60 protein-coding genes, 1 tRNA gene and 1 pseudogene (2 of these 62 running past the window's edge) are annotated in these 55,976 nt (G+C 69.7%); 35 read left to right on the top strand and 27 right to left on the bottom strand.

What is annotated here, in order from left to right; all coding sequences use genetic code 11:
- The 3 genes in view from AB0F15_RS18115 to AB0F15_RS18125 are tightly spaced (at most 48 nt apart) and all read left to right on the top strand, a layout consistent with a single transcriptional unit that may run on beyond the window.
- On the top strand, positions 1 to 134 hold the end of the coding sequence (locus AB0F15_RS18115) for an L-dopachrome tautomerase-related protein (RefSeq protein ID WP_360271235.1). It extends 952 nt beyond the left edge of the window; only the last 134 of its 1,086 coding nucleotides appear in the window; the start codon falls outside the window, past its left edge; its stop codon occupies positions 132 to 134.
- A gap of 48 nt (positions 135 to 182) precedes the next feature.
- A complete protein-coding gene (locus tag AB0F15_RS18120; RefSeq protein ID WP_360271236.1) occupies positions 183 to 518 on the top strand; it encodes a hypothetical protein in 336 nt (111 codons plus the stop codon).
- Between the two features lie 47 nt (positions 519 to 565).
- Positions 566 to 1,195 (top strand): TetR/AcrR family transcriptional regulator, encoded by a 630-nt coding sequence (locus tag AB0F15_RS18125; protein ID WP_360271395.1) that lies wholly within the window; start codon positions 566 to 568, stop codon positions 1,193 to 1,195.
- 25 nt (positions 1,196 to 1,220) lie between these two features.
- Here the strand turns inward: AB0F15_RS18125 and AB0F15_RS18130 are convergent, their stop codons facing one another.
- The 7 genes from AB0F15_RS18130 to AB0F15_RS18160 form a co-directional block, all read right to left on the bottom strand.
- Positions 1,221 to 1,973 (bottom strand): SDR family NAD(P)-dependent oxidoreductase, encoded by a 753-nt coding sequence (locus tag AB0F15_RS18130; RefSeq protein ID WP_360271238.1) that lies wholly within the window; start codon positions 1,971 to 1,973, stop codon positions 1,221 to 1,223.
- A complete protein-coding gene (locus AB0F15_RS18135) occupies positions 1,970 to 2,746 on the bottom strand; it encodes an enoyl-CoA hydratase/isomerase family protein (protein WP_360271240.1) in 777 nt (258 codons plus the stop codon). The genes AB0F15_RS18130 and AB0F15_RS18135 overlap by 4 nt, the downstream gene beginning before the upstream one ends.
- Positions 2,743 to 4,368, bottom strand: a complete 1,626-nt coding sequence (locus tag AB0F15_RS18140) for an AMP-binding protein (protein ID WP_360271242.1) — start codon at positions 4,366 to 4,368, stop codon at positions 2,743 to 2,745. The genes AB0F15_RS18135 and AB0F15_RS18140 overlap by 4 nt, the downstream gene beginning before the upstream one ends.
- Entirely contained in the window at positions 4,365 to 6,110 is a 1,746-nt protein-coding gene (locus AB0F15_RS18145; RefSeq protein ID WP_360271244.1) for a CocE/NonD family hydrolase, read from the bottom strand. The genes AB0F15_RS18140 and AB0F15_RS18145 overlap by 4 nt, the downstream gene beginning before the upstream one ends.
- 118 nt (positions 6,111 to 6,228) lie before the next feature.
- Positions 6,229 to 7,119: a TIGR03619 family F420-dependent LLM class oxidoreductase gene (locus AB0F15_RS18150; RefSeq protein WP_360271245.1), complete on the bottom strand. Its 891-nt coding sequence runs from the start codon at positions 7,117 to 7,119 to the stop codon at positions 6,229 to 6,231.
- Positions 7,120 to 7,178: 59 nt separating this feature from the next.
- On the bottom strand, positions 7,179 to 7,796 hold the full coding sequence (locus AB0F15_RS18155) for an NAD(P)-binding domain-containing protein (protein WP_360271247.1): 618 nt from the start codon (positions 7,794 to 7,796) through the stop codon (positions 7,179 to 7,181).
- A 440-nt stretch (positions 7,797 to 8,236) separates the two neighbouring features.
- A complete protein-coding gene (locus AB0F15_RS18160; protein ID WP_360271248.1) occupies positions 8,237 to 9,163 on the bottom strand; it encodes a helix-turn-helix transcriptional regulator in 927 nt (308 codons plus the stop codon).
- A gap of 121 nt (positions 9,164 to 9,284) precedes the next feature.
- On the opposite strand from AB0F15_RS18160, the gene AB0F15_RS18165 reads away from it, so the two are divergent.
- The gene (locus tag AB0F15_RS18165) at positions 9,285 to 10,235 is read left to right on the top strand and encodes an NAD(P)-dependent alcohol dehydrogenase (protein WP_360271250.1); all 951 of its coding nucleotides are present in this window, start codon (positions 9,285 to 9,287) and stop codon (positions 10,233 to 10,235) included.
- A 74-nt stretch (positions 10,236 to 10,309) separates the two neighbouring features.
- On the opposite strand, the gene AB0F15_RS18170 is transcribed toward AB0F15_RS18165, so the two are convergent.
- The gene (locus tag AB0F15_RS18170) at positions 10,310 to 11,050 is read right to left on the bottom strand and encodes a hypothetical protein (protein ID WP_360271251.1); all 741 of its coding nucleotides are present in this window, start codon (positions 11,048 to 11,050) and stop codon (positions 10,310 to 10,312) included.
- Between the two features lie 143 nt (positions 11,051 to 11,193).
- Here AB0F15_RS18170 and AB0F15_RS18175 point away from each other — a divergent pair, with 143 nt between their 5' ends.
- Positions 11,194 to 11,382 carry a hypothetical protein gene (locus AB0F15_RS18175; RefSeq protein ID WP_360271253.1) on the top strand — a complete coding sequence of 63 codons (189 nt, stop codon included), beginning with the start codon at positions 11,194 to 11,196 and terminating at the stop codon, positions 11,380 to 11,382.
- A gap of 8 nt (positions 11,383 to 11,390) precedes the next feature.
- Entirely contained in the window at positions 11,391 to 12,818 is a 1,428-nt protein-coding gene (locus AB0F15_RS18180) for a gamma-aminobutyraldehyde dehydrogenase (protein ID WP_360271397.1), read from the top strand.
- A 77-nt stretch (positions 12,819 to 12,895) separates the two neighbouring features.
- Here the strand turns inward: AB0F15_RS18180 and AB0F15_RS18185 are convergent, their stop codons facing one another.
- From AB0F15_RS18185 to AB0F15_RS18205, 5 genes are read right to left on the bottom strand one after another with little or no spacing between them, the layout of a single operon-like run.
- A complete protein-coding gene (locus AB0F15_RS18185) occupies positions 12,896 to 13,663 on the bottom strand; it encodes a hypothetical protein (protein WP_360271255.1) in 768 nt (255 codons plus the stop codon).
- A 59-nt stretch (positions 13,664 to 13,722) separates the two neighbouring features.
- Positions 13,723 to 14,694 (bottom strand): cupin-like domain-containing protein, encoded by a 972-nt coding sequence (locus AB0F15_RS18190; protein ID WP_360271257.1) that lies wholly within the window; start codon positions 14,692 to 14,694, stop codon positions 13,723 to 13,725.
- Between the two features lie 8 nt (positions 14,695 to 14,702).
- Positions 14,703 to 15,293: a phytanoyl-CoA dioxygenase family protein gene (locus tag AB0F15_RS18195; RefSeq protein WP_360271258.1), complete on the bottom strand. Its 591-nt coding sequence runs from the start codon at positions 15,291 to 15,293 to the stop codon at positions 14,703 to 14,705.
- Positions 15,290 to 15,679, bottom strand: coding sequence for a hypothetical protein (locus AB0F15_RS18200; RefSeq protein WP_360271260.1), 390 nt, complete (start codon positions 15,677 to 15,679; stop codon positions 15,290 to 15,292). The genes AB0F15_RS18195 and AB0F15_RS18200 overlap by 4 nt, the downstream gene beginning before the upstream one ends.
- A 46-nt stretch (positions 15,680 to 15,725) precedes the next feature.
- Entirely contained in the window at positions 15,726 to 16,823 is a 1,098-nt protein-coding gene (locus AB0F15_RS18205) for a hypothetical protein (protein ID WP_360271261.1), read from the bottom strand.
- Between the two features lie 422 nt (positions 16,824 to 17,245).
- On the opposite strand from AB0F15_RS18205, the gene AB0F15_RS18210 reads away from it, so the two are divergent.
- The 16 genes from AB0F15_RS18210 (at position 17,246) to AB0F15_RS18285 (ending at position 30,411) form a co-directional block, all read left to right on the top strand.
- Positions 17,246 to 17,371 carry a hypothetical protein gene (locus tag AB0F15_RS18210; RefSeq protein WP_360271263.1) on the top strand — a complete coding sequence of 42 codons (126 nt, stop codon included), beginning with the start codon at positions 17,246 to 17,248 and terminating at the stop codon, positions 17,369 to 17,371.
- Positions 17,372 to 17,462: 91 nt separating this feature from the next.
- A complete protein-coding gene (locus AB0F15_RS18215; protein ID WP_360271264.1) occupies positions 17,463 to 18,710 on the top strand; it encodes a TfuA-like protein in 1,248 nt (415 codons plus the stop codon).
- Positions 18,703 to 19,821, top strand: coding sequence for a YcaO-like family protein (locus tag AB0F15_RS18220; RefSeq protein ID WP_360271266.1), 1,119 nt, complete (start codon positions 18,703 to 18,705; stop codon positions 19,819 to 19,821). The genes AB0F15_RS18215 and AB0F15_RS18220 overlap by 8 nt, the downstream gene beginning before the upstream one ends.
- A 12-nt stretch (positions 19,822 to 19,833) precedes the next feature.
- Complete coding sequence (locus AB0F15_RS18225; RefSeq protein ID WP_360271267.1) at positions 19,834 to 21,159, top strand: hypothetical protein; 1,326 nt, start codon at positions 19,834 to 19,836, stop codon at positions 21,157 to 21,159.
- 13 nt (positions 21,160 to 21,172) lie between these two features.
- The gene (locus AB0F15_RS18230) at positions 21,173 to 21,949 is read left to right on the top strand and encodes a hypothetical protein (RefSeq protein ID WP_360271269.1); all 777 of its coding nucleotides are present in this window, start codon (positions 21,173 to 21,175) and stop codon (positions 21,947 to 21,949) included.
- Positions 21,931 to 22,209, top strand: a complete 279-nt coding sequence (locus AB0F15_RS18235) for a hypothetical protein (protein WP_360271270.1) — start codon at positions 21,931 to 21,933, stop codon at positions 22,207 to 22,209. The genes AB0F15_RS18230 and AB0F15_RS18235 overlap by 19 nt, the downstream gene beginning before the upstream one ends.
- Complete coding sequence (locus tag AB0F15_RS18240) at positions 22,202 to 22,411, top strand: hypothetical protein (RefSeq protein ID WP_360271272.1); 210 nt, start codon at positions 22,202 to 22,204, stop codon at positions 22,409 to 22,411. The genes AB0F15_RS18235 and AB0F15_RS18240 overlap by 8 nt, the downstream gene beginning before the upstream one ends.
- On the top strand, positions 22,408 to 23,520 hold the full coding sequence (locus AB0F15_RS18245; RefSeq protein WP_360271274.1) for an acyl-CoA dehydrogenase family protein: 1,113 nt from the start codon (positions 22,408 to 22,410) through the stop codon (positions 23,518 to 23,520). Before AB0F15_RS18240 ends, AB0F15_RS18245 begins: the two co-directional genes overlap by 4 nt.
- A complete protein-coding gene (locus AB0F15_RS18250; RefSeq protein WP_360271276.1) occupies positions 23,517 to 23,762 on the top strand; it encodes a phosphopantetheine-binding protein in 246 nt (81 codons plus the stop codon). Before AB0F15_RS18245 ends, AB0F15_RS18250 begins: the two co-directional genes overlap by 4 nt.
- Positions 23,762 to 25,312 (top strand): amino acid adenylation domain-containing protein, encoded by a 1,551-nt coding sequence (locus tag AB0F15_RS18255; protein WP_360271278.1) that lies wholly within the window; start codon positions 23,762 to 23,764, stop codon positions 25,310 to 25,312. Before AB0F15_RS18250 ends, AB0F15_RS18255 begins: the two co-directional genes overlap by 1 nt.
- A gap of 15 nt (positions 25,313 to 25,327) precedes the next feature.
- Entirely contained in the window at positions 25,328 to 26,605 is a 1,278-nt protein-coding gene (locus AB0F15_RS18260) for an MFS transporter (RefSeq protein WP_360271279.1), read from the top strand.
- A gap of 300 nt (positions 26,606 to 26,905) precedes the next feature.
- Entirely contained in the window at positions 26,906 to 27,340 is a 435-nt protein-coding gene (locus AB0F15_RS18265; RefSeq protein ID WP_360271281.1) for a hypothetical protein, read from the top strand.
- Positions 27,341 to 27,384: 44 nt separating this feature from the next.
- Positions 27,385 to 28,293, top strand: a complete 909-nt coding sequence (locus AB0F15_RS18270; protein ID WP_360271283.1) for a phytanoyl-CoA dioxygenase family protein — start codon at positions 27,385 to 27,387, stop codon at positions 28,291 to 28,293.
- A 65-nt stretch (positions 28,294 to 28,358) separates the two neighbouring features.
- Positions 28,359 to 28,502 (top strand): hypothetical protein, encoded by a 144-nt coding sequence (locus AB0F15_RS18275; RefSeq protein ID WP_360271285.1) that lies wholly within the window; start codon positions 28,359 to 28,361, stop codon positions 28,500 to 28,502.
- A gap of 86 nt (positions 28,503 to 28,588) precedes the next feature.
- Positions 28,589 to 29,794, top strand: a complete 1,206-nt coding sequence (locus tag AB0F15_RS18280; RefSeq protein WP_360271287.1) for a YcaO-like family protein — start codon at positions 28,589 to 28,591, stop codon at positions 29,792 to 29,794.
- A complete protein-coding gene (locus AB0F15_RS18285; RefSeq protein WP_360271289.1) occupies positions 29,794 to 30,411 on the top strand; it encodes a TfuA-like protein in 618 nt (205 codons plus the stop codon). Before AB0F15_RS18280 ends, AB0F15_RS18285 begins: the two co-directional genes overlap by 1 nt.
- Positions 30,412 to 30,622: 211 nt before the next feature.
- Here the strand turns inward: AB0F15_RS18285 and AB0F15_RS18290 are convergent, their stop codons facing one another.
- A complete protein-coding gene (locus AB0F15_RS18290; RefSeq protein ID WP_360271291.1) occupies positions 30,623 to 31,984 on the bottom strand; it encodes a M14 family zinc carboxypeptidase in 1,362 nt (453 codons plus the stop codon).
- Positions 31,985 to 32,042: 58 nt separating this feature from the next.
- Positions 32,043 to 32,441, bottom strand: a complete 399-nt coding sequence (locus AB0F15_RS18295; protein WP_360271293.1) for a hypothetical protein — start codon at positions 32,439 to 32,441, stop codon at positions 32,043 to 32,045.
- Between the two features lie 69 nt (positions 32,442 to 32,510).
- Here AB0F15_RS18295 and AB0F15_RS18300 point away from each other — a divergent pair, with 69 nt between their 5' ends.
- Positions 32,511 to 32,864, top strand: coding sequence for a hypothetical protein (locus AB0F15_RS18300; protein ID WP_360271294.1), 354 nt, complete (start codon positions 32,511 to 32,513; stop codon positions 32,862 to 32,864).
- A 190-nt stretch (positions 32,865 to 33,054) separates the two neighbouring features.
- The gene (locus AB0F15_RS18305) at positions 33,055 to 33,987 is read left to right on the top strand and encodes a hypothetical protein (protein WP_360271296.1); all 933 of its coding nucleotides are present in this window, start codon (positions 33,055 to 33,057) and stop codon (positions 33,985 to 33,987) included.
- Positions 33,988 to 34,090: 103 nt separating this feature from the next.
- On the opposite strand, the gene AB0F15_RS18310 is transcribed toward AB0F15_RS18305, so the two are convergent.
- Entirely contained in the window at positions 34,091 to 35,032 is a 942-nt protein-coding gene (locus tag AB0F15_RS18310) for an alpha/beta hydrolase (protein WP_360271297.1), read from the bottom strand.
- A gap of 78 nt (positions 35,033 to 35,110) precedes the next feature.
- Between AB0F15_RS18310 and AB0F15_RS18315 the strand changes: the two genes are divergently transcribed.
- The gene (locus AB0F15_RS18315) at positions 35,111 to 35,704 is read left to right on the top strand and encodes a TetR/AcrR family transcriptional regulator (RefSeq protein ID WP_360271298.1); all 594 of its coding nucleotides are present in this window, start codon (positions 35,111 to 35,113) and stop codon (positions 35,702 to 35,704) included.
- 458 nt (positions 35,705 to 36,162) lie between these two features.
- Positions 36,163 to 37,029, top strand: coding sequence for a DMT family transporter (locus tag AB0F15_RS18320; protein WP_360271299.1), 867 nt, complete (start codon positions 36,163 to 36,165; stop codon positions 37,027 to 37,029).
- 66 nt (positions 37,030 to 37,095) lie between these two features.
- Here AB0F15_RS18320 and AB0F15_RS18325 read toward each other — a convergent pair whose 3' ends face one another.
- The 3 genes from AB0F15_RS18325 to AB0F15_RS18335 are packed head-to-tail and all read right to left on the bottom strand — an operon-like array spanning position 37,096 to position 41,545.
- Positions 37,096 to 38,238 (bottom strand): hydrolase, encoded by a 1,143-nt coding sequence (locus AB0F15_RS18325; RefSeq protein WP_360271399.1) that lies wholly within the window; start codon positions 38,236 to 38,238, stop codon positions 37,096 to 37,098.
- A 56-nt stretch (positions 38,239 to 38,294) separates the two neighbouring features.
- Positions 38,295 to 40,805, bottom strand: a complete 2,511-nt coding sequence (locus tag AB0F15_RS18330) for an FtsX-like permease family protein (protein ID WP_360271301.1) — start codon at positions 40,803 to 40,805, stop codon at positions 38,295 to 38,297.
- Positions 40,799 to 41,545: an ABC transporter ATP-binding protein gene (locus tag AB0F15_RS18335; protein WP_360271303.1), complete on the bottom strand. Its 747-nt coding sequence runs from the start codon at positions 41,543 to 41,545 to the stop codon at positions 40,799 to 40,801. The genes AB0F15_RS18330 and AB0F15_RS18335 overlap by 7 nt, the downstream gene beginning before the upstream one ends.
- Positions 41,546 to 41,690: 145 nt before the next feature.
- Between AB0F15_RS18335 and AB0F15_RS18340 the strand changes: the two genes are divergently transcribed.
- Both AB0F15_RS18340 and AB0F15_RS18345 read left to right on the top strand, forming a co-directional pair.
- The gene (locus AB0F15_RS18340) at positions 41,691 to 42,902 is read left to right on the top strand and encodes a sensor histidine kinase (protein WP_360271305.1); all 1,212 of its coding nucleotides are present in this window, start codon (positions 41,691 to 41,693) and stop codon (positions 42,900 to 42,902) included.
- Positions 42,899 to 43,552: a response regulator transcription factor gene (locus AB0F15_RS18345; RefSeq protein WP_360271307.1), complete on the top strand. Its 654-nt coding sequence runs from the start codon at positions 42,899 to 42,901 to the stop codon at positions 43,550 to 43,552. The genes AB0F15_RS18340 and AB0F15_RS18345 overlap by 4 nt, the downstream gene beginning before the upstream one ends.
- A gap of 23 nt (positions 43,553 to 43,575) precedes the next feature.
- On the opposite strand, the gene AB0F15_RS18350 is transcribed toward AB0F15_RS18345, so the two are convergent.
- Complete coding sequence (locus AB0F15_RS18350) at positions 43,576 to 43,743, bottom strand: hypothetical protein (RefSeq protein WP_360271308.1); 168 nt, start codon at positions 43,741 to 43,743, stop codon at positions 43,576 to 43,578.
- A gap of 128 nt (positions 43,744 to 43,871) precedes the next feature.
- Between AB0F15_RS18350 and AB0F15_RS18355 the strand changes: the two genes are divergently transcribed.
- The 6 genes and pseudogenes from AB0F15_RS18355 to AB0F15_RS18380 form a co-directional block, all read left to right on the top strand.
- Positions 43,872 to 44,567 (top strand): response regulator transcription factor, encoded by a 696-nt coding sequence (locus tag AB0F15_RS18355; RefSeq protein ID WP_360271401.1) that lies wholly within the window; start codon positions 43,872 to 43,874, stop codon positions 44,565 to 44,567.
- Positions 44,564 to 45,943, top strand: coding sequence for a HAMP domain-containing sensor histidine kinase (locus tag AB0F15_RS18360; RefSeq protein WP_360271310.1), 1,380 nt, complete (start codon positions 44,564 to 44,566; stop codon positions 45,941 to 45,943). Before AB0F15_RS18355 ends, AB0F15_RS18360 begins: the two co-directional genes overlap by 4 nt.
- Before the next feature lie 56 nt (positions 45,944 to 45,999).
- A complete protein-coding gene (locus AB0F15_RS18365) occupies positions 46,000 to 46,689 on the top strand; it encodes a DUF998 domain-containing protein (RefSeq protein ID WP_360271312.1) in 690 nt (229 codons plus the stop codon).
- On the top strand, positions 46,686 to 48,674 hold the full coding sequence (locus AB0F15_RS18370) for a glycosyltransferase family 4 protein (protein ID WP_360271314.1): 1,989 nt from the start codon (positions 46,686 to 46,688) through the stop codon (positions 48,672 to 48,674). Before AB0F15_RS18365 ends, AB0F15_RS18370 begins: the two co-directional genes overlap by 4 nt.
- Before the next feature lie 7 nt (positions 48,675 to 48,681).
- Complete coding sequence (locus AB0F15_RS18375; RefSeq protein ID WP_360271316.1) at positions 48,682 to 49,773, top strand: IS701 family transposase; 1,092 nt, start codon at positions 48,682 to 48,684, stop codon at positions 49,771 to 49,773.
- Positions 49,774 to 49,985: 212 nt separating this feature from the next.
- Positions 49,986 to 50,188 (top strand): annotated as a pseudogene (locus tag AB0F15_RS18380) (molecular chaperone HtpG); the annotation flags it as partial.
- On the opposite strand, the gene AB0F15_RS18385 reads toward AB0F15_RS18380, so the two are convergent.
- The 5 genes from AB0F15_RS18385 to AB0F15_RS18405 form a co-directional block, all read right to left on the bottom strand.
- A complete protein-coding gene (locus AB0F15_RS18385) occupies positions 50,148 to 51,365 on the bottom strand; it encodes an RNA polymerase sigma factor (protein ID WP_360271318.1) in 1,218 nt (405 codons plus the stop codon). The pseudogene AB0F15_RS18380 and the gene AB0F15_RS18385 overlap by 41 nt on opposite strands.
- The gene (locus AB0F15_RS18390) at positions 51,362 to 51,754 is read right to left on the bottom strand and encodes a YciI family protein (protein ID WP_360271402.1); all 393 of its coding nucleotides are present in this window, start codon (positions 51,752 to 51,754) and stop codon (positions 51,362 to 51,364) included. Before AB0F15_RS18390 ends, AB0F15_RS18385 begins: the two co-directional genes overlap by 4 nt.
- A 443-nt stretch (positions 51,755 to 52,197) precedes the next feature.
- Entirely contained in the window at positions 52,198 to 53,202 is a 1,005-nt protein-coding gene (locus AB0F15_RS18395) for a hypothetical protein (RefSeq protein WP_360271320.1), read from the bottom strand.
- Positions 53,165 to 54,130: a hypothetical protein gene (locus AB0F15_RS18400; RefSeq protein ID WP_360271321.1), complete on the bottom strand. Its 966-nt coding sequence runs from the start codon at positions 54,128 to 54,130 to the stop codon at positions 53,165 to 53,167. Before AB0F15_RS18400 ends, AB0F15_RS18395 begins: the two co-directional genes overlap by 38 nt.
- Positions 54,131 to 54,372: 242 nt before the next feature.
- Positions 54,373 to 54,445 (bottom strand) — tRNA-Asn (locus AB0F15_RS18405).
- 167 nt (positions 54,446 to 54,612) lie between these two features.
- Here AB0F15_RS18405 and AB0F15_RS18410 point away from each other — a divergent pair.
- The gene (locus AB0F15_RS18410; protein WP_360271323.1) at positions 54,613 to 54,783 is read left to right on the top strand and encodes a hypothetical protein; all 171 of its coding nucleotides are present in this window, start codon (positions 54,613 to 54,615) and stop codon (positions 54,781 to 54,783) included.
- Here AB0F15_RS18410 and AB0F15_RS18415 read toward each other — a convergent pair.
- Entirely contained in the window at positions 54,773 to 55,540 is a 768-nt protein-coding gene (locus AB0F15_RS18415; RefSeq protein ID WP_360271325.1) for a trans-aconitate 2-methyltransferase, read from the bottom strand. The genes AB0F15_RS18410 and AB0F15_RS18415 overlap by 11 nt on opposite strands.
- Positions 55,541 to 55,586: 46 nt before the next feature.
- A protein-coding gene (locus AB0F15_RS18420) for a hypothetical protein (RefSeq protein ID WP_360271327.1) crosses the window boundary here: on the bottom strand, positions 55,587 to 55,976 show its 3' portion. The gene runs 144 nt beyond the window's last position; the window shows 390 of its 534 coding nt (coding positions 145-534); the start codon falls outside the window, past its right edge; the stop codon is at positions 55,587 to 55,589.

Consider the following 55,976-nt stretch of genomic DNA (forward strand, 5'->3'; position numbering starts at 1 on the left):
CCGACGGCCACCTCTACGTGACCGCGAACCAGCTGCACCGCCAGGGCAAGTACCGCGGCGGCCAGGACGACCGGCGTCCCCCGTACTTCCTGTTCCGCACCCCGATCGACGCCGGGCCGGTCAGCCTCCGCTGAGCTGCACCGGAGCCGGCCGGATCACCGGCTCGGAGTACCCTGCCGGTCGTGCGAGAAGACGGCACCCGGAGCGTTCGCGCGGCCAAAGCCGTGGTCACGGCGCTCGGTCTCGTCCTCGTCTCGCTGGGAATCGCGGCCACCGGCGCGCTGCTCCTCTTCGTCGCCTCGGCCCGCGGCGACCGGGACTGGGCCGGTTCCGGGACGACAGTCACGACGTTCGCCGTGGCCGCGGGCTGGACAGTCGTGGCCGGCGCGTCCGCGATCCGGGTGTCGCGGCGGCCGCGTAGCCGGACGATCTGGCTCGCCGGGTTGTCCTGCGTCGCGCTCGGTGCGGTCCCCACCGCCGTCGTGGCGGTGGATCTTCTTCTCCTTCTCCCCCGCTGACCAACGCCCTGCGGCAGCAACTCGCCGACCGTCATACTGGGCCGGTGATGACGGGGCCTGCGATGACGGGAATGGGCGACACCGGCAACGGTTCGGCGCGGCGTCGGCGGGTCGACCCCGAACGCCGGGCCCAGCTGCTCACGGATCTGGAAGAGCTGGTGCTCGCCGAGGGCTTCCTCGCGCTGAGCATGGACGACCTGGCGCAGCGGCTGCACTGCTCGAAGGCGACGCTCTACAGCGTGGCCGGCACCAAGGAGCAGCTCGTCGTGGCCTTGACCAAGGGGTTCTTCAAGCAGGCGACCGAACAGATCGAGCAGGCCGTGGCCGACGTGGCCGATCCCCGGCTGCGCATCCCGGCCTACCTGTCGGGGGTCGGCCGGGCGATGAGCCGCTGTTCGACCCAGTTCTACGCCGACATGATCGGGCTCCGGTCGACCGCGGGCATCTACCGGACGAATTCCGCGGCCGCCGCCCGGCGCGTCCGGGAGCTGATCGCCGACGGCGTCCAGGAGGGGGCGCTGCGGCCGATCGACGGGAACTTCGCCGGGCAGCTCGTGGCGCTGGCCATCGAAGGGGTCCAGTCCGGAGTGCTCCTGAGCGACGGCTTGAGCGCGGGTCAGGCGTACACCGAAATGGCCGATCTCCTGCTGCACGGGCTCAGCGCGCCGCCGGCTTGAGCGCCGCCGGCTTGAGCGCGGCCGGTCACCGGATCGAGGAGCCGATGGAGAGGCCGCCGTCGACGTCCAGGACGACGCCGGTGACGTAGCCGGCGGCTTCGCTCGCGAGGAAGGCCGCGGCCTCGGCGATGTCCTCGGGGCGGCCGGTGTGGCGCATCGGGACCTTGCCCGTGAGCTTGTCGCGGGCGGCCCCGTTCATGGAGGCGAGCATGGGCGTTTCGATCAGGCCGGGGGCGATGGCGTTGGCGGTGATGCCGTGGCGGGCGCCTTCGAGGGCGAGGGTGCGGGTCAGGCCGACGATGCCCGCCTTGGCGGCCACGTAGTTGGCCTGGCCGAAGTTCCCGCGCCAGGACATCGAGGAGAAGCTGATGATGCGGCCGTAGCCCTGGCGCTTCATGGGGCCGAACGCGGCCCGCGCGCAGTGGAAGCCGCCGGTGAGGCTCACGCCGAGCACGGCGTGCCAGTCGTCGTCGGTGATGTCCTCGACCCGGTTGTCGCGGATGATGCCGGCGTTGTTGACCAGGACGTCGAGGCGGCCGAGGGTGCCGGTGACCTCGGCGATCCAGGCGTCGACCCGGGCGGAGTCGGTCACGTCCACCACGTCGGCGCGGAGTTCGGCGTCGTGGGGGATGGTCTCGGCGGCGTCGGCGAGGACCCGGTCGTTGACGTCGGCCAGCGCGACGGCGGCACCTTCGGCGGCGAACCGGGTGGCCATGGCGAGCCCGAGGCCCTGCGCGCCACCGGTGATGGCGACGACGCGTCCGTGGTAGCGATTCATGGGTTTTCTCCGGGAGCGAGGAAAGTGCGCAGGGCTTCGGCGACTGAACTCGCCGTCCAGTTGTCGGCGAAGGTCGCGAGTTCCTCGCGCAGGGCGGGTTCGGGCTCGACGCCGTCGATGCGGTGCAGCAACGTCTTGAGCCGCCGCTGGGCCGGGCTCGCGCGCTCGGCCAGCTGCCGGCAGAGGCGGGTGGCCGTGGCGTCGAGGTCGGCTTCGGGCACGATCGCCCGGATCCAGCCGGTGGCGGCGAAAGCGTTGGCGGGCAACAGCTCGCCGGTGAGCAGCAACCACCGCGACAACCCGCGCCCCACCGCGGCGGGGAGCCGGACACTGGACCCGCCGGCCGGCAGGAGCCGGCGCGCCAGGTGACCGTCGCCGATGAGCGTGGTGTCGGCGGCGATCACGACATCGCACACCAGCGCGAGTTCGAGGCCACCGGCGACGGCGTGGCCGTGCAGCACGGCGACCCACGGTTTGGTGGCGGCCGCGATCCGGCTGAAGCAGGCCGAGACCTCGGCCAGGAAGCCGGCCGGGTTGTGGCCCCGGTCGTGCAGGTCCAGGAACTGGCGGAAGTCGCCGCCGGCGCAGAAGCTCGGCCCGTTGCCCGCCACCGCGACGACCGCGGTGGCGGGATCGGCCTCGGCGCTGGTGATCTGCTTGTCCAGGGCTTCGATCAGGGTGACGTCGAGGGCGTTGCGCCGCTCGGGACGGTTGAGCCACAACCACCGGACCTCGCCGCGCTGCTCGACGAGCAGGGGTTCCACGCCGGTCACCGCGCCTCCGCGGTGAGTTCGGCCCGCCGACGGCGCAGCAGGTAGCGCTGGGTCTTGCCGCTGGGTGTCTTGGGCAGCGCGTCGAGGAAGTGGATCGTGCGCGGGTAGGCGTGGGCGGCGTAGCGGGTCTTGACGAAGTGCTGGAGTTCGGTCGTCAGTTCCGGCGAGGCCTCGTTGCCGCCGCGGAGGACGACGTAGGCCTCGATGACCTCCCCGCGGACGTCGTCGGGGGCGCCGACGACACTGCACTCGGCGACGGCGGGGTGCTGGGCGAGGACGCTCTCGATCTCGAACGGCCCGATGCGGTAGCCGGCCATGATGATGACGTCGTCGTCGCGGGAAGAGAAGAAGAAGTCGCCGTCGGCGTCGACCCGGCCGGCGTCGCCGGTGAGGTACCAGCGGCCGTCGGCGGTGAACTTGGCGTCGCTCTGCCCCGGGAGCTGGTAGCCGACGAAGGTCATCAGCGGGCTCCCGGCGACGTCGATCGCGACCCGGCCGAGCACGCCCGGCTCGGCGGGCTCGTCCCGGTCGTCGGCCAGGACGGTGAGGCTCCAGCCGGGCACCGGCCGCCCCATCGAGCCGGGTTTGAGGGGGCGGGCGAGGGCGGGATGGTGGTGGTTGGCCAGCGGCATGCCGACCTCGGTCTGGCCGAAGTGATCGTGCACGGCGAGACCGAGCGCGGCGGCCGCCCAGTCGTTGACCTCGGGGGTCAGCGGCTCCCCCGCGCTGGACGCCCGCTCCAGGCCCAACCCCGGTGGCACGGGCACCGACGAGGAGCGCAGCCCTCGGTACACCGTCGGCGCGGCGGTGAAGTCGGTGACCGAGTGGGCGACGAGGGTGCGCCAGGTCGTCTCGACGGAGAACCCGCCCGCCAGCAGCAGGCTGGGAAGGCCGGCCGCCAGCGGGGCGACGATCGCGGCGTACAGCCCGTAGGCCCAGCCGGGGTCGGCGGCGCACCAGTAGCTGCTCTCCGGGGTGACGCCGAGGGCGTACTCCAGGTAGATCTGCCAGCCGGCGATGTAGGCGACGGGGTGGATGACCCCCTTGGGCTTGCCGGTGGTGCCGGAGGTGAACATGGGCACCAGCGGCCCGTCCCCGCTGGTGTGGACGGCGGGCACCGGCTCCGGCGATGCCGCGGCGACGAGGTCCGCCAGTGATCCGGCACCGGTTCCGGTGACGACGACACGGCGCTCGGGGTCGTCCGGCAGGTCCGGGCCCGGATCCAGTTTGGGGCGCTGTTCCGGGTCGACGACCACCACCCGCGCGCCCGAGCCGGCCAGCCGCAGGGCGATGGCCTGGGGCGCGAACGCGGTGAACAGCGGGACGTAGACCGCGCCGAGCCGCCAGATCGCCAGGATGACCGTGACGAGGTCGGTGCTCTTGCCCATCAGGGTCGCCACCCGGTCGCCGGGACCGACGCCGAGCCCTTGCAACGCCCGCGCGTAGCGGTGTGAGCGCGCGGCCAGCTCTCCGTAGGACAGCGTCGAAGCCTCTCCGGCGCCGTCGACGACGGTGAACGCGACGCGGTCGGCGGGGTGCCGGTCACACAGCAGCCACGCCACGTCGAGGACGGGTGCGCCGAATTCCGCGGTCAGCTCGGCGACCCGGTCGGCGGCGCTCACCGCTGGTCCGTGCGGTCGATGATCGGCAGGACGAGCCGGCTCGGGTGGTCCGGCCCGTGGTGGATGTGGTTGATCGCGGGAACCATCTGTGCTTCGGTCTCGCGGGCGATGACGCCGCCGGTGTTGGTGTTGCGGTCGTAGCGGGGGAAGTTGCTGCTGGAGACGTCCACGCGGATCCGGTGCCCCAGCAGGAAAACGTTGGCCGTGGCCGTCATGTCGACGGTGATCTCGTACACCGTGCCCGGTTCCATCAGTTCTTCCGTGGCGAGACCGTTGCGGTAGCGGGCCCGCAGGATCCCGTCGCAGAGGTTGATCGCCTTGCCGTCGGGGAAGACGTCGACGAGCTTGGCGGTGAAGTCGGTGTCCACCGCCGACGAAGAGACGAACAGCTTGAGGCTGACCGGGCCGGTGACCTCGACCGGCTCCGCCAGCACGGGACCGGCGAAACACAGGACGTCCTCGCGGCCGGCGACGGTCCGCTGGTCGACCGGGCCGCCGAACCCCGGCGTCATCGGCAGGCACGCCCCACCGGCGGTGGGGACCGGGCGGCGCGGGTCGTAGAGGTAGGTGTCGTGCTCGGACGTGGCCGGCGGCTCGGTCGTCAACCCGCCGTCGCCGTCCGCGGTGTTGGCGTGGCCGGCGCTGGTGAGGTGGAAGCCGGTCCACGTCGTGTCGGGCAGCGGCCAGTCCTGCTCGTCGCGCCACTGGTCGATGCCCATCACGAAGAGCTTCACCGGCGCCACGTCGTCCAACGCGGTGGTGTCGCCCTTGACCCAGCGGTCGAAGAACTTCACGTGCAGGTCGGTCAGGCCCATCAGCCGGGGCGCGGCCATCGGGCCGAAGGAGCGGCCGGGGTAGACCCCGCTCGCGGAGAGGTGGTCCCACGGACCGATGACCAGCCGTTGTCCCTCACGGGCCGGCGCACTGCCGGCCTTTTGGCGCGCGGTGGTGAAAGTGCGCACGGTCTGTCCGATGTAGAGGTCGTACCAGCCGCCGATGTTCAGCGCCGGCGCGGTGACGTTCTTCAGCTCGGCCGTGAGCTCCATCGCGTCCCAGTACTCGTCGTGCGCCGGGTGGGCCATCCAGTCGTCCCACCACTTGCCGTACGCCTTGAGGACCGGGACCTCGGCCGTCGGCAGCACGTCGTTGAGGGACTCCTGGGTCAGCAACGCCTGGAAGAGCTCCTGCACCTGGGCCGACGAGCCTTCGCCGAGCGCCAGGGACCGCTGTGCGTCGGCCGTGTACATCACGGCGTTCCACCACGTGACCAGGCTCAGGGAAAGCGCACCGCCCGCGGAGTACCAAGGCGCCTCGTAGTTGTCGATCGAGGTGACGCACGGCGCGATCGCCTTCAGCGCGGGAGAGCCGGTCGCGCCGGCTTCCCACTGGACCATCCCGAGGTAGGACGGCCCGTACATGCCCACCGTGCCGTCGGACCACGGCTGGGCGGCGATCCAGGCGAGGGTGTCCTCGCCGTCGGTCCGGTCGGTCTGGTGGGGAACGAACTCGCCTTCCGAGCGGTGCGTACCGCGGCAGTCCTGCACGACCAGCGCGTAGCCGGCCTCCAGCACGGCCAGCATGTCAGGCGAGAGCTCGTGGCCGGTACCCATCGCGTCCTTGCCGTACGGGAGACGCACCAGCAGCGCCGGCCCCTCGCCGTCGGCCAAGCGCCACACGTTGGCGGCCAGGCCGACGCCGTCACGCATCGGAATCCGGACATCTGTCTCGTACAGGTGCGGCATGGCGGCGCTCCTCGATGAGCTGGCGACGGCGACTCGACTGCTGGGTACGTTAGACAGCACGTACGTACCCTGTCAATGTACCGTCGCCGGCCGCTCGTGCCGGGCGCCTCCCGGACCGCTAGAGCCGGCCGGTGCGCTCGATCACCTGGCCGGCGAAGTCGAGCATCCGGTCAAGGTCGGAGAACAGGGCGAAGGCATCGACGAACGCTTCGTCCACACCGGACTCGGCGTGGCGCTTGAGGTTGCCCGCGAGGGCGTCGATCGACACGTCCGGTTCGAGGTTGATGCGCATCGCCGTCTTCAGCGCGTCCGGATCGCGGCCGGCGTCCTGCGCCGCACCGCGGGCGATCGACCACAACTGGGCGGCGACCTCGTCCGGCAGGCCCTCGAACCCGAGCCAGCCGGTGCCGCTGCGGCCGACCCGGCGCATCGCGGCCTCGCTGGCACCGCCGACCCAGATCGGCGGGCCACCCGGCTGGACCGGGCGCAGGTCGGCGTGGACGGGCGGGAGCGTGAAGAACTCGCTTTCCCAGGACACCGGATTGGTCGTCCACCACGCGTGCAGGAACGCCAGCAGATCGTCGAGCGCCTTGCCGCGCCGACGCCAGTCCGCGCTGCGGGCGACGTCGTACTCGTCCTTCATCCACCCCAGGCCGACCCCGATGTCGAGGCGGCCGTTGCTGAGCACGTCCAGGGTGGTCAGCAACCGCGCCAGGTGCGCCGGCTCGTAGTAAAACGTGCTGAGCGTGCTGGAGTTGAGCCGCACCCGGCTGGTCGCCGTCGCGGCCACGGTCCACAGCAGCAGCGGATCGAGGTACCGGGTCATCTGCGGCGGGTACGGCTGCTCCTTGCCCGGATAGGTGCTGTGCAGTTCGACCGGTGTGATCAGGCGATCGCCGACCCACAGCGTGTCGTAGCCGAGGTCTTCGAGCCCGCGGCAGAACGCGGCCAGATCGGCGGCGGTGCTGACCGCGGGCCCGACGATGGGAATCGCGAAACCGAGCTTCATCGGAGGAATCCTTTCCGGCGGACCATCGTCCGCCGACATCGATATCGGGGCGGGGTGGCTCAACCGGCGAGTTCGGTGACACCGAGAGCGAAGTCCCAGTTCCCCACGCCGTGGCGCGCGAGGCCCATCGTGACCACGCCCGCGCCTTCCAGCCAGTACGCCATTTTCAGGTCGCCGACGTCCAGCGGGCGCAGTCCGAGGCTTTTGACGAACGTTTCCACGGCCGCCTTGGCCTGCGCATCGTCGCCGGCGATGAAGACGGCGGGGCGGCCGTTCTCCAGGACGTGGCGGAAGATCGTGTTGAAGGCCTTCACCACACTGGCGCTCGCCGGGGCCGCCTTGGCGGCTTCCTGGGCGATCGAGGTGCCCTCGCCGTGGGCCAGCCCGTCGGCCGCGGAATTGAAGGGGTTGCTGATGTCGACGATGACCTTGCCCGCGAGGGCGTCCCCGTAGTCGGCGACGACCGGAACAACGCCGTTGTACAACAGGGCCACGATGACGATGTCCCCGGCCGGGACGGCGCCCCACTCCCCCGTCGTGGCGCCGAGCGCCTTGGCCAGGTCAGCGGCTTTCGCCTGATCGCGGCCCAGGATCTCGACGGTGTTGCCTCCCGCTACCGCCAGTGCGCCGATGGTCCGGGCCATGTTCCCGGTGCCGATGATGCTGATGCTGCTCATGAGTCGTCCCGTCTTATGTATACCGTTCTGTGTGGTTAACGTAGCAGGGGTCCCGGGCGGGACACAAGTTATGTACACCGGTCCGTACCCGAAGCGGGCGGCCTGGAGGAAGCGCTGACACTCCGGAAGCCGCTGGTAGAACCCCGGCAGCCGCCGCGCGGCGTCAGGATCCAATGGCAACGCTTCCACCGAGGCAGCCCGTTCGTACGAGTGCGGACTGTGGCGCCACAGCGAACAAAGCCTCGGCGCGGCCAGGCCACTGACGGTCGGGGCTGCTCGAGCAGCGGTCGTCCAGCATCCGGATCGTCAGTCATCCCGGCCAGTGCGGGTCAGCGCATGCCTTGCAGCCAGCCAATTCCGAGGAGCGCGTGTCCTACCGGCAGCCGAGGAGCGCTCGACGCCGGCACCCCCCGGTGCACGCACCTGCCGAACGCACTGCGTCAGCCACCCCGCGAACGGTGTGCTTCCGATACCGCGGACGATCCGGATCCGGCGCGGACCGCCGACCCCGTGGCCGCCGAGGGGCCGGCTGCGTCGAGCATGCCGGCCAGCAGCTGAAGCCGTTCGTCGTCCGGGCTGCCCGGCTCGGCGGTGTAGACGATGAGCACGGGCCCGGGCGCGCCCGGCATCGGGTAGGCGTCCCAGTCCAGGGCCAGCTCCCCGACCACCGGGTGCTGGACGCGCATCCGGCCGCGGGTCGTGTCCTCGACGTCGTGGCGGGCCCACAGCGTCGCGAACTCCGCGCTGCGCACCGCCAGCTCACCCACCAGCTCCACCGCGCGGGGGTGCCCCGGCTCGGCGGCGACCCCGGCCCGCAGCATCGCGGTCAGCTCGGCGACCGTGGCCGCCCGGTCCGGGCACGGCTCGCCGGCTTCCGGGTGCAGCAGCAGTGCCAGGAGGTTCCGCGCGGACCGGGGTGCCTCGGTGAACGCGCCGAGCAGCGCGCCGGCCAGCGGGTTCCAGGCCAGCAAGTCCAGGAAGCGCCCGACGACCAGCGCGGGCGAGGACGTCCCGCGCAGCAGCCGCAGCGTGGTCGGCGGCACCTCCTCCGGCGGGTACCGGCGGCCGGGGCGGGCCGGGGTGCGCGCGGCGACCGCGAGGCTGTGCAGGTGCCGGGTCTCCTCGGCGGAAAAGTTCAGCGCGCCGGCGATCGCGTCGAGGACCTGGTCGGAGGGCCGCACGTCGCGGCCCTGCTCCATGCGCTGGTAGTAGTCCGAGCTCACCCCGGCCAGCAGGGCCAGCTCCTCCCGGCGCAGCCCGGCGACGCGCCGCCGCGGGCCCGGCTCCAGGCCGACGTCCTGCGGCCGCACCCGGGTCCGCCGGGTCCGCAGGAATTCGGCCAGCGCGCGGCGGGGATCATCGGTCACCGGCCCAGTATGCCCGCGGCGAGGGTGGGTCCGGCAGACCCAGGACAACGCGAACGACCGTGTTTCCGCGAGCGGGCCCCAGGATCGGTGGCACACAGCCGATCACGGGAGGAACCACGACATGAAAGCCGCACAGATCAGGAGCTTCGGGGCACCGGACGTCCTTCGGGTCACCGAAACCGAGACCCCCTCCCCCGGCGCCGGCGAGATCCTGGTGGCGGTCGAGGCGTCCAGCGTGAACGGCCACGACACGATCGTCCGCACCGGGGGGATGAAGATGGTGGCGGGCCGGACGTTCCCGATCGGGGTCGGCCTGGACTTCGCCGGGGTCGTCGTCACGACCGGCTCCGGCGTCGAGAGCTACCGCGCCGGGGACCGGGTGTGGGGCATGGTCCACCCCCGGAAACGGCACACCGTCGCCGGGGCAGCCGAGTACGTCGTGGTTTCCGCCGACCGCCTCAGTCCCGCGCCGGTGGGTGTTTCGGCGGTCGAAGCGGCGTCCCTGGTCGTCGCGGGCAGCACGGCGCTGATCGCGCTGCGCGACAGCGTCCGGCTGACCGCGGGCGAGCGGGTCCTGGTCCGGGGCGCGGCCGGTGGCGTGGGCACCGCGCTGGTCCAGCTGGCCCAGGCGATGGGTGGTCACGTCACCGCGCTGGCCCGCGACCGCCACGCCGCGGCCCTCCGCGACCTGGGCGCCGACGAGGTCCTCGACTACGGCACCACCACCGCGGACCGGATCGGGCCGTTCGACGTCATCGTCGACACGGTCGGCTCCGAGCTGCACTGCTACCGCAGCAGGCTGGCCAAGGGCGGCCGGATGGTCACCGTCGGCCTGTCGGGACCCGCGCTGGCCGCGATCGCGGCGTCGAGCATCCACGGCTCCCGGCGCATCCGCACGTTCAGCGCCAATCCCGGTTCCGCGGTGCTGGACGAGGTGGCCGACCACGTCACGGCCGGCGCGCTTCGCCCGGTGGTGCACCGCGTGTACCCGCTGGCCGACATCGTCACCGCGCACGAGGCCTTCGAGCGCGGCGGCGTGCTGGGCAAGCACGTGGTCGCCGTCTCCGCCTGAGGCAGCGTGGCCGTGCTTGGAGCCTGCTGTCGGCGGCTGGCATCACGCCGAGTGCGACGGGCTCCACCACGTCGTCACGGCGGCGGGAGGACATCCGCGACGTCGGCGACCTGCTTGAGGAACGCGTCGGATGGGCGGCCCTTGATCGGATCCGTTTCGGCGATGACGAACAGCTCCTCGTCCAGCCGCGACCGGTAGTGCTTTCCGGTGAAACGAAAGCCGCCCGCTTCGATAACCTGCGTTCCGAACGGAGTCACGTCCCCGGATCCGTACGTGTCTTCCACCTTGCGGAGCTGTGCGGCTGATTCGGCCGACGGCATTTTCACCCACATGACCGAGCCGGCGATCGTGTTTCCGTTCTTGTCCCGCACGACGAACAGCAGCTGGTCAAGCTTGTCGCACGGATGACGCACGAAGAACTGCTGAACCTGGCCGAACGACTGGACGGCGCAGCGCAGGTTCTTCTTGATCTCGCTCTTGATCTCCTTGAGCGCCAGCCGTCGCCACGCCTCGGCGCGATTACCCTTCCGTGCGGCTTTTTTGCTGTTGGCCGTGTCCGCATCGGACGCACTCCGGGCCGTCGCAGCATCCAGCCCGGCGCCGACCGAAGTGACTACGTCTCCGCCGCCCGCCGCCGCCACAACTGTCGCCAAGACGGCCGCGCCGAAAACACCGCCTTTCTTGATCCATTTTCCGTCGGACCCTCTGGGCTGGTTCGGGTTGAACGGCACGCGCTGCGCTCCTGAGTCGAGTTCGGCGACGGCTCGACTTTGCCGGAACAGGAGCCGGCGGAAAAGTACGAGTGCCAGAATCACCTGATTGTCCCAATGCCCGCCGTCGCGCGTTCATCTGCCATCGCTGCGACGCACGGACGGGCCCCGTCGCATCCCCGGCCCCGCACACGCCGGACGGCAGCGGTCGACCGAACACCGAGGAGATCTTCGAGATGCTCCCGGGGATGGGCGGAACCGAGCAGCGGGTGGTCCGCTCGGACGTCGTCTACTGTGCGCTGGAGGACGGCGGCGGATTCTTCTCGACCGGGTCCATCGCCTGGTCGCTGCGGCGCTTCCGAGACGAGAAGCCGCTGGAGCAGGCCGCAGCGGCCGCCACCACGGAACCACCCATGTGCCGACTGGAGACCCAGTGACCACCGTTCTGCGCACACTGCGAAATTACGTCGGCGGGGAGTCCCTGGACGCCGCCGACGGGCGGACCATCGAGATCGTCAACCCGGTGACCGGCGAGTCCTACGCGACATCGCCGCTGTCCGGCCCGGCCGACGTCGACGCGGCCATGGGCGCGGCCGCGGCCGCGTTCCCGGCGTGGCGCGACACCACCCCGGCCGAGCGACAGCGCCTGTTGCTGAAGATCGCGGACGCTTTCGAGGCCAGGGCCGGGGAACTCGTCGCCGTCGAGTCCGAAAACACCGGCAAGCCGCTGGGGCTGACGGCGAGCGAGGAGCTGCCGCCGATGGTGGACCAGATCCGGTTCTTCGCCGGCGCCGCGCGCCTGCTGGAGGGCCGCTCGGCCGGTGAGTACCTGGAGGGCATGACCTCCATCGTCCGGCGTGAGCCCATCGGGGTCTGCGCGCAGGTCGCCCCGTGGAACTACCCGATGATGATGGCGGTCTGGAAGTTCGCTCCGGCGCTGGCCGCAGGGAACACCGTGGTCCTGAAACCGTCGGACACCACCCCGGCCTCCACGCTGCTGATGGCGGCGATCGCCGGGTCCATCCTGCCCAAGGGCGTCTTCAACGTCGTCTGCGGTGACCGCGACACCGGCCGCCTGATGGTCGAGCACCCCACCCCGGCGATGGCTTCCATCACCGGCTCCGTCCGAGCCGGCAGGCAAGTCGCCGAATCCGCGGCCAAGGACGTCAAGCGGGTCCACCTGGAACTGGGCGGGAAGGCACCGGCCGTCGTCTTCGCCGACGCCGACATCGCCCAAGCCGTCGAGGGGATCTCGATGGCCGGCTTCTTCAACGCCGGCCAGGACTGCACGGCCGCGACCCGCGTCCTCGTCCAAGAACCGGTCCACGACGAGTTCGTGGCGGCGCTGGCGAGGGCCGCCACCGCCACGAATACCGGCCGGCCCGATGACCCGGACGTGCTGTACGGACCGCTCAACAACGCCGGCCAGCTCACGCAGGTCTCCGGCTTCATCGAGCGGCTGCCCGCCCACGCCAGGATCGAGGCAGGCGGCCACCGCGTCGGCGACAAGGGCTACTTCTACGCCCCCACCGTGGTCTCCGGCCTCGAGCAGGACGACGAAATCATCCAGAACGAGGTGTTCGGCCCGGTCATCACCGTCCAGCCCTTCCGCGACGAGGCCCAGGCTTTGGACTACGCCAACGGCGTCGACTACGCCCTTGCCTCGTCGGTGTGGACCAAGGACCACGCACGCGCGATGCGCATGGCGAAGAAACTGGACTTCGGCTGCGTGTGGATCAACACCCACATCCCGCTGGCCGCCGAGATGCCCCACGGCGGTTTCAAGCGGTCCGGTTACGGCAAGGACCTCTCCGCGTACGGCTTCGAGGACTACACCCGCATCAAGCACGTCATGACGGCACTGGACGCGTGACGCTCACGCCGACGTCGCGAGCAGCGGCGGCGCCGAGGGCCATCCGGACTGTTCGAGTTCGTTGTGCAGGTGGGCGGCTACTTGCTGAGCTCCTTGCCGCCGGCGTACCGGGCGGCCGGGGCGTCGGTGAGGATGCTGCGCAGTTCGGCGGTCTGCCGGTCGATGGCCTGCGGGCCGTTGCCGGTGAGCAGCCGCACGGACGGCTCGTAAGCCAGTTGCGGGGCGGAGATGTCGAGGGAAGACGCGACGGTGAAGCCGGCTTCCTTGATGGCCACGTCGACGAAGTAGGGCAGCCGGGTCCTCTTGCCCGGGACGCGCGGGTAGAGGAACCGCAGCGCGAAGCGCTCGCCGATCTTGGGGACGGTCGAGATGGTGGCGGCGAGGAACGGGTTGTCCTGCACCGAGTAGGCGGCGCCCTGCGCGTCGACGCGCTGCCGGGTGGAGGTCACCGCGATGGGCGCGTGGCGGATCAGCGAGATGGTGACGCCGTTCTCCCGGGCCAGGTGGAGGGTTTCGCCCAGCCACGGGTCGTCGCGGAAGTCGACCATGGGGGCGTGACCGCCGGGGGCGTGGACGAAGTCGAAGCCGGCGAAGGTGAACGGGTCGGCGGGGTCGCGGTGGCGCCCGACGAGTTCGGGCAGCGAGTGGAAGGTGCTCCGGGGCAGTTTGTCGAGGCGGCGGATCAGTTCGGGGCGGTACTCGGCGAGCTCCGGTTCGCTGTTGGGCAGGAGCGGCGGCGCTGCTGCATGCGCAGGGGGAGGGTCTTGGCGCCGGTCTTCTCGATGGACTGCACGGACAGGGCCACAGCCGTTCGGCGAGCTACTCGACCAGGCCATGGACGCCATCCACCCCACCTGATCCGGGTGGCCGGCACTTTCTCGCCTGGACTCGAACCAAGAACCTGCTACACGACGCTGTTCTGCGGACCTGTCTGACTGAGCCTCGACGCCTTTCGCTGCGAACCCGATTCCACCTTGTCCACGTCGACCAGATCCAGCATCTTCGCGGCCAGCTCGCGCGGATCGGCCAGACCCTGATCACGACGCAGGCGGTCGAGCAAGACCGCGAGCTCGTCGATGGCCTTCTCGCGGGGTGCTCCGGCGGAGGCGATCCCGTAAGCGTACTTGCGCCATTCCGCGTCCTCGAGGAGAACGGACTCCAAGGCACGGGAGTACACGCCGGCCCAATGCGGCCCCTTGATGGTCAGGTTCAGCTGCAAGCAGTCTCCCGTGGAGTACGTCTCGTGCCACCAGCCCCGCGGAATGAACAGAAATCCGCCCGGTTCGACGTCGACATCGACACAGTCGGCCGGCATCTGGTCGGGGAACGGTGCGTGCGCGTACTTCACCTGTTTTGGGTCGGGCTGGACGCTTCCGCCGGCGAAGCAGAGGCTCGTCTGGTTGACGATGCTCCTGTTCGGGGCGAGGCGCCACTTCTTCCGGCCGTGCAGCAGCAGGGCGAAGTTGACGTCGAAATCGCTGTGCATGGCCAGCCCGCTGCTCGCACTGGAGCAGAACGACTCGCAGCTCAGAGCCGAAGGGGGAAGGCCGAACAGACCGGCGGCGTCGGCGATGAGATCCTTCAGCCCGGGGAAACTCCGCTCCATGTTCAAAAGGACGCAGGTGAAGCCGGCCCTGTAGGCCTGGACCGCATCGGCGCCGGTCGGCGCCGACCCGTAGGGCCCACCCTTCCGGCTCACCCGTACCGGCTGGTCGTACCCTCTCAGGACCTCTTCGGCCGACGCCAGCTCGGGCGCCGCGTCGAGCAGCGCGGCCGGGCGGGGCCCGTCGGGGCGGGCGTACAACCGGTCAGACCAGAAGGCGCCGACGAGTTCCTCGACCGGCAACGGCGTGATGAATTCCTCAAGACTCAGCATGGCTCTCCTCAACGCGTGACGGTGCCTTCGCGGAGCCGCGCGATCATCCGATTGGTGGTCCCCAGCGGAGTTTCCACGTCGACGGTGTCGTCGGCCTCGATCGTGCTGTTGCGGGCGGCCGCGTGCGGGTTCCACTTCTCCAAGCCCTCGAACGGGGTCGTCTCGCCCGGCGTGTGCTCCGGAGAGCGGCGGTAGGGGTTGATCCCGGCGACCGGCCGGCCACGCACCAGCAGCGGGTCGAGGTACAGCCCGTCGCTGCGGATGGTGGTGCTGGTCGGGATGTGGCCGATGTCCGGTCCGCACCGCCGCCCGGCCGACGTGTTCGGCCCCGAGCAGTGCAGGAGGTTCGGACGGTGGAATTCGATGTCGCCCAGGTTCAGCTCGATGTCGACGATCCCCTGCTGCTGTGTCCACTCGTCGACGAGGTCTCCACTCGCCCGGCGCCGGCACCGCCCGATCTGCCGGACACCGGCAGGGCCGGCGGCCCCCTGCGCGGCGCCGGCGCGCCAGGCATCCGGCCGGTGTGCGTCCCGGCGCGCCCACACGCGCAGGCCATCGAGCCACGACGTGCACTCACCGCTGCCGACGGTCGCGCTCACGGGCGTGCCTGCTGGTTCGATACGGCCCATTTGAACGCGCGATGCCATTGCTCCTCACCGAAAGGGGCCGCCGCGGACGGCGTGTAGTCCATCGGCGTCAGCGCGATCAGCTCGACCTCGCGCCCGGCTCCGAGGGATTGCGCCAGCCACGCGAAGATGTCCTCGATCACGCCGTTTCCTCGAAACGCCGAGCGGATCCGCATATCGTGCAGCAGCAGCCGGCGCGCGGCACCCGGGCGCATGCGCGCCAGTTCGGTCACCGAGAACGCGGCGACCGGCTCACCGACCGCCTCGACGAGGTAGTGCGTCGTGCCGGCGGCGGGCCTGGTGAGCCGGGCCGCGACCTCCGCCGGATCTCCATCGGGATGGAACGACGCCACGGCCACGACGTCACCGGCTGTCGCGGGGCGGACCTGCCGGGACACATCAGCCTCAGCCACCGGCGACCGCCGACATGATGAGCACGGTCGCGCTCGGCGCCGCGACGACGTCCGGCGAGGACAGGTCACGGATGTTGGCCTCGTCCACGAAGATGGTGATGAACGGCAGGACCTTCCCGGAGCTGTCCAGCAGCTGACGCCTCAGCGCGGGATGCCGGCTGTGTATCTGTTCCGGCACTTCTGCGGCCGTTCCGCTGGGCACGGTGAAGCTCCGCTCGTTCGCGGCGAACCGTGGCGGCGCCGACGAGAGGGGAACCTTGACGCCGGACATGACGTGCTCCTTCGGGTGTCGGTCGGGGTGGGACGTGTGCCGATAGGTCTCCCAGTCGCGGATCGCCGTCGCCAGCTGGGTCTCGTAGTCCACGTCGGCGATGAATCCGTGCCCGCGGCCCCTGTCGGCAACCGTTCGGCCGGCGCACGCGAATCCTCGCTCAGCAGGGTGCTCCGGAGTCCGGCGAGCAGGGCGGTGAAAGTCTCGATCGCCTCTTCCCGCCGGCTTCCCTCTCCGGCGATTCCGCCGGCGCAGCCGCGCCGGCCCGCATCCGCGAGCAGGTGGGAACGGGTGGTCGGCGTAGCTGAGCTGCACCGGATCCGGCCGGGTCCGGTCGCCTGCGAAACACATGCTCGTCTGGTTGACCGTGCTGGTGTTCTCCGCAAGCTTCCAGCGCTTCCGCCCGAAAAGCAGGAACGCGAAGTCGACGTCGAAGTCGCTGGGAACGGCGACGCCGCTTTCACCGCTCGAGCAGAAGATCTCCGACGTCACCGAGCCGGGCGGCAGCCCCGGCCACCGGCATGCGTCGCCGAGCAGGGCCGGCAGGGCCGGCAATGCGCGCTCGACGCGGCGCAGACAGCAGGCGAATCCGGCGCGGAGTGCCCGCGGAGCGTCTCGGCCGATGGGCACCGATGCGCGTGACCCGTTCTTTCGCAGCGATGACACCGGATGCCCGAAAGCCTCCAGCGTCCGGACCGCATCGACCGGCTCAGATATTTCTTTCGCAAGATCGAAATCCCATGATTCGACGATTTGCACAAATGCGCGTCCCGACCAGTGGATCCGCAGGAAAACTGCCACATCCAACGGCGCCAGCATACCCGCGAAACCCACCATATTTCCCCCCAAGCGAACGGCTTCACCTGCATCCCCGCGACATCGAGCCTGACACAGCGGGTGGATGGTCGTCAAACATCCGCCGGTCACGCCGACCGAAACCCCATGATCACCCGGTTGGATCAACACCCCGGCGAAATGCACACTCGGCGTAGCAGAGCCCTCTAAAGACAGGTCTCGTCATCCGTCATATCGGACATTCAGTGTGTCGTTACCAACTTTCGGATTGTCGGCCGATTTGGCTGGACGATCACCGGGGGCTGTGGTAGTTTCGGCATCGATCACGCTTCGAATGGGGTCATCGAGGCGGATCTCTTCAGGGGGTCTGTTATTTCAGAACTGGCTCTAATTGAAGATATTTATCAATGACCCTATTTCCTTGTAAGTCATCGATGGGAGAAGCCATGCCCGCAGAAACCCGCGAGATGCACGAAGCGCCGAGCGCGGTCGAGGAACTCACGAAGGACAACTTCGAGACCCTCTTCGGCGACACCCCGCTGACGATCACCGACAGCGAGGTCAAGGACTGACGTCCGAGCGTCAGCGCACGGTTTTCCGGACTCGTACAGCTGGGCCCGCATGGCGGGTTCGGGGTAACTGAGCAGTAGTGGGGGGCGGGGCATGGGGGCTGTTCACGTGTACGTCGGGCCGTCGTGCCCCGAACCTCTCCTGCTGCACCACCGGCCGGACGCCGTTCTGCACGGGCCGGTCAAGCATGGCGACCTGTTTTCGCCGGACATCGGCGCGGGAGACACCGTCGTCATCGTCGACGGAGCCTATCACCATCGACTTGCGTTGCGGCACAAGGAAATTCTCGACGCTCTGGCCCGCGGCGTGCAGGTAGTGGGCGCCGCGAGCATTGGTGCGCTCCGCGCCGCCGAGCTGCCGGGCAGCGGCATGACCGGCGTCGGGCAGGTCTACCGGTGGTATCGGGACGGCGTGTTCGACGGCGACGACGCGGTGGCCGTTGCCCATGGCGAGACCGGTTCGCGCACCGGGATGAACGTGCCCCTCGTCAATCTTTACGCCGCGGTCCTCGCGGCCGAAGACGAAGGCGTCGTCGAGTCCTCGGTGGCCATCGACCTGATGGCGGCCTGGGAGGCCGTGTACTACCCGACGCGGACCCCCGCCCGGGTGCTCGCTGTCGCACAGAGCGCAGGCGCGGAGAGGTTCGCCCGCTGGTGCCGCGCCCGCTGGGCCGACGATCCGGCGGCATTCGACCAGAAACGCCGCGACACACTCGACGCGGTCGGGCTCGCAGGTTCCCGGGACTTCCCGCGCGAAAAGCCGGTCAGGGCACGCAACCGCGATTGGCGCACCGAGTACCACCGTCGCTGGCGGTCCCGGTTCGCCACCGACGACCACCGTCCGGCGCCCCACCACAGGCTGGCGTACCAGCAGCTGTTCAACCCCGATTTTCCCGCGGTGTGGTGGGACTTCCTGCACCGCACCCACGAGCCGGGCGACTTCGCGGCACACGTGTGCGCGACGCTGGGACCGCAGGCGCGGGACTGGCTCGCCGATCCCGCCTCGCAGCACCGGGTCACCGCCGTCATCTGCCCGCTCCCGGACCTCGGCGACCGGCGTCAGCGTGAACTGCTCCTGGCCGGCGAAACCGCCGAAGACCGCTCGGTCGTTGAAGCATGGCTCGCGGCGACCCGCCGTCACCTGGCCGAGTACCCCGGCCGCAGCTTGACGCAGATCCCGGAATCGACGTGTGCCCGGCTGCTCGCCGAGGTCTGGCCGGGACGGGAGCCCGCTGCCGAATGCGGTCGCCGCGGGCTGCCGTCGCTGCGACAAGCCGGAGCCGCTCTGCGTCCTCTCGTGATCGGCTACCTCACCGACGCGAAGGAGCCGGCCGGTGTCTGACACGCTGTTGCCGGGGACCCGCCGGGCCGTGGCCCCCGAGACCACCTGGGCCCGCGTCGAGCCGCTGCTGCCGGAGTACGGCATCACCCGGGTCGCCGACGTGACCCGGCTCGACGACATCGGTATCCCGGTCTTCATCGCGATCCGGCCGGAGTCCGAAACGCTCGCGGTGTCCCAGGGCAAGGGAGCCACCCCGCTACTGGCGAAGCTGTCCGCGGTCCTGGAGTCGATCGAACTGTGGCACGCCGAACGACCCGCGCCGCGGTCCTTCATCGAGCTGCCAAGCCGGCTGGACCTGCCCTACCGCCTCACCGACCTGAACGTCCGGGACACCGGCCTGGCGCTGGAAGCGCTTCCCGTGCAGTGGCTCACCGCCCGTTCACTGGCCGGCGGTGCCGCAGTGCCGGTGCCGCTCGACGTCGTCCGGCTCTCCTACAGCGGCGAGCACTTCCGGCGGCCGCGGATCTTCCAGACGAGCAGCACCGGGCTCGCCTCGGGCAACACCTTCGCCGAAGCGTGCTTGCACGCTCTCTGCGAGGCCATCGAACGAGACGTGCTGACCACCACGAGCGCGGGACAGTACCTGGACCCGGCGGCCGTCGACGACCCCCACTTGATCGCGCTGCTGGACCGGTTGCGCACCGCGGGCGCCGAGTTCGAGCTCGTCCACCTGCCCAACCGGTTCGCGCTGCCGACGTTCGCCGCCCGGGTCTGGTCTCCGCTTTTCCCGGTAGTGTGCTCGGGCTCCGGCACACACCCGGATCCGTGCGTCGCGCTGTCGCGGGCAATCACCGAAGCTGTGCAGAGCAGGCTGACCGAAATCACCTCGACGAGGGACGACATCCCGTCCGACTTCGCCATGGACGCCGCCGCGACCGCGGACCCGGGCTTCCGGTCCGGGACCACGCCGCTCGCCGAAGTCCGCAACGAGTACCCGGAGGGGTTCGATGGCTGGGACGAAGAGCTCGCCGACGTCACGACCCGGATCGAGTCGACGACCGGCCGCCCTCCGCTCGTGGTCGACCTGTCAACCAGGCCGGAGCTCTTCCACGTGGTCAAAGTGGTCTGCCCCGGGCTGGCCTACACCAACGGCCGAATGCTCGCTGCCTGATGGGGACGCCGGATGACCGCACTCGGACCGCCCGCGCTGGTTGTCGCGGGCCTGCTGACCCATCAGCTCGGCCGGCTGTGGGAACAGGGTTTCGCAGGGGTGCACCTCAGCTACGCGCCGGTCTTCGCCGTCGGCGCGCCGGCGTGGGTGACCTGGACGGGTCAGGTCGTCGCGCTCCCGGCGGCGCTGGCGGCCGTCGTCGCACTCCCGGGTTCCGCGGGACCGCTCGTGGCGCTGGCGTGCGTGCTGTGCTGGCTGGGTACGGTCCAGCGACGGCTCGCCAACCACTGCTGGCTCGGCGTGGTGGCCCTTACCGTACTGGTGTTCGCCCCACCGTCGGCACACGCCGTGGTCGCGAGGGATCTGCTGGCCGGGCTCTATTTCTCGGCGGCGCTGTTCAAGCTCAACCCGGAATACCTGTTCACGGCACGCAGCGCCGGCCGCGTCGTCACTCGCTTCTACTTGGGCCTTCTCGGTCTGCGCGTGCCACCGGCGCTGCTGCGACCGGTGCCCGTGCTGGTGATCCTGGCCGAGTTCGTCACCGGCCTTTGCCTGCTCGATCCCGGTTTCGCTCGCGTGGGCCTGATGCTGGCGATTGCGATGCACCTGGCCTTCGGCGTCTCCGGCAACTTCGGGTTTTCGACCGTGGCCATGGTGCTGTGGGCGATCGCATCGGCCGCCGGGCCCGGTGGGGTGGCCGTGCCGCCGGCGAGCAGCGGATGGTGGGCCGCGATCCCGGTGTCCGCGGCGCTCGCGGTGCTGCTGGGCCGCACGGCCGCCGGAGAGCGGACGCCGGGCTTCCTCGCCAAGGACCTCTTCCAGGGTGCGACGTTCGGTGCGGTGTGCGCGATCGCGCTCGGGACGCCCGCCGACCGCGCGCACTGGACCGGCACGCTGGTGCACGTCCTCGTCGGCGGGCTGTTCGCCGTGAACTTCGCGCTGGTGCTGACCGGCGCGAAGCTCGAGTGGAGCTTCGCGATGTTCTCCAGCCTGCGGCCGTTCGGCCGGTCGTGGCTGCAACGCCGCCTGCTCACCGACTGGCCCCGGTACTACGTGCTCACGCTGCCGGACCGGATCCCGGCTCCGCTGCTGGACGCCGTCCGGCCCGAGTTCCTGTACCAGGCGACCAGGCCGGAGAACGCCGTGCACGAATCCGTCGTCCGGCGGCTCGAAGCCACGGCCAACCGGTACGGCGCCACGCTGGCGCCCAGAGTGGTCGAACCGGGCGACGGCGAGCTCGTGCCGAGCACTCGCGCGAGCCAGCCGCCACCGCGGCGAGCCGTGTTGCTGTTCCCGGCGATCGTGCCCAGAAGTTTCACGAAGCACTATCTCGGCTGAGGGGGAGGTCGATGTGAGCACCCGACGTGACCGGTTCACCCACCGGGCGGGCTACCGGCTCGAGTACCTGGTCAACGAGCCCGAGGAGCCGGCGGACCCGTATCTGCACGTCCTGTTCCACGGCTTCAGCGCGATCGAGCGGCACGTGCCACCGGTGTTCGCGCGCAAGCAGTGGCGCGGCTGGCAGGACTCGGTGTGCCTGTTCCTGTCCGACCCGATCCACTTCGTCACCCCCGACTCGGGCTGTGGCTGGTTCCTGCTGGGCGAGGACGAGTTCCGGCCCCGGATCTTCGAGCTGCAGCAGAATCTGCTGGCTCGATTCGGGTTGCGCGGCACCGTGTGGCACGGGCTCTCCTCGGGCGGGTACGCCGCACTCCGGTACTGCGTGCGTTCCGAGGGTCCCGCGCTCGCGTTCGTCGTCTCGCCACACAACGACCCGGTGATCCTGCCGCAGTGGCACCGCGAAGCCGTCCCGTACCTCGGGCTGCCCGGCTGGGGCCCGCCCGAGGTCACGACCAGCGTGCTCGAGCACTGGTCCGGCGACAAGTACCTGCACGCGATGCTGTCGGAGAAGGACTCCTACTTCGGGCTGAAGCACCTGAAGCCGATTGTGGCAGCCCTCGACGGGCAGCCGAACGTCCGGGCAGTGGTCCTGCGTGACGGCCGCGGCCACGGCTTCATCTCCGACGCCGACTACGAAACCCAGCTGGCGAAAGCGAAACACCACTGGGAAGCTCACCGTGCCATCGCCGCGACCGAAAGGAACAGCGCATGTCCGACGTCCAGGTAACCCTTTCGGCGCCGCTGGCGCGCTTCGCGGCGAACGAACGAAACTTCACCGTCCACAGTGGAACTCTGGACGAGGTGCTGGCCGAGATCCACACCCGTCACCCACAGCTGGAGAAGCGGCTTGTCGACGGCTCCGGGAAGGTCCTGCCGTTCGTCAGCATCTACCTGGGCGAGGACAACATCCGCGACCTGCCTGCCGACGGACTGACGGTGCCGCCGCGCAGCAGCGTCCTGATCATGTCGGCGGTGGCCGGTGGCTAGCGGACCGCGCGTGGTCCGCCCGGCCACCGCCGAGCTGCGGCTGTTCCATCCCCTCTTGCACGACCCGAAGATCCCGGGACGCCGGGTCGAGCTGATCGCCCTCGCCCCACCCGGATACCAGCCCTCCGCGATGACACGGACCGGGCTCGTCGAATCCCACCACGCGGTCAAGTGGGCCGTCTCCGAGGACGTACGCCGATGACCGTGACCGAGGACCGGGAATACACCACGTGGCTGGCGGGGTTGCGCACCTGGGCCGCGCACGCCGCGGACCGCCCCGGCGCCTGGCGCAGCGCGGGAGCGCAGGGCCTCTTTTCCCTGCCGGTGGAAACCGGGTCCGGCGGCGCCGGTGCCGGCTACGAGGCGACCTGCCGGGCGATCGAAGCGATCGCCGAGGAGACCGGGGAGTCCGGCCTGCCGTTCGCGATGTCCGCCCACCTGTGGGCCTGCCAGGATCCGCTGGCGGCGTTCGGGACGGCGGCGCAGCGCACGGCGTACCTCGGCGCCGCGATGTCGGGAGAACTGGTCGGTGCCTTTGCGGCCACCGAGTACGACGCCGGATCGGACCTGCTGTCTTTGCGGACCACGGCGACGCAGCCGGACTCCGGCTCGTGGTCCCTGAACGGCACCAAGATGTTCGTCACCAACGGCCCGATCGCTGATCTTTTCCTCGTGCTGGCGCGAACCGGCGAGGGAAGCCCGCTGAGCGCGCTCAGCGCGTTCCTGATCCCGAAGTCGGCAGCGGGCCTGACCGTCGGCCCGGACATCGAGAAGTCCGCCCTGCCCGACGCCAAGCTGAGCACTCTGCACCTGGACAACGTCACCGTGCCGGCGGAAGCGTGCCTCGGCGGTGCCGGCGGCGGGTTCGCGGTGCTGATGCGCGCCATGCGCATCGAACGGGCGTTCATCCTGGCTCCGGTGCTGGGCCTGATGGCCCGTGCCCTGCGCCGGGCCGTCGAGCACGTCAAGACCCGGGAGCAGGGTGGCGGACCGCTCTCCTCGTACGACACCATCCGCGCCCGGATCGTGCGCATGCACCTGAGCCTGACCACCGCGCGGGAAACCCTGTACGGCACGGCGAGGCAGGCGGACGCGGGCACGCTGGACCACCCCCGGTCGTCGTTGACCAAGCTGCTGGTGAGCCGCGAGTTCGGCAGTTTCTGCGCCGAACTGTCCGATGTGTACGGTGGCTACGCGCTGCTGCCCGAGACCGGCGTGGCGCAGCTGGCCGCCGACGCGATCGCCAGCCGTTACTACTCGGGAACTTCCGACATGCAGATCAAGATCATCGCCGAAGGACTGGGACTGTGACAACGCAAGACTCCGTACTGGACATCGTGCGAAGCGCGGTGCAGGACGTCGCGCCGGGCGCCGAGCTCACCGACGACCTGCCGCTGATCGTCGAGCGCATCATCGACTCGCTGTCGCTGCTGAAGGTCGTCACGCGCCTGGAGCAGGACCTCGGCGTCCGCATCCGCGACGTCGAGGTACTGCCGCGCAACTTCGAGACCATCACCGCGATCCGCGCCTTCCTGGCCACCAAAGGGCATTGATGAACAGGCTGGAAGACGACCTCCGGACGACCGCGGCCCGCCACGGCGACCGGCCCGCCGTGTTCGACGGCACAACGCGCCTGAGCTACGCGGAGCTGGCCGCAACCGCCGAAGCGATCGCGCAGGCGCTGACCGCCCGCGGGGTCGCCGAAGGCGACTGCGTGGTCTGGCACGGCGCGAAGAACGCTGCCGCGGTGGCGGTGGTGCACGGCATCCTGCTGGCGAAGGCCGGGTACGTGCCGGTGGACCCGGACGGCCCGATCGCCAGGGCACGCCTGATCGCTGACACTTGCCGTCCACGAGCACTGGTGGTCGACGCCGCGGCACGCGACCAGTGGGCCGAAGCCGGCACGGACCTCGCCTGGCAGCCGCTGTCCGGCGTCCCCGGACCGGCGGACGCACTGTGGTTCGCCATCCCCGGCACCCCGCCGCGGCCGGCGCTGCCGGACCTGGCCTACGTCCTGCACACCTCCGGCAGCACGGGACGCCCCAAGGGGGTCGTGCACACCCACCGCAGCGCGCAGGCGTTCGTCGACTGGTCCGTCGCCGAGCTGGAGCTGACCGCGGACGACGTCATCGTCAACTCGGCCCCGCTGCACTTCGATCCCTCGACCCTGCACCTGTTCGGCGCCGCACGGGTCGGCGCCGCCGTCGCGCTCGTCCCGGCGACCGCGGCCACTTTTCCCGCGACCTACCTGCAGTTCTGCCGCGAGGCCGGCGCCACGGTGCTCTACGCAGTGACCTCGACGATGGCGTGGCTGACCCGCCGCGGGCGCGAACTGATGCCCGGGCTCGACGCGCTCCGAGCGGTCGTCTTCGGCGGCGAGGTGATGCAGCCCGCCGACATGAACGTCCTGCTCGACGCGTGGCCCCGCGCCCGGTTTCTGAACGTGTACGGGCCGACCGAGAGCAACGTCGCGACGTTCCACGAACTGCGAACGCGGGAAATACCGCCGGAGGGCGGGGTTCCGATCGGCCGTCCGCTGCCCGGGACCCACGTGCTCGTCGTCGATCCCGGGCACAGTCCCGTAGCACCGGGCAAGCCCGGGGAACTGCTCGTCCGGGGCGCCACGATGATGGCCGGCTACCTCGACCCCGACGACACCGCACGGGCTTTCGTCCGTACCGCAGACGGCCTCGAGTGGTACGCCACCGGCGACCACGTCCGGACCGACGAGACCGGTGAGCTGGAGTTCATCGGCCGGCGCGACGGGCAGATCAAGTCACGGGGCTTCCGGGTCGAGCTCGGCGAAATCGAGCGGCACCTGCGTGCCATCGACGGAGTCCGCGAATGCGTGGTGGTGGCGACACCCCAGCCCGTGGTCAGCACCGTGATCACCGCGTTCGTCGACGCGCCCGAGCACGTCGCGCGGGCGTTGCCGCAGCTGCTGGCCGACCGCGTCCCGCACTACATGATCCCCGAGCGCTTCATTGCGGTCGCAGGGGAGCTGCCCCGCAACGCCAACGGCAAAGCCGACCGGAACCGCCTGGCCGGCCTCGCCGCCCAGCCGTCGCTGGACGATGTTGCCGGGTTCATCCCGGTCCGCTGAAGAAGGATGGAAGAAGTGCAATCAGCCACCGAGGACGAGATCCCGGAATACGTCGAGGTCGTGCGGGTCCCGGCGTTCCGGTGGCTCTGGGCCGCGAACAGCTTCCGGTACTCGGCGGCCCAGGTCGCCGGGTTCGCCCTGCCGATCACGACGGTCCTGCTGCTGGGCGCCGGGCCGCTGGCCATGAGCTTGGTGTTCGTCGCTGCCCGCTCGGGCTACCTGCTGCTCGGGCTGCCTGCCGGGGTGTGGGTGGACCGGTGGCCCAAGCGCCGGGTGCTGATCTCGGCCGACCTGGCCTACATCGTGGCGTTCGGCAGTGTCCCGGCGGCCTACCTGCTGGGTGTGCTGTCGGTGGCGCAACTCGTCGTGGTCGCCTTCGTGGTGAGCGTCGCGAGCGTGTTCTTCGACGTCGCGCACACCAGCGTGCTGCCTTACCTGCTGCCGAAACGCGCCATCGCGGACGCGAACGCCCGGCTGCAGACGTCCGAGAACACGATCCAGGCGGTGTCGCCCGGCGTGGCGGGCGCCTTGACCCAAGCTGTTGCGGCGCCGCTGCTCTACACGTTCGCCGCGCTGGGCCACTTGTGCTCCGTGCTGCTGGTACGCCGGATCCATCCCCAGGACCGGAACCCGGCACCGCCCGCACAGCGCAGCTTCCGCCGGGAGATCGCCGCCGGGATCCGGATGCTGTTCGGCCACCCGCTGCTGCGGGTGTTCCTCACGCAGGCAGCGCTGATCAACCTCGGGGCCGGGATCATGCTGTCCCAGTTCCCGCTGTACCTCCTGCGCGACATCGGCATCCCGCCGTGGGGCTTCGGTCTGCTCTCGACGGCGGGCGCGATCGCCGGGGTGGTGGCATCACTGGTGGCACCGAAACTGCGCCGCAGGTTCGGCGAGGTCCGGATGACGCTGGTGTTTTCGGCGTTGGCGCCGGTCGCCGTGCTGGCCGCACCCCTGGCCGGGATCCTGCGGTCCGCGGCGATCCCGCTGGCCGCGCTGGCGGAGGTCCTGATCGGCTTCGTCATCGTCGGCCGATCCGTGGCCGCGGCCGGCATCCGCGCCCGGGTGACGCCGAACGAGTTCCTGGGCCGCGTCTCGGCGGCCAACAGCGTGGTCACGCAAGGGGCGACCCCGCTGGGTGCGCTGCTCGGCGGTCTCGTCGCGAGCGCGTGGACCCTGCCCGCCGCGCTGTGGCTCGGCGTGCTGGTGATGACCGGCCCGCTGGTCGTGCTGCTCACGTCGCCGCTGGCCGGGCACCGGACCCTGCCCGCCGAATGGGAGGTCGAACGATGACATCGCTGCTGACCGAGCTGACGATCGGGGACGCTTTCGGCAACGCGGTCACCCGGGCGTGGCGGGACCGGCCGGTCGTGCCCGGTGTGGGGCACGAAACCCTCGAACGCGACGACGGACTGCTCGTCGTGAACGACCTGTCGGTGTACTTCGCGCCGTCCGGCAGCTGGGGTCTCCCGGACCGGGTCGCCGCCGAACGCGCGACCGGGCGGGTGCTCGACGTCGGGTGCGGCCCGGGCCGCCACGCACTGCACCTGCAAGAGCGCGGGCACGACGTGCTCGTCGCCCGGTGCGGCGGCGGTGGCGCGCGAGCGCGGGGTGGCGGTGCGCGAGCTGGGCGTCCAGGACGTCGACTCCACGCTGGGCTGTTTCGACACCATCCTGCTGGGCGGCCAGAACATCGGTCTGCTGGAGAGCCGGGAGAAAGGGCCGGACCTGCTCACCCGGCTGGCCGCGGTGACGGCGCCCGGCGGCCGGCTGCTCGGCGTCGCCAACGACCCGTACTCGCTGCGCAGCCCGTGGCACCGGGCCTACCTCGACCGGAACCGGGAACGCGGACGGCTGCCCGGCCAGCAACGTTTCCGCCTGCGCCACGGTGTCGTGGCGACCTCGTGGTTCGACTACCTGACGCTGTCGGTCCCCGAGCTGGAGGACCTCGCCGGGCCGACCCCGTGGCGGCTGACCGACGTCGTCCGATCCGGACACCAGTACTTGGCGCACTTCATCCTCGCATGAGGCGCTGGGGAGGAACCCAAGTTCGCACGTCAAGGAGGCACCGATTGAACACTTTGGAGAAAGCGGCAGCGGAATACGAGGAGCAGGGTTTCAGCATCATCCGGAACGCGGTGCCGCCGGACCTGCTCGACGAGACGAAAGCCCACGTCGCGTGGCTCACCGAGCGCTACCCGGACCTGCGCCCGGAGCACTTCCACCACCCGCTGATCCGCAACGACGCGTTCTGGGTCCGGCTGGTCTCCGATCCCCGGCTGGTGGACATCGCCGAGTTCTTCCTCGGCCCGGACATCGCCTGCTTCACCGCCCACTACATCTGCAAGCCGCCGTTCGACGGGCAGCCGGTGCTGTGGCACCAGGACGGTGCCTACTGGAAGCTCGACCCGATGCGCGCGCTGACGGTGTGGGTCGCCGTCGACGAGTGCACGAGGGAGAACGGCTGCCTGCGCGTGATCCCCGGCAGCCATCGCCTGCCCCTGCACCAGCCGACGCGGAAGACGGACTCGCCGAACATGCTGTTCTCGTCCTCCGAGGAGGACGTCGTCCGCGAATGGTCCGAGCGGGCGGGAATCGTCGACATCGAGCTCAACCCGGGCGACGTCGAGATCCACCACCCGAACATCCTGCACTGCTCGGAGCCGAACACCTCACCGCGCCGCCGCTGCGGCCTGGACATCGGGTACATCCCGGCGAGCACGCGGATCCTCAGCGACGGCCTGTACCTCGACCCGATCCTCGTCCGCGGCAAGCCCGTCGACGGGACGAACACCTACCGCCGGTACCCCGCCTACGTCCCCGGCGAGACGATCCCCTTCGCCGGTCAGGAGGAGTGGAACGAGCAGATCGCCGTTCGCAACAACGCGATCACCCCAGCCGTGGACGGCGAGGCCGAGACCCCGCTGGACGCCACGCACCGGATGATCGACCGGCTGCGCGAAGGCACGGTCAGGCGGTAGCAGGCGTTCGCCGTCCGAGTGCGGACGAACCGAAGGGAGGGAAATCCATGAACGACAGGAGTGCTGTGTCCAACGGCTTCGCCCTGGACTCCGGCGTGGCCGAGTGCGTCACCCGCGTCCTGGCTGACGAACACGCGGCCAGAGCGGGCTTCTACGCCTTTCACGAGGCGGATACGGTCGATCCTACCGAGTTCGTGATCGGGTGGTGACCCGGCGGTGAGCGACCTGTTTCCGGCGTCCCAGAACGCCGGAAACAGGTTCCCGGACAACATTTCCAGGGGGACCGATGTATCGCATGACGTCCAGTCTTCGGATCGCGCCGCTGGCGGAGACACTGGTGAAAGCACAGGCGATGGCCGAGCACCTCGGCATCGTCCGGGTCACCGACACCACCTGGCTGGACTGCATCGGCGTGCCCGTCTTCGCTGGCATCCGCCCGGATTCCCGGACGCTGTGCGTCAACGCGGGCAAAGGGGTGCACCGGGAAGAAGCCCGCGTCGGTGCCTACATGGAGGCGATCGAGTTCGCCAGAGCCGAACCGGAGAACAACGACGTCGAAGTCGTGGTCTCGACCCCGCGTGAGATCCAGGCCCAGGCCACGGCCCGGTTCGAATTCGTCCAGCTGTGCCCGGTGCTCGGCCGGTCCGTCGCCCCCGATGAGCCGATCGCTTGCGTCCGCGCACACGACATCGACACCGGTGAACCGGTGCTGATCCCGGCGGAGCTGGTGTTCAACCCGATGCCGCCGGACGGCGGGCAAGCCGTCTTCGGGACCGGTTCCAACGGGCTCTGTTCGGGCAACTCGGTGGCCGAAGCGACCGTGCACGGGCTGTTCGAGCTGCTCGAACGCGACGTGCGGTCGTTCAACTACGTGCGTGACGACTCCCGGCTGGTCGACCTCGGCTCGTGCGGTCCCGACCTGCAGCAGCTGGTGGACCGCTTCGCGGCATCGGGGTTGGAGGCGGTCCTGCGGTACACCCCCGCCGAATTCGGTTTCCCCTACTTCGACGGTTTCGTGCTGGAGCCGTCCGACGACGCGCCGATCACGATCGCCCACGGCGCCGGGCTGCACCTGATCACCGAGATCGCCGCCGTCCGGGCGCTGGCCGAGGCGGCGCAGTCCCGGCTGTCGTTCATCCACGGCGGCCGCGACGACCTGGTCAACCGGCACAGATATTTCGCACGGCAGGAGCCCGGCGTCGAGCGCGCGACGGTCGCCGAGGCCCGCACCCGGGTGCTCGATCCCACGGGAACGATCCGGTACTCCGACATCGTGAGCCCACCGGTCACCGCGGCCGGCCCGGCGGAAGTGATCGCCGAGATCACCGCGGCTTTGCGGGGCCGAGGGCTGTCCCAGGCGCTGCGGGTGGTGCTGAGCCTGCCGGACGACCCCCTGGCCGTCGTCCGGGTGATCGTGCCCGGCCTGGAAGTGTTCCGGCCGGTTCTGCACCGGGTCGGCCCGCGGCTTGCCCGGTTCGCCGAATCCCGGGGAGACCGCTGATGCTGACGCTCTACGTAGGACCCACCGCCTACGGCCTGCAACTGCCGGCCGGCATCGACGTCCGGCCCCCGATCCGGCGGGGCGACCTGCGCGATCTGGTCCGCACGACCGGGCCCGGCAAGGTCGCCATCGCCGACGGCATCTTCCACGCCTACCCGTCGGTCGGGCACGCGGAGATCCGCGAGGCGCTGGACGCAGGCTGGACGGTCTGGGGATTGTGTTCGATGGGCGCCATTCGCGCGGCGGAAATGCAGCACCTGGGCATGCGCGGCTTCGGGGCCGTCTACGAACGCTACGCGAGTTGTGACGACTTCGACGACGACGAAGTCGCATTGGTCCACGAGGCAGAAGCACCGTTCCGTCCGCTGTCCGAACCGCTGATCCACATCCGGGAGTTCCTGCGATCCCTGGAACTACCGGAACACGACCGGATCCTCGAGAGCCTGAAGCACCGGTGGTACGCCGAACGGACTCTGGGAGGGCTCCGCGAACTGCTCCGCGAATCCGGGCAGGCCGATCAGTCGATGGCCGGGTTCGACGCGTTCCGCCTCAAGAGGTCCGACCTCCTGCGGTTCTTCGCGGAACGGCCTTGGGAACGCGCCGCCTCGGTACGGTGACCGCCCGCCTCACTCTCGACAACGAGGCGATGATCGATGCGATCGAACAGGGTCCAGTCATGCCGATGTGACGAGCCGTTGCCTCGTCCCGCGTGCTCGTGCGACGGTCTGCACACTGCGCCTACCGGCCGCTGCCGTTTATGGAGCATAAATACTCCCTCGTTCGTGGGCATGACCGGCGACAAACAGATTGCAGCCCAGACACGCCCCCTTACTTGTACGGCGAGGGAGCCTTGCTCGCGAGGTAGTTGAACGTCTTGACCATGTACGGCCAGAAGGTGCCGTTCACGCACGAGTAGCTCGGCGTGAAGCCGTCGCACGCGCCGGGGCCTTCGAGTTCGATGGTGAACGACGCGATGCCGAGTTTGCCGTAGGCGTAGTCGTCCGAGCCGCCGGCAGCGTTGTAGAGGAGGTCGCCGGCCTGGCCGTACGGATAGCCGGAGAACGCCGACATCGCCTTGCCCATCGCGCGGAACTGGGTGTCGCTGGGAGTGTGGACGGTGTTCGAGTACTCCCACGGCAGGATGATGATGCCGGCGTAGCTGTGCAGCATCAGCGCCGTGCCGCGAGCGGTCGCGTCGGGCTTGTCGGACGCACCGTCCGCGCGGTGGTCACCGAAGAGCTGGGTCCAGAGTTGTTCCAGCGCCTTGTTCTCCGGCTCCGAATCGGAAGAACCGTTGGACGTCGACGTCGTCTGGTCACACTTGCTGGTGTTGCTCTGCCAGTGGTAGCCGAAGTTCCGGTTGTTGTCGACGCCCGGCTGGCTGCCCGCCGAATCGCCGCAGCGCGAAAGGTCCGCACTGGTGAAGTCGGCGTTCTTCCGGTGCAGCACCGGGTTGTTGCCGCCCTGCTGGACGATGTTGACGCCGTCCGGGTTGACGATCGGGACGACCCAGATTTCGGTGGTGTTCAGCAGGTTCGTCACCGTGCTGTCGGTGCCGTAGCCGCTGACGAGGTAGTTGATGTACTTGTAGGCGAGCTCACCCGTGGCGATCTCCCGCGCGTGGATCTGCGCCTGCAGGAGGAACCGCGGCTTCGCCGAGTTCGGGTTCAGCGCGCAGTCGCCGCTGACCTTCTTCGTGACGCAGATGGCTTTCAGGTCGTAGCCGCCACGCCCCTGCAGCTTCAGCCACGACTGACCGTAGTTGACCACCGTGGTGAGATCGGGGTGCGCGGCCGCAGCGGCGGTCATGTTCGCGTAGTGCGCGTTGACCGTGTGGTAGCCGCCGTCGTAGGTCTCGTCCTGCGGTGCCGCGCCGGGTGCCAGCCGCGGGGAGGCCCAGGTGGCCGCGGGGTACCGCTTGCTCACCTCGGTGACGAAGCCGAGCTGGGACAGTTCGGCACCGGTGGTCTCGTCGCCGACGACGAACAGGTCGTCGCCCTGGCGCTTGACGACGTCGAGGCCGACGGCGTCCAGCGTCCGAGCTCTGGCCAGCGCGTCGTGGACGCGGTACTCGACCGGACCGTGACCGGAGGGCGAGGTGTTCGCCTGGGCGCTGGTGCCGGTGGCCAGGCCCACCGCCGCGAGCAGCAGCGCGGCGGCGGCCGTGGTAACGGCGCGGGAGTTCCGCATGGTGCCTCCTTGAAGTGGCCGGCTAGGCCCGAAGAGTAGACGAAGCGGAGTCACCCGGTTACCGACTGGAGTAGGGAATCGACGGGGCCGCGCTACCACCTGCTCCTCTGTCGATGAGTGCGTGGTCGGCGATCATGCGGCCGATGATGAGCGCCCGCGCGGCACGCACCGACGGCTCGCCGTAAACCGGCCCCCATCGCAGCCCCTCCCGCAGGGGCCCCAGGTCCGGATCCAGCAGCACATCGGCCAGCTCCGCCGGACCGGCCGGGAAACCGGGCACCGGTTCGTCCAGGTCGGTCAGCAGTTCGCCGGGCAGGTCGTCGCCGTCCCGGGGCCACGTATAGCAGCTGCTTCCGCGCCGAACCTCCGGAAGGCTGTAAAACAACGAGATCGGAGCGCTCAGGCGCGGTGCGCCGGGGACGTCGACGGCGACAGCCAACGCCTTGTCGCCGTCCAACCATCGTGCGCTGGGGTCCACATCTGTCGGTGCAGCATGTCTTATGCCCTCTCGTCCTACCTAGCCGCCGTGGCCGCGAACCCGAAGAAATGGACGACCCGCAGCATCGCCAGTACTTTGCCACGGAACGTGAAGTGGCCGTGCTGGTTGGCCCAACAGGTCCACAGTTCACCACTCTTCTACGCCGACGCGGCGTGGTTCGGCGGTGACAACATCGAACCTGTTTTGACAGAAAACCAGAAGGCCGATTCCCGAGCCGTCGAACGGCTGCGGCACGGCGCGAGCAGCGAGTCCGTCGAGAACGGCCGCTGGCGGACGGCGGTCTGCACCGAAAGGACGTCGGCGGCGGCCGTTTCGATGAAACTGGACGCGCCCAATCGAACGACCGCGGTTATTACCGCGATCAACGAAGGCTTGGTCTGAATGCCCCTGTCGGGTCGTGCACGCCCGGCTCTTTGCTGGCCGAGGCCACCCGCAGCCCCAGGCACCCGCGCCTCGGCCGTCGGAGCTGCGCGCGGCCGGTTCCGAGATTCGGGGATACCCCGACACGGGGACGGTTCACCCGATAGGGTGCCCCCCAACGATGTCGATCTAGAAGATGTGGATGGTTGACGTGACGAAAATCCGCCGGCTGGCAACGATCGCGACCAGTGTCGTGGCAGGGGTGGCGTTGGCGGCCGGGCCGGCTTCGGCGGCGACGTCTTCAGTGGATCTTCCCGAGGGGATGACCGCCAGCTACCTCGTCGTCGATCAGGAGACCGGCCAGGCCTTCGGCAGCGACGAGCACAAGCAGTACCGCTCGGCCTCGCTGGTCAAGCTGTTCATCGCCCTCGACTACCTCGAATCGCACGGCCCCGACTACGAGATCCCGGCCGACGACCTCGCGCTGCTCGAGCCGATGCTGCGCTCCAGCAACGACGACGCCGCCAGCACGCTGTGGGTCCGTGACGGCTGGGAGGAGATCGTCAAGCGAATGGTCACCAAGCTCGGGCTCACCGACACCGCGCCGCCCGCCAGCCGCGGCAAGTGGGGCTACACCGCGATCAGCGCCGCGGACATCGCCAAGACCTACCAGTACATCCTGCACGACGCGGACCCGAAGTACCGCGACTTCATCATGAGCAACCTTGCGCAGTCGACCAAGTGCGGTTCGGACGGCTTCGACCAGTCGTTCGGCCTCCCGAGCGCGATCCCCGGCCCGAAGGCCGTCAAGCAGGGCTGGTCCGGTTTCGGCGCCGGGCCGGCGCCCGGTGAGGAATGCACGGCGGCCGACCCCGACGTGCGGCGCGTGCTGAACTCGCCGGAGGTCGAGGCCGCCACCGCGGTCGCCTCCAGCGGCGAAGGCACGTCCGGCGGCAAAGGCACGTTCAGCGCCCAGGACATCGACCTGACCAGCCGCGCCATGCACACGAGCGGCACGGTGGGCGCGGACTGCGGCAAGATCGTGGTGGTGCTGACCCTGGAGCCGACCACGCTGTCCTGGCAGGACTCCGCCGGCCGGATCACCCAGCTCACCCGGGACGTCTACGACAGCTCCACACTCTGAAAGCTCGCAGCCGGAAAGATTCGCCACTGCCGGTCCATTGTGGACGAAGGGTGACTGCCACCGTCGTGGCAGTCACCCGAGGCGGCGACCTTTCCGCTCGGCCTCAGCCTTTCCGCCTCCCGAGGAAGCCGAGCAGCGCCTCGTTCACGATCTCCGACGCCTCGAGCTGCGGCCAGTGGCCCACGCCCTCGATCGGCAGGTACCCGTCGAGGTTCGGCACGACGCTGGTGAGGTCCCCCTCCTTGAACGCTCGCATCCGGACCATGCCGTCCTCAGTGCCGAACGCGAAGAACGCGGGCTGCCGGATCTTCGCTCCAGCGAACGCTCCGGCCTGGTCGAAGTAGGGCTGCATGGCGCGGTAGGTGTTGAGCGGGCCGTGGAAGCCGTCGCGCCGGAAGCCGGCGATCGCCGCCTCGACGTCCTCCCGGTCGGCGAAGGGCGGGATGCCGATCGGTGACGGCCGGTTGAGGCTCTTGGCCGGGTCCATCGGGTCCCACGCCTCGGCCGCATCGGGCAGCCCCGACGTCCAGTAGAGCATGCCGGGCAGGGTCGTGGCGGCGTCCGCCCACTCCCGGTCGGCTTCCGGCCGCATCTGCCGGAACATGTAGAAGTCGTTTTCCTTGCCGGCGGACTTCAGCCGCTCGAGCATGCTGGGGCCACCCGGCAGCACCGGCGGGACGCTGAGGCAGAAGACCGCGTCGAAGAGGTCCGGCCGCATCACCGCCGCGTTCCAGCTGACCGTCGCCCCGAAGTCGTGGCCGACGAGGGTGGCGCGCTCGATCCCGAGTTCCGCGAGGACGCCGACGAGGTCTCCGACGCCGTAGAAGACCGTGTAGAGCGCGGGATCTTCGGGCTTGGAGGTCTCGCCGTAGCCGCGCATGTCCAGCGCGATCGCGCGGTAACCCGCGGCCGCCACCGCCGTCATCTGCCTGCGCCACCCCCGCCAGCCGTCGGGGAAGCCGTGCACGAACAGCACGGCCGGGCCGTCGCCCTCCTCGACCACGTTCAGCGTGACGCCGTTGGTCTCGATGTACGCCTGCTTCATTGAGCCGCTCCCTATCTGTAATCGTGACTACAGAAGTACGCTAGCAGAGATCTGTAGCCGGTGTTCTAGAATGAGGGCATGGCACCGTTGGGACGACCACGCGGGTTCGATCGCACCGTCGCGCTCGACCTCGCGCTGCAGGCGTTCTGGGAGCAGGGGTTCGAGTCGACCTCGATCGCCGAGCTGACCCGGCGCCTGGGCATCGGCCCGCCGAGCCTGTACGCGGCGTTCGGGGACAAACGCGCCCTGTTCCTCGAGGTGCTGGACCTCTATTACGACCGCTTCGTCCAGTTCCTCGACCAGACGCTCGCGGTGCCGGGTGCCCGGCGGGACGCGATCGCCGCGGTGCTGCTGGGCATCGCGCGGTTCTACTCGACGCCGGGAGTGCCGAGGGGCTGCATGGTGAACACCGTGGCGGCGCCGACCGGGGAGCCGGCCCTGCTCGCCCGGCTCGCCGAGCTGCGGTCGTCCGTCCAGGAGCGGCTGCGCCGGGAGATGCGCGCGGCGGCCGACGCCGGCGAACTGCCGCGGGACGTGGAGCCGGATGCACTGGCCGCGGTGCTCTGGACCACGGTGCTGGGCATGTCCATGCGCTCCCGCGACGGCGCCGACCGAGCGGAGCTCGAATCGACCGCGCGCTCGATCATGACGATCTGGCCGCCCATCCGCTGATCGCCGCCGCACTGAAGATGCCGCCGGCATACCGGCAGCAGGTCACCCTTTCCGCGCTTGGAGGACCCGGACGAACGCCGCGGTCAACCGGCAGCCGTCGTGGACGATCGTCAAGAGAGACACCAAATCGCCCTGTTCCTGGACAGCAAAAAAGCCCAGGTCATTGACCCGGGCTTTGCTCCCCCGCTTGGACTCGAACCAAGAACCCTCCGGTCAACTGGAGGTTCCAGCCGTGGGTCGCCGTCAGTCGATCCAGCTGGGATGTTTGCAATCGCTCATGCTCTGGTTCGGCGCCAATCGACGCAGATCGACGCCGTTTATGGAGCATAAATGCTCCCTCGTTCGGGTGCCTCCGTCGACGGCGGCCGCGAGAGAGGTGTGCTGCGAGGTAACCCATGTACACCAGCAGCTCCACTAGCGCGGTCACGAACAGCACTCCCAGTGTGCGGATCTCCCCAGTGAACGCCGTCGGCCCGATACGCATGACGAGCACGGGCAGCGCGATGCCGACGATGGCGGTCCCGCAGCCGGGTGGCCTCGGCGTCGGCGTCTTCGAGATGCTGTGCGGTGCGTTCCTTCTCCGTCGTCAACCGCATGCGCTGCTGCTCGATCCGCTGCGCAGCCTGGTTCGAGATCGATCTGATGAAGGCCGACGGCGGGATCTCCAGCCCGCTCATCAGCCTCTCGTGGAAGCCCGCGGACGGAAACTTCGCCTGCAGATCGGCAAACCCTGCCGCAGCCATCCCCTCTTCGGTGAACGACTACGACCCTGGCAGATCGCCGGCCTGGCACTGGGGTTCGCGGGCGTCACCGCGGCGGTCAGCTCCGATCTGGCCGGCTACGGTACCGCCGCCGGCATCCTCGCCGCCGTCGGCGGGGCTCGCCGGCTCAGCAGGCGCATCCTCTACCAGAAACACTTCGGCGACGACATGGACCTGCGGACCGGCATGTTCATCCAACTGCTCGCCGCCACCGTGAGCATCCCCTTCACCGCGGTCTCCGGCGGGTTCGCCCTGCCACTCACCTTCGCCGCGATCGGATCCGTCGCCTGGCTCGCGCTCGTCGGATCCATCACCGCGTTCGTCCTGCTCTTCTACATCCTCAAACGACAACCCAGCGCCAGCGCAACCAGCTACCTGTTCCTCGTGCCCCCCGCGACCGCCCTGGCCGGGGTCCCCATCCTCGGCCAGCACCTCACCCCCGCCGCGATCGTGGGCTTCGCCCTCGCCGCGATCGGCGTCGCCCTGGTCACCCGACGCCCCACGGACCGGCGCCACTTGAACCCGCAGTGCGTAGGTTCACTGGCGGGGTCCAGTCAGTCATGACGAACCGGTCTGGCCGAGCTCCCGAGATCACTTCGATGGTGCCTGCGTGGGTTCTTTTGGCGGCGTTCACCGTGCGCGGAACAGGACTTCCGGGTAGGCCGGGGCGGGGCCGTCGAGCAGATGTCCGCGGTAGCGGAAATGCAGGTCGTAGAACGCAAGGGGGTATGCGCGTTGGATGGCCATGGCGCGGTGAGGTGTTATCGTGCCGACCTGTTCCTCGAGTTCCCGCTGGGGCATGTCGAGCAGGTCGGCCAGGCGCCGGTACAGAATCTCGAGGTCGCCGTAGGAATAGTGAGCCGAGTCGCGCATTGTCACGGCCAGGCGCCACGCGCGTAGCTGGGAGAAGAACTCCCGCAACGCCGGATCGTTGTTCATGCCGCCCTTGCCTGAGGTGTCCATGACCAGGTAGGGACGGTCCAGTCCGGCCGCCGCGACGGCTCCGATGGCTGAGCCGTCCAGGCTGACACCGGCTTTGACACGCTGATCGGCGTACATTGTGGACGCTGTGGTGGCTCCGCCGAGGGAATGACCGAACATGCCGACACGGCCGAGGTCGAAGGCGCCCTTCAGGTCGGCGGGCAGCGGGTGCTGGTGGACGTCGGGGTTGATGCCCCGGTCCAGGTCGGCGATCCGGTCGAGCACGAACCGGAAGTCGGCGACGCGGATGTCGACCGCCTCGGCGAACACGGGCCGGCCGCCGTCCGGGACCTGGCCCGTCACGACCCTGCCGCCGGGGAACTCGACCATCAGGGCCTCATAGGTGTGGTCGACGGTGACGACCAGATATCCGTTGCTCGCCAGGTCTTCCACCACGGCGGTGTTGAAGACCCGGGAGGCGTTGAAGCCGGGCGAGTACAGCACGAGCGGCAGACGCCCGGTGCGGGCGACCGGCACGCCTTCGGCGGCATGCGTGTCCGGCAGTGTCACCTGGGTGCTGTTCAGCCCGACACCGGCCAGGAACGTCGCCGCGGCGCCAGGCGTCAGCCAGGGCACGGCTCGGCACGGGTTTTGTGCTGCCGGATACCAGATGCTGATCATCAGTTCCCGCGTGGGAATCGAGGAGACCCAGGGGGCGGGTCGTGACCGGTCCTCCAGGTGCAGCGACACGGTCCCCACCGGGTGAGGGCCGGTGGGTGGCGGCAGTGTGACGCGAAGGGGGCGCGTGGCGGCTGAGGCGGTCGGGGTTCCGAGCGTTCCAGCGGCCACCATGAGCGCGGCGCCGGTCAACACTGTTCGGCGAGACGGCATGACTTTGACTCCTTTGGTTATGCGGCGGCGATCGCGGTGACGGGGTCCAGGCGCGCCGCACGGCGGGCCGGTGCGACGGCGGCGACGAAACCGGCGACGAAACCCGCGAGGACGATCGCGCCGACGACGAGCCACGGCACTGCGAGAATCTCCATGCCACGGGAGGACATCGCCTGCTGGGCACCCACTCCCCAGCCGAGGCCCAGCAGCAGGCCGAGGGCCGTCCCGGTGAGCGCGATGACAGTCGACTCGACGCCGATCATGTGCGTCACCTGGCGACGGGTGAGGCCGACCGCGCGCAGCATGCCGATCTCGCGGAACCGTTCCACCACGGACAACGCGAGCGTGTTGATCACACCAAGGATCGCGATGAGCACCGCGAGGCCGAGCATCGCGTACACCAGCATGAGGACGTTTGTCGCCTGGGTCTGCGCGTATTCCTTGTACGCGGCCCGATCGCGGACGCTCGCCTGCGGGAAGCCGGCCAAGGCCTTGGTGAGCGCGGCGCCGACGGCGGTCTTGTCCGTGCCGGGCGCGGCGTTCACCATGATCAACGCGTCCTGCGCGGCCGGCGCGATCCTGGTCAGCACATCCATGGTGACGAACGGGGCGTCACTCCGGCCGATGGACATGCCCGGTGGGTCGGGCGTCCTGATGGCTCCCACTTGCACGGTCACGCTGCCGGCCGGTCCACGCAGGTCGATCCGGTCGCCCACAGCCAACCCGAAGTCCTGGGCGTAGGACTGGCTGAGCACGATCTCGCCGCGTGCCAAGCTGTCCACCGGCGACCCCGAGACGTAGTCCTGGCGGAACATCGCGGGGAAATCCGGGTCGACACCCTGCACCCAGCCGCCCCTCGTCGACCGATTCCCGCCGACGATGTCCACCCGGATCTCGCGCTGTCGCACCACCTGGCCAACCCCCGGTACCGTCCGAACCGCCGTGGCCACTTCACCGGTGAGCGGCGGCTGTCCCTTGCCGGATCGCACGATGGTGAAATCCGCGCCGAGGGTACGGTCGATCCGATCCGCCATCGACGAACTCATCGACGCGGACACCACGGACAGGGCCGCGGCCACCGCGACCCCGATCATCAGCGCGGCCGCGGTCGCGGCTGTCCGCCGTGTACTGCGCAGCGTGTTGCGGATGCCGAGCTTGCCGACGGCGCCGAACAGCCGGACGACCACCACACCGAGCACGGGCACCGCGACCCGGACCAGCACTGGTCCGAGAACCAGCAGACCGACAAGGGAGGCCGCGACACCGAAGACGAGCGCGCCATCCGACCGGGCTGCCAGCGCCGCCGCCCCGAGTACCACCAGCGCCCCGCCGACCAAGCTCCGCGGGCGTGACCGGGGATCCGCCGGGACTTCGGCCGCAAGAAGCGCTGCGATCGGCGTGATCCGGCCCGCCTGTCGTGCGGGGAGGAGCGCGGATGCGACCGTCACGGTTGTGCCGACCAGGTACGACACGATCGGCGCCAGCGGCGTGACCGCGAGAGCGACACCCGACAGGTCCAGTCCGAATCCGGCCACGGCTCCACGCAACGCCGCCGCCGCACCGATCCCGACCGCGAGACCGACGGTGCTCCCGACGAGGCCGAGGACGAACGCCTCGGCGACGACAGCACGCCGCACCTGCCGGCCGGTCGCGCCGACCGCTCGCAGCAGACCCAACTCCCTGGTCCGCGCGGCGATGAGCATCGAGAACGTGTTGAAGATCAGGAACGTACCGACCAGGATCGCGATCCCCGCGAACCCGAGCATCACGTAGGTGACCAGGTCAAGGCTGTCATCGACACCGGACTCGGCCACGATCCGGGTCTTCGTCAGCACCTCGAACGAATCACCGAGGGCCGCCCGAATCCGTTGACGCAGCACTTCCTCGGACACACCAGAAGCGGCGTACGCCTTGACGGCCGTGACACCGTCCGGAACGCCGAGCAGTCGCATCGCCGCGATGGTGTCGTCGAGGAAGACCAAGTTCTTCCCGGGGTTGGGAGTTGTGTACTCGGCAAGCCCGACCACGGTGACGTCGAATCCGCCTGGTGTGGCGGTGACGCGCACCCGGTCGCCGATCCGGACCCCGGACTTGGCGGCGGAATCCTTGTCGATCACCACCTCGCCGTCCCCGGTCGGCGCACGCCCGGCCGCGAGCCGCACCGGCGCCCGGCCGGTCGTCTGCCAGTTCCCGGCTTCCGTCGGCGCGCTCTTGACCACCGTGACGGCCTGGTTCCGGCGGTCCAGGACGCTGACATCGGACACGTTGACCTCGGCGAACACCGCGTCGACACCATCGACCCGGCGAACGCGTTCGGCCTGTGCGGCGGTCAAGGTCGCTGTTTCCCTGGACGGCCGTACCGTCACATCCGCGGCACCGGCTTCGGCGGCCGCGCGCGTCACGGTCATGACCGTGTCGCGCATGACCAGAGTCCCCGCCACAAAGGCAACCGACAGCGCTATCGCCATCAGGGACAGAGCGAGCCGGACCTTGTTGCCCGCCAGATTGCGGAGACTCGCCTTCAGCATGACGTCTCCGCCCGGTCAAGGCGCTTGAGGACGTCGTGCACCAGGCCGGGTGTCGGGTCGGCGATCTCGTGCACGATCCGCCCGTCGGCCAGCATGAGCACACGGTCCGCGTAGGACGCGGCGACAGGGTCGTGCGTCACCATCACGATGGTCTGGTCGAGCGCGTCGACACCGCGCCGCAGCAGGCGCAGGATGTCCGCACCTGATCTGGAGTCCAGGTTCCCGGTGGGTTCGTCCGCGAAGATGATCGCGGGGCGGGTCGCCAGCGCCCGTGCACAGGCCACCCGTTGCCGCTGCCCGCCGGACAGCTCCGCCGGCCGGTGGGCGAGCCGGTCGGCCAAGCCGACCGTGGTGATCACCTCGTCGACCCACGACCGGTCCACGGCCACTCCGGCGATGTCCAGCGGAAGCGTGATGTTCTCCAGCACGGACAGCGTCGGCACGAGGTTGAACGCCTGGAACACGAACCCGACGCGCTCCCGCCGCAGCAGCGTCAGCTTGTCGTCGGGCAATCCGGTGATCTCCGTGTCCCCGATCCACGCGTGCCCGCTGGTGGGGGTGTCGAGCCCGGCGAGGCAGTGCATGAGGGTGGACTTGCCCGACCCGGACGGGCCCATGATCGCCGTGAACGTGCCTGTCGCGATCCGGATGGCGACCGAGTCCAGCGCGACCACCTGTGTCGCGCCCTCGCCGTACGTCTTGGACAGGTTGTTCGCGCTGGCGGCTGTCGACGTCTTCATGGCGTTGAACGATGCCGCGAACGCCGCACTGTCCGCGTCGGGCCACGGCCCCCACTTGCCGGCCCGAACCTGGTCGCAAGAACGACCCACCGTGTCGGTCCACAGACCGACGCGTGGACGATCCGTGGTGATCTAACGTCGGAGCGTGGATGAGCACCTGCGCGCCCCCTTCACCCACCGGCTGACATTCGCCCACCTGGTGGCGGTGGACGTCGTGTTCGCGGTCCTGGTCGGCCTCAACGGATGGGCGACACCCGACCAGCTCAAGCGGCACGACCTGTCCATCGAACTGTTCGTGGTGCTGCTGGTCATCGTCTGTTCGACCATCGTGATCCGGCGGTGGCGGCCCATGGTCGCGCTCGCGCTGGGGCTGATCGGGTACGTGGCATTCTCGGCGACCGACTTCACCAAGGCGCCGGAGTTGCCGATCGTGTTGGTGCTCTACGTCGTCGCGCTGGTCGAACCGATGAAGGTCGCGGTGACCGGACTGGCCGCCGCGATCGTGATGACCATGGCCGGACTGGTCGTGGCCAACGTCGTCTCGGCCGGCGTGTGGTTCGGTTCGTGGGACGACTGGAGTCTGCTGACGGCGAGCAGAATCAGCCCGCTCCTGGCGGGCTGGGCCGTGGGGCTGGCGGTCCGGCGGCACCGCGGCTACCAGGAGTCAGTGCGGGAACAAGCGGACAGGCAGACCCAGCACCGAATCGACCAGGCACATCGGACAGTCGCGGAAGAACGGTTGCAGATCGCGAGGGAGCTGCACGACGTGGTCGCCCACAGCATGAGTGTGATCGCCGTCCAGGCCGGGATGGGCAGCCACGTCATCGCTTCCCAGCCCGACGAGGCCGCCAAGGCGCTGGCCGTCATCGAGACGACCAGCCGCGCGACTCTGCGTGAGATGCGCGCCCTGCTGGGAGTACTGCGCGACGACACGCCGGACTCCGCCGAGCTTCCGCCGACGCCTGGTCTCGCGGAGCTGCCTCGCCTGGTGGCCCGGACCGAGCGTGCCGGGCTGCGGGTCGAATTCAGCGTGCGGGGCACCGCCCGCGAACTGCCACCCGGCGTGGACCTGGCGGCCTACCGGATCGTCCAGGAGGCGTTGACCAACGTGGTGAAACACGCCCGCACCAACCGCAGCCGGATACTCGTGCACTACGACGAGAACAACGTGCGGATCGAGGTGACCGACGACGGCGCCGGCCCGACCGGCAGCACCGACAGCACCGGCAGCACCGGCCACGGCCTGGTCGGCATGCGTGAACGGACCGCGCTCTACGGCGGCGAGTTCAGCGCCGGCCCATTGCCGCTCGGCGGGTTCCGGGTCGCGGCCCGGCTGCCCACCGAGGTCCCGGTATGACGGTCAAGGTCGTCATCGCCGATGACCAGGCGCTGGTCCGGGGCGGGTTTCGCATCCTGGTCGACTCGGCACCGGACCTCACGGTCGTCGGCGAGGCAGGCGACGGCGCCGAAGCGGTGAACGTCATCCGCCGCGAACGTCCCGACGTCGCGCTGATGGACATCAGGATGCCCGTGCTCGACGGGATCGAAGCCACCCGGCGGCTGCTCACCGGCACGGGTGACCTCAAGATCATCATCCTGACCACGTTCAACCTCGACAAGTACGTCTTCTCCGCCCTGCGCGCGGGCGCCAGCGGGTTCCTGCTCAAGGACACCCCACCCGCCGACCTGCTGACCGCCATCAGGGTCGTCGCCGCAGGCGATGCTCTGCTCTCGCCCACGGTCACCAGGCGGCTCATCGAAGAGTTCACCCAGCGCCCCGAACCCGTCATCCGGCACCTCGACGGGATCACCGCCCGTGAACGCGAAATCCTCCTGCTGGTCGGCCGTGGACTCACCAACGCCGAGATCACCGCGGCGCTGCACCTGTCGATGTCGACCGTGAAGACCCACGTCAGCCGCCTGCTGACCAAACTCCAGGCCAGGGACCGCACCCAATTGGTGATCGCCGCCTACGAATCCGGCCTGGTGACAGCGCGAGCCGGCTAACCCCATCCTCGTAGCGAAGCGGCTCAGATACCGTGACCGTGCTCTATGGCGTCCGGGCCGTGTCCTTCGAACCCCTCGGCACCGAAGCCGTGGACGGCGGCGGCGACCAGGCCGGCGACGATCACCGCGGCCAGTTCGTGCCGATAGCGGAGCCGCTCGAGCCAGCCGAAGCGTTCTTCGACTTCGTCCATCGTCAGCCGGCCTTCGCCTGCCGCCGCGAGCGCCGGCGAACGTTAACCTTCGATGAGAATTCGGCGCTCTCGCGACCACCTCGACTACAGTTACCCTGTGTCATCATCAGGTGAGCGAAGGGATGCCGGTGCACTTGGTGATCGTCGACGACGAGACGGCTGTGCAGGCCTCGCTGTCGCGAACGCTGCGGTTCGAGGGCTACACCGTTTCCGTCGCCGGTGACGGGGTCGCCGGACTCGCGCTGATCCGCGACGCGGACCCCGACGGCGTGCTGCTCGACGTCAAGATGCCGATGCTCGGTGGCCTGGAGGTGTGCCGGCTGCTGCGGGCCGAGGGCAACACGGTGCCGGTCCTGATGCTGACCGCGCGGACGGCGGTGACCGACCGGGTCGCCGGTCTCGACGCGGGAGCCGACGACTACCTGGTCAAGCCCTTCGCCCTGCAGGAACTGCTCGCCCGGGTCCGGGCCCTGCTGCGCCGCACCGAGTACAACGCGCCGTCTGCGCCGCCGGCCCCGGCTGCGCTGCGGTTCGCCGACGTCACCTTGGATCCGGCGACGCGGGAGGTGTTCCGCGGCGTGCGCCCGGTGCACTTGACCCGTACCGAGTTCGCCATGCTCGAGACGTTCCTGCGGCATCCCCGGATCGTGCTGACCCGCACCGCGATGTTCGAGCAAGTCTGGGGCTACGACTTCGGCACCGCGTCCAACGGGCTCGACGTCTACGTCAGCTATCTGCGCCGCAAGCTGGAGGCCGAGGGCGAGCCGCGGCTGCTGCACACCGTGCGCGGAGTCGGCTACGTCCTGCGCGAGGAACCGCTGTGAAACGGCCCCGCTGGAAGACGCTGTCCCTGCGCGGCCGGCTCGGCATCCTCGTCGCGGCCGCGGTGGCGATCGCCGTGGTCACGGTATCGGCGATCTCCTGGAGCATCACCCGCGCCGACCTCTACGACCAGTTCGACGCGCGCCTGCAGTCCTACGCGCAACTCGCCGCGAAAGCACCCTCGCCGGAAGAAGCGCTCTCGACGCTGCGCTCCACCACCAATCCCGGGCCGGACCGGAACAACGGCCTGACCGTCCAGTTCAGCTCGGCCACCGGCGCGGTCACCGGAATCGCGGGCGCGATCCCGGAACTCCCGCCCCCGCCACCGCAAGCGCCGTTCTCCGTCAGCCGGGCCACCAACATCCACCGCGACGGGAGCCGGTTCCGCATGTGGACGGCCCCGCGATCCGACGGGGGCACGATCCAGGTCGCCCAGGATTCCGAAGACGTCGAGGACGCGTTGACCCGGCTGGGCTTCTGGCTGCTCGTGGTGTCCGCCGCCGGGGTGCTCGGCGCCACCGTGGTGGGCCGGGCGATCGCCCGGTCGGCGCTGCGGCCGGTCGACGATCTCACCTCGGCGGCCGAGAACGTCGCCCGCACCCAGGAGCTGTCGGCGGCCATCGACGTCAGCGCGTCCGGCGAGATCGGCAGGCTGGCAACGTCGTTCAACGCGATGCTGGCGGCTTTGAGCCGTTCCCGCGACGAGCAGCGGCGGCTGGTCGAGGACGCCGGCCACGAGCTGCGCACGCCGTTGACGAGCCTGCGCAACAACATCGAGCTCCTCATCCACGCCGACGCCAATCCCGGGCGCCGGCTGCCGGCCGAAGACCGGTCGCGGCTGCTCGCCGACCTCGACACGCAGGCCACCGAGCTGACCGCGCTGATCGGCGAGCTGGTCGACCTGTCCACCGGGGAACGGCCGAGCGAAGCCGAGGAGCGTCTCGCGCTGGCCGACGTCGTCGGCTCGGCCGTCGAACGCACCCGGTCGCGGTGGCCGAACGTCACCTTCGACGCCGACCTTGCCGACGCCGAGGTCGTCGTGCGCCCCACCGCCCTCGAACGCGCGGTGCTGAACGTGCTCGACAACGCCGCCAAGTGGTCGCCACCCGGCGGTTCGGTGCGCATCTCGATGGCGGTCGAACCCGGTGCGGTGCGCGTCCGCGTCGACGACGAAGGGCCGGGCATCCCGGAAGCCGACCTGCCGCACGTGTTCGAACGGTTCTACCGGGCCGACGCTGCCCGGCCCCTGCCTGGCTCCGGACTCGGCCTGGCCATCGTCGAGCAGGTCCTCACCCAGCACGGCGGCCGCGCGTCGGCTTCCCCTGCCGACGGCGGCGGCGCGCGGTTCGACCTGGTGCTCCCGCTGGCCGCTTCTTAGCGAAACCGCGCGCGATCTTCATCGAACTCTCATGGCCGGGCAGCACCGTCTGACAGGTGACTCCACGGACCGCGCTTTCGCCCACGCCGCTGGCAACGCTGACGCTGGTCATGGCCGCCGTCGCGCAAGTGATCATCGCAGGCCTGACCCTCGGGTTCGCCGGCCACGTCAGCCCCTGGCGCGACCCGGTCAGCGACTACGCCTGGCACCGCGGCGGCCGGCTGCTGTTCGCGGTGGCTGTCGTCCTCCTGCTCGCCGCCGCGGCAGCGCTCGTGGCCGCGGCCCGCCTCGCCGCCTTGCCACACAGCCCGCCGGCGACCGTCCTCTTCGTGCTCTGGATTGCCGGACTCGTGGTGGTCCTGGTCTTCCGCAGCAACCTCAGCGCCTCGAATCCCACGGCGTCCGGGACGATCCACCGCGTCGGCGGCGGCGTGTTGTTCGCCAGCCTGCCCCTGGCGGCCTGGGTGTTGAGCGCCCGGCTGCGAACCGAACCCCGCTGGCTCACTGTCGCCCCGGCGCTCCGTCGCGGGGCGGTTGCCGGAGTCACGACCGCGGCGGCGTTCGGCACGGCCCAGGTCGTGGGCCGGCTCCCGGCAGGCTTCCTCGAACGCATCGCCCTGCTGGCCGAATTCCTGATCATCGCCATCGTGGCGACCGCCCTACGGCGGGCCGTCAGCGTCAGCAGCACGCCCGAACCCCGGTCCGTCACCGCGACGGCGGCCAAACCCGGGAGGGCCGTCCGATGACCGCATTCGCCGTCGCCTGCGCACTGCTCGCCGCCGTGTTGTTCGCGATGGCCGCGAGCCGGCAGCACGCCGAAGTCACCGACCTGGCCGCCGAGGGCGTCCCCGGACTGCGTGCCCTGGCCCGGCTGCTGCGCTCCCCCGGCTGGTGGGCGGGCACCGCACTGGCCACCGGCGGCAGCCTGCTGCACGTCGTCGCCCTGTCACTGGCGCCGCTTCCGGTCGTCCAGCCGCTCGGGGTGTTCAGCCTGGTCCTGACGGTCGTCTTCGGCCGCCGCGTGCGCGACCGCCGGGTACTCGTCGCTGTTGTGGTCGTCGTGGCCGGAGTGGCCGGGTTCGTGACGCTCGCGACTTCCTCCACCCCGACCACGGCGATCAGCCCGGGCACGGCCGAAGCGGTGGCTGTGACCGGGTTCGTGGTGGCCGCGCTCGCCTGGTTCGCCCGGGCCGGCTGCGCCACACTCGCCGGTGCGGCGGCCGTCCTCTTCGGACTCGGCTCGTCGGTCGTGCACGCCGCCGCGTCGCAGCCGATCGCGACGGCGGCGCTCCTCGGCGGTCAAGCCCTGCTGCTGCTCGGCGCCGGCGGCGTGCTCCTGCACCGCGCGTACGCCGCGGGATCCACCGCGGTCGTCGTCGGCACGACAACCGTGCTCGATCCCCTCACCGCCGTCGCCGTGGCCGCCCTGGCCTACGGCGAGGTCCCCCGGCCCGCGGCCGCGCTCGCCGCGGTCGTCGCGCTCGCCGGCGTGCGCGTGCTCGCCGGTGCCGTTCCGCACGCCCGTCCGAAGATCGAGGAGAACCCCGTGCCCGAACACCCGACCGGCCTTCGCGTCCTGATCGGCGCCGACACGTTCCCGCCCAACATCAACGGCGCGGCGTTCTTCGCCGAGCGCCTGGCCCGGGGACTCGCGGGCCGCGGCCACGACATCCACGTCGTCTGCCCCTCCGACGACGGCCCGGCCCGCACCGAGCAGCGTGACGGCTACACGATCCACCGGGTCCGTTCCCGCGCGATCCCGTTCCACGGCGAGTACCGGTTCTGCGTCCCCGGCAGCGCCCGAGCCGCCGTCGGCGAGATCCTGGACCGCGTCCGCCCGGACGTCGTCCACGTCCAAGCCCACTTCGGCGTCGGCCGCGCCTTGCTCGAATCCGCCGCCGAACGCGACGTCCCGGGCATGGCCACGAACCACTTCATGCCGGACAACCTCCTCGGCTACACCCCGTTCCCGCGGTGGGTGAAGAACGCGATCGCCCGCTGGGCCTGGAAGGACCTGGTGCGCGTCTACCGCGACGCTCGCATCATCACCACGCCCACCCCGCGGGCGGCCGAAGTCCTCGCCGGGATCGGTCTCGACCGGCCGGCCCAGGTCGTGTCCTGCGGCATCGACCTCGCCCACTACGCCGCGCCGGCCCGTCCGGCCGACCGGCCGGTGTCGGTCCTGTTCGTGGGCCGGCTCGACGCGGAGAAGAACATCGACCAGCTTCTGCGCGCCCTCGCCCCGCTGCCGCACGTCCGCGCGGACCTCGTCGGCGACGGCACCCGCCGGCACGAGCTCGAGGAACTCGCCGCGGAGCTGGGTGTCGCCGGCCGCGTGGCCTTCCACGGGTTCGTCTCCGACGCCGAGCTCGTGCAGCGCTATGCCGAGGCCGACGCCTTCTGCATGCCCGGCACGGCCGAGCTGCAGAGCCTCGCCACCATGGAGGCCATGGCCGCAGGCCTTCCCGTCATCGCCGCCGACGCGCTCGCCCTGCCCCACCTGGTCCACCACGGCGAGAACGGTTACCTGTTCGAGCCAGGAGCGATCACGACGATCACGCGGTGGATCGCCGACCTGGCCGCCGACCCGGATCAGCGAGCCCGCATGGGCGAGGCGTCCCGCACGATCGTCGCGCGGCACGACATCGCCGACGCACTGGCGACTTTCGAGACCCAGTACCGGATCCTGCTCGGACTTCCGGAACCGTCGGTGGTCAGCCAGGCCGCGTAACCCCTGCGTGGTACTTGCGCGTAGTGCCTATGCCGCAAGTACCACGCGGGGAAGCCCGAAATCGGCTTCGCCGCGACGCCTGGCCGGGTGGGCCGGTGAGTTCGTCGAACCGGACGCGCTGGTCATCGACGACACCGGGTTTCCCAAAGACGGCAAGGACTCTCCTGGTGTGGCGCGGATGTACTGCGGGGCGCTGGGCAAGACCGGGAACTGCCAGATCGGGGTCAGCGTGCACGCGGTCACCGACTGGGCATCAGCCGCGATCAACTGGCGGCTGTTCCTGCCCGAGTCCTGGGACGACGCCAAAGCCACCGAGGGCGAGGCCGCGGCCGAGATCCGGCGGCGGCGGGCCCGCTGCGCGATCCCGGAGCAGGTGCGGCATCGGGAGAAGTGGCGGCTGGCGCTGGACATGCTCGACGAGGCCGTCACCGGGTGGGGTCTGCCGGACCGGCCGGTGGTGGCCGACGCCGGCTACGGCGACGCCACCGAGTTCCGGCTCGGGCTGACCGAACGCGGCCTGACCTACGTGCTGGCCGTCAGTCCCACCGCGACCGCGCATCCAGCCGACGCGGTATCGGTAACACCGGCACGGAAGGGCAACGGCCGACCGCCGGGACCGCGTTATCTCGACCCGCCACAGGATCTGAAGAGCCTGGCCATGGCGGCCGGCCGATCGGCAGGCCGGTACCTAATATGGCGCCACGGATCGAAGAAATCTCCGGGCAACCCGACGGCGAGCATGCGGTCACGGTTCCTGGCCCTGCGAGTCCGCCCGGCCAACCGCAACATCCCCCGCAGCAGCGACGGCAGCCTGCCCGAATGCTGGCTGCTGGCCGAGTGGCCACCCGGGGAACCCGAACCCACCGACTACTGGCTCTCCACCCTGCCCGCCGACACGAAGCTGCGGGATCTGGTGCGGCTGGCCAAGATCCGCTGGCGCATCGAACACGGCTACCGCGAACTCAAAGACGGCCTCGGCCTGGATCACTTCGAAGGCCGCTCCTGGCTCGGCTGGCACCGCCACGTCACCCTCGCCGCCGTCGCCCAAGCCATCTGCACCCAGCTCCGCCGCACCCCAAAAGCCCCTGCGCAGGCCTGACCCTCTACGCAGTCCTGCGCGAACTCCAAGCCCTGCTCGCGGCCTGGACAGGCACCTGCCACACCTGCCGACAACCCATCCAGACCCGAACCCCGCAACAGAAACCCCAGCTCAACACCACCTAACAAAGCACTACTAGTGCGGTGACCAGTAATGATCACCGGTTTGGTGACACGCCGGGCAGTGCGCGTGACTTGGACGGTGGGCTGGCGCCGGTCAAGCGGATCCTTGAGCTGAACCCGACGCACCCGTTGGTCACCGGCCTACGGAAGGCGTACGAGGGCGCAAGGACGACGCGTCGCTGACCGGGAGTCGAGCTGATCCACGGGAGGCCCTGCTGGCCGAGGGCAGCGAGCTGAAGGACCCGCCGCGCTTCACCCGCCTGCTGGCCGACCGTCTCGCGCACACCTTGTAGCGCGGGTCTGGAGATAACGCTGCTGAGGCAGGCTCATCGTGAGGCGGGCCGCGTGTTCGTAGGACACCCGGGCCGCCTCACGGTTGCCGGACATTTCGAGCAGGTGCGCGCGGACCGAGTGCAGCCGGTGGTCCTTGGCCAGCGTTGTCTCCAGTGGGCCGAGCAGGTCCAGCCCGGCCTGGGGACTGTCGGCCATCGCGACCGCGACGACGTGGTTGAGCCGTACCACCGCGTTGTCGTTGATCCGCAGCAGTACCTCGTACAGGGCTTTGATCTGCGGCCAGTCGGTGTCCGCGGACGTGGGTGCCTCGTCGTGGACGGCGGCGATAGCGGCCTGCAACTGGTACGGGCCGATCGGCCCGTGGGGAAGCGCGCCGCTGATCAACGCGACGCCCTCGGTGATGAACCCGGTGTTCCACAGGCTTCGGTCTTGTTCGTCCATCGGGATCATGCCGCCGTCCGGGCCCGTGCGGGCCAGCCGGCGGGCGTCGACCAGCAGCATGAGCGCCAGCAGCCCGGTGACCTCGGGGTCCTCAGGCAGCAGGCGGTGCACGATCCGGGTCAGCCGGATCGCCTCGGTGGACAACTCGGTGCGGTGCAGGTCCGGGCCGGCCGTGGTGGCGTAGCCCTCGTTGAAGATCAGGTACAGCACGTGCAGGACGGCGCCGAGCCGTTCGCCGCGGTCGGCTGGCATGCCGAACGGGATGCCGCTGTCCTTGACGGCCTGCTTGGCGCGGGTGATCCGCCGGGTCATCGTCGACTCCGGCACCAGGAACGCGCGGGCAATCTCGGCCGTGGTGAGACCGCCGACCGCGCGGAGCGTCAGCGCGATCTGGGACGCCGGGGACAACGCCGGGTGACAGCACAGGAACAGCAGGATCAGTGTGTCGTCGAAGTCCACAACGGGTCCGGTGGGGACCGGCCGCTGGTCCAGTTCACGGCGGTGCCGGGCCTGCTCGGCCCGCAGCAGGTCGGTGAGCCGGCGCGACGCGACCATGATCAGCCAGGCCTTCGGGTCGTCCGGGACCCCCGCGGCCGGCCACTGCTGGGCGGCCGCGATCAACGCCTCCTGCACGGCGTCCTCGGCGGTGTCGAAATGGCCGTAGCGCCGGACGACCGCGCCGAGGACCTGCGGCGCCAACTCACGCAGCAGGCCCTCGGCGAAACGGTCGTTCACTCCAGCGACTCGGCCGCGGACCCGGCGATCGGCCGGATGTCCACGTGCAGGTCATGCACGAACGTGGCGCCTGCCGGGTGGGGTGTGTTGACGAGTTGGGCGGCGATCTCGGTGGCCCGGTCATAGCTCACGCAGTCGACGATGGTGTATCCGCCGAGCACCTCCTGGGTCTCCGCGTACGGCCCGTCGGTGACCACCGGGACGCCGTCCTTGAGCGAGACCCGCCGCGCGTGAACGGGCGGGGTGAGGCCGTGCGCGTCGACGAACTCACCGGACTCGACCAGATCGTTGTTCCACTTCGCCATGAACTGGTGCAGCGCGGCCGCGTCCTGCGGGGACCAGCTGGCCATCATGTCCAGGTCCTGCTGGGTCAACGACAACATGATCATGTACTTCACGTTCGTGTCCTCTCCACTGGGAACCTTTCAGCGGAGACGTCGGAGTCGAGCCGCCGGTCCGGACACGAAGTCTAGTGACGGTGACCACTATTGATCACCGAGTCGGTCACGCTGCCCGGCGTTGAGGACGGCCCCACCGGCGATGGCGTTCGCTACGTATCCGAGCGCGTTCCCGGCGTTGCGCGGCCAGGCTCGAACATCGCGAGCGCAAGGCACGAGCTCGGACCGGCTCGTTGCGCGATGCCCTCTGAGTGAGGCGCGAAGGCGAAGGGGCAACCTGGAGTTTCGGATGCTCGGCCCGCTCGAGGTCTTGGCACGACGGTGCACCAGTGGAGTTGGGCGATCAACAGCAGCGGTTCGTCCTCGTCCTGCTGCTCTTGAACTCGAGCAAGCCGGTCTCGGCTGAGCGGCTCGAGACCGTCCGGTCCCGAACGTCAGGCGATGGCAGCCGTCGTGGTATCCAGCGCTTTCCGCCACAAGGCCATCTGACGATCCGGAGGATGGTGACCACCAAGATGTTCGTGGAGGAAATCTTTCAGATTCATTTGAGCCAAGGACGAACTCGCATGAGCGTCGAGTAGATCGACCAGCGTTCGGCCGCCCATCGTGACCACGTACTCGAGGAGTTCGAGCTCGTCCACGCCCATGATGTGCAGAAGTCGCAGCTCGGAGTCCTGGAGCACGCCTTCTAGCCGAAGACGCTCGTCGATCACCGCTCGAGTGACCGGCCCCAACGGAAATCCCTCGCTGATGGCCAGAACGGGAACGAACCTTCGGTTGTCCATGCGAGGACGTCCGGTGAGCGGACTTTCGTCGCGCCGCAACCGGCTCAAGGTGGCTTCGAGTTGCTTCGCTTTCGCCACGACGCCCCTCACCACATCCTCCAACAGGGCCTGCGGAGACGCGGCCGCGACCAGCTTGCGCTGCACCTGCCGGGAACTCACCTCGAAGGCGACCCAGGCATCTGCTTCTTCAATCACCGCATCGCAGACCTGCCGCCCCTTCTTGCGTGGGTAGGCCGCTATCAACTCGTCTTCACCCCAGAGCCGCTTGAAGATTCCGCGACGCGGCGCAATCGCTTCGAGTACCTCCAGCACGTAGCGCTCGGTATTTTTCCTGAGATAGCCCACGACCGTGTCTAGCTCGAGGTCGGAGTTTCCTGGCTCCACATCGACACTCTCCGCCAAAGACTTCATCGCAAACGCGATGTCCCACATCGGCAGCCACCCGTAGACCCGGTTCATCACGAATTCGGGATCGATGACGACCATCTCACCCGAATCAAGCAGGAGGATCGGGAACCGCTCGAACGCGTTGAACGACCATGTTCCGGCGAACCCGTCGTCATCGATGACCTGAAGGAGAGCATGCCGATCCCGCGCCAGCAGCCTCAGCACGGCATCAAGCTGCTCGCGCCGCCACGAGAGCCTGTGCTGCACGGCAACAGGGTCGAGTACCGGTTCCCCTTGCATGGCCACGCCCCACAAAACGGGTCGCGAAGTCGATGACGTCGCCGAGCGGAACACCGACCAGCGAGCGATAGATCCCATCGAGGTCGAACCCACGACCAGCTGCCAGGTCCTCGGCGGGAAGCTCGCGCCAACGACGCTGGAACCGAGCGACCAACGATGCGATGTCTAGCTCCGCGTTGAAGTACTGGTTGGCGACCATGTCCGCCGCCAGCACAGAGGCGCGTTCATTCGGTTCGCCATCGATCCGAAGTCCCAGATCCGGGACTGGTTCGCTGACCTCGGATTCCGTACCGAGATGCTCGTTGAGCACGAGCGCCATCCATGCCAACGACGCGAGCTCCGGTTCACCGTCCTCCCCGGTGTAGCAGTGCCGGAGCGCGTACCCGATCAGAGTCAGGATGTTGTGCGCGGTGAACAGGTGCTCGCCGTTCCTGATTCGCGTCTGCACCTGACCGAGCAGATGATCAGAGAAGACCTCGGCAGCGAAGGCTAGCTCGACATCACGACGCGAACCCTGAGGATCCTTCAACTGCACAAGCAACTGCACCAAGACCTTCACCGTGCCACCGAGCGGACACCGGGCAAGCTCCGCAGCGACATCCTCCATAGTCGGTGCGCCCAGCCCGACGTCGTCGGAACTGATGACCAGGCCGATCAAGTCGATCGGCTGCCTCGAGGCGTGTGCCGACGTCGGAACGAGCAGTCCGGAAGGCTGAGTCGTCAGCTCCCGAGCGCCGAGCACCGGTAGGGTCGAGCCGGGATGAGTCGGACCCGGACGAGCGACAGCCAGGTAAGAACCAGCCAAGCCAGACGGCTCGCCGCCGGTCCAGGCCCGTACCGCACGCTGGATCCACTCATCGGAGTCGCCCGGCCGGCGACTGGCACCCTGCGCCATAAACGCAGGTTACGTCGGCCACCGTTCATCAAGCCGGAGCACTTCAGCGTGTCGCGCCGAAGGCAGCTAGGGCGCCAATGTGACACATGGTTACAGATTCGTGACGGGCTGGCCTGCCCTACGGCACGCCAGCGGCAGTGTCAGCAGTCGACGGGCTGCCGTTTGGACGCCTGTCAAGTTAGACACCAAATCGCCCCTACTCATGGGTAGCAAAAAAGCCCAGGTCGTTGACCTGGGCTTTGCTCCCCCGCTTGGACTCGAACCAAGAACCCTCCGGTTAACAGCCGAATGCTCTGCCAGTTGAGCTACAGGGGAATGTTGCTCACTTCGGGTGCCGGTCTCTCCGACCGACGAGAAGAACTTTAGCCCACGCCCCCGAACCGCTTCACACCACCCCCCACTTAGCGCAACCACCCCCGCGGGGCCGATTTTCCTGGACAATGGACAGTCGGACGACCCAGTGACGGAAGGCGTGGACGCGGATGAAGAAGTTCCTGCTGGGGGCAGGCCTGGGGTACGTGCTGGGCGCCAAGGCAGGCCGGGGGCGGTACGAGCAGCTCGTGCGCACCTACCGCCGGGTCGTCGACCATCCCATGGTGCAGGGGGCCGCCGGCGTGGCTCGCGCCAAGATCGGGGAGCAGTTCAAGCGCTGACTCGCGCCACGAAGAACACGCGGCGGAACTCGAACCACGTCGTGCCGTCGGCGCGGGCCGGGTAGGCCCCGTCCAGGAGCGGGGCCAGCTCCGCGCGGAACTGCTCCCACTCGACGTCGTTCAGCGCCGCGCGGACCGGGCGCAGGGCCGTGCCGGTGATCCACTCCAGCACCGGCCGGGGTCCGTGCAGCGGCTGGACGTACGTCGTCTCCCAGGCGTCGACGCCGCAGCCCGCGTCGGCCAGGAGGTTCGCGTAGCCGAGCGGCGTCGATACCGCGTCGTCTTCGCGCAGCACCACCTCCGCCAGGCGGGACGCCCAGCGCGGGGACGCCGCCAGTTCGCGCGTCAGCACGTGGGACGGCGCGTCGAAGTTGCCCGGGACCTGGACGGCGAGGAACGCGCCCGGCGGCAGCTCCGCGGCCCAGCGGCGCAGGAGCGGACCGTGGTCCGGCACCCACTGCAGGACTGCGTTCGACACCACGACGTCGGTGTCCGGCGCCGGTGTCCAGTCGCAGACGTCGAGCAACGCCGCGTCGAGACCGCGGGCGCGGGCAGCAGTCACCATTTCGGGTGAACTGTCGCCGCACTCCAGTGCCGCCGTGGGCCAGCGGTCCCGGAGGGAAACGGTCAGATTGCCCGGACCGCACCCGAGGTCGACGACGCGTCTCGGCGCCGCAGCGGTGATCCGGGAGGTCAAGTCGTGGAACGGCCGGGCCCGCAGGTCGGCGTAGTCGAGGTACTTCGCGGGATCCCACACGGTCGCCTCCCATAACAGTACGCCTGTACTGAGTACGAGCGTACTGCTACTCGGCGGGGTTGACCAGCTTCGCGGCGACCTGCTCGGCGATGGCCCCGACCAGCGTGACGTCGGTGCCCGGGTCCGGCCGGACCTGCAGGACCGTGCCGTCGCGGCCGGGGACCTTGCGCTGCACGAACCACGCTCCTCCGGCGCCGATCTCCTGCCGGTGGCGCGACCGCACCGAGCCGTCGACGCGCAGGCGCACCTCGTGCGGCACCTTGCCCGGCGACGGCAGGCGGAACCGCACCGGCGGCAGGTCGGCGAGCACGACCGCCGACCCGGCGGTACCCGTCTCGACCGACTCGGTCAGCACGAAGACGCCGTCGGCCCAGGCCGCCTTGCCGATGAGGTGCCAGCCGACGCGCCGCGCCGCGCCATCGGAAGGGATCCACAG

This window comes from Amycolatopsis sp. NPDC026612, assembly GCF_040638285.1.
GTDB lineage: Bacteria > Actinomycetota > Actinomycetes > Mycobacteriales > Pseudonocardiaceae > Amycolatopsis.

Excerpts from the sequence above, each read along its gene's own strand:
- AB0F15_RS18335 (WP_360271303.1), bottom strand. The coding sequence starts at position 41,545 with ATGAAGACGTCGACAGCCGCCAGCGCGAACAACCTGTCCAAGACGTAC.
- AB0F15_RS18245 (WP_360271274.1), top strand. The coding sequence starts at position 22,408 with ATGACCGTGACCGAGGACCGGGAATACACCACGTGGCTGGCGGGGTTG.
- AB0F15_RS18370 (WP_360271314.1), top strand. The coding sequence starts at position 46,686 with ATGACCGCATTCGCCGTCGCCTGCGCACTGCTCGCCGCCGTGTTGTTC.
- AB0F15_RS18130 (WP_360271238.1), bottom strand. The coding sequence starts at position 1,973 with ATGAATCGCTACCACGGACGCGTCGTCGCCATCACCGGTGGCGCGCAG.
- AB0F15_RS18235 (WP_360271270.1), top strand. The coding sequence starts at position 21,931 with ATGTCCGACGTCCAGGTAACCCTTTCGGCGCCGCTGGCGCGCTTCGCG.
- AB0F15_RS18350 (WP_360271308.1), bottom strand. The coding sequence starts at position 43,743 with ATGGACGAAGTCGAAGAACGCTTCGGCTGGCTCGAGCGGCTCCGCTAT.
- AB0F15_RS18310 (WP_360271297.1), bottom strand. The coding sequence starts at position 35,032 with ATGAAGCAGGCGTACATCGAGACCAACGGCGTCACGCTGAACGTGGTC.
- AB0F15_RS18280 (WP_360271287.1), top strand. The coding sequence starts at position 28,589 with ATGACGTCCAGTCTTCGGATCGCGCCGCTGGCGGAGACACTGGTGAAA.
- AB0F15_RS18210 (WP_360271263.1), top strand. The coding sequence starts at position 17,246 with ATGCCCGCAGAAACCCGCGAGATGCACGAAGCGCCGAGCGCGGTCGAG.
- AB0F15_RS18125 (WP_360271395.1), top strand. The coding sequence starts at position 566 with ATGACGGGGCCTGCGATGACGGGAATGGGCGACACCGGCAACGGTTCG.
- AB0F15_RS18190 (WP_360271257.1), bottom strand. The coding sequence starts at position 14,694 with ATGCTGAGTCTTGAGGAATTCATCACGCCGTTGCCGGTCGAGGAACTC.
- AB0F15_RS18215 (WP_360271264.1), top strand. The coding sequence starts at position 17,463 with ATGGGGGCTGTTCACGTGTACGTCGGGCCGTCGTGCCCCGAACCTCTC.
- AB0F15_RS18345 (WP_360271307.1), top strand. The coding sequence starts at position 42,899 with ATGACGGTCAAGGTCGTCATCGCCGATGACCAGGCGCTGGTCCGGGGC.
- AB0F15_RS18175 (WP_360271253.1), top strand. The coding sequence starts at position 11,194 with ATGGGCGGAACCGAGCAGCGGGTGGTCCGCTCGGACGTCGTCTACTGT.
- AB0F15_RS18285 (WP_360271289.1), top strand. The coding sequence starts at position 29,794 with ATGCTGACGCTCTACGTAGGACCCACCGCCTACGGCCTGCAACTGCCG.
- AB0F15_RS18410 (WP_360271323.1), top strand. The coding sequence starts at position 54,613 with ATGAAGAAGTTCCTGCTGGGGGCAGGCCTGGGGTACGTGCTGGGCGCC.
- AB0F15_RS18185 (WP_360271255.1), bottom strand. The coding sequence starts at position 13,663 with ATGGCGTCCATGGCCTGGTCGAGTAGCTCGCCGAACGGCTGTGGCCCT.
- AB0F15_RS18290 (WP_360271291.1), bottom strand. The coding sequence starts at position 31,984 with ATGCGGAACTCCCGCGCCGTTACCACGGCCGCCGCCGCGCTGCTGCTC.
- AB0F15_RS18325 (WP_360271399.1), bottom strand. The coding sequence starts at position 38,238 with ATGGTGGCCGCTGGAACGCTCGGAACCCCGACCGCCTCAGCCGCCACG.
- AB0F15_RS18145 (WP_360271244.1), bottom strand. The coding sequence starts at position 6,110 with ATGCCGCACCTGTACGAGACAGATGTCCGGATTCCGATGCGTGACGGC.
- AB0F15_RS18330 (WP_360271301.1), bottom strand. The coding sequence starts at position 40,805 with ATGCTGAAGGCGAGTCTCCGCAATCTGGCGGGCAACAAGGTCCGGCTC.
- AB0F15_RS18255 (WP_360271278.1), top strand. The coding sequence starts at position 23,762 with ATGAACAGGCTGGAAGACGACCTCCGGACGACCGCGGCCCGCCACGGC.
- AB0F15_RS18150 (WP_360271245.1), bottom strand. The coding sequence starts at position 7,119 with ATGAAGCTCGGTTTCGCGATTCCCATCGTCGGGCCCGCGGTCAGCACC.
- AB0F15_RS18165 (WP_360271250.1), top strand. The coding sequence starts at position 9,285 with ATGAAAGCCGCACAGATCAGGAGCTTCGGGGCACCGGACGTCCTTCGG.
- AB0F15_RS18155 (WP_360271247.1), bottom strand. The coding sequence starts at position 7,796 with ATGAGCAGCATCAGCATCATCGGCACCGGGAACATGGCCCGGACCATC.
- AB0F15_RS18225 (WP_360271267.1), top strand. The coding sequence starts at position 19,834 with ATGACCGCACTCGGACCGCCCGCGCTGGTTGTCGCGGGCCTGCTGACC.
- AB0F15_RS18315 (WP_360271298.1), top strand. The coding sequence starts at position 35,111 with ATGGCACCGTTGGGACGACCACGCGGGTTCGATCGCACCGTCGCGCTC.
- AB0F15_RS18390 (WP_360271402.1), bottom strand. The coding sequence starts at position 51,754 with ATGATCATGTTGTCGTTGACCCAGCAGGACCTGGACATGATGGCCAGC.
- AB0F15_RS18205 (WP_360271261.1), bottom strand. The coding sequence starts at position 16,823 with ATGCTGGCGCCGTTGGATGTGGCAGTTTTCCTGCGGATCCACTGGTCG.
- AB0F15_RS18400 (WP_360271321.1), bottom strand. The coding sequence starts at position 54,130 with ATGGCGCAGGGTGCCAGTCGCCGGCCGGGCGACTCCGATGAGTGGATC.